The organism is Polaromonas sp. P1_F2 (assembly GCF_056405735.1).
This window is the reverse complement of sequence record NZ_JBFUBN010000012.1, coordinates 56,160-113,669: the sequence shown is the minus strand read 5'-3', so window position 1 is coordinate 113,669 and position 57,510 is coordinate 56,160. Positions and strand designations below refer to the sequence as shown.

The 57,510-nt window shown below is 58.6% G+C and carries 53 protein-coding genes and 1 pseudogene (1 of these 54 cut by a window edge); 25 read left to right on the top strand and 29 right to left on the bottom strand.

The annotated features are described in order from the left end of the window. The 4 genes from AC1D0O_RS20795 to AC1D0O_RS20780 form a co-directional block, all read left to right on the top strand. Nucleotides 1-143 carry the 3' portion of an FAD-binding oxidoreductase gene (locus AC1D0O_RS20795; protein WP_477655390.1) on the top strand. The gene continues 988 nt to the left of window position 1, outside the view, so the window shows 143 of its 1,131 coding nt (coding positions 989-1,131); its start codon lies beyond the left edge, outside the window; it ends in the stop codon at nt 141-143. 217 nt (nt 144-360) lie between these two features. Then, complete coding sequence (locus AC1D0O_RS20790; protein WP_477655389.1) at nt 361-1,398, top strand: quaternary amine ABC transporter ATP-binding protein; 1,038 nt, start codon at nt 361-363, stop codon at nt 1,396-1,398. Between the two features lie 34 nt (nt 1,399-1,432). Continuing rightward, the gene (locus AC1D0O_RS20785; RefSeq protein ID WP_477655465.1) at nt 1,433-2,263 is read left to right on the top strand and encodes an ABC transporter permease; all 831 of its coding nucleotides are present in this window, start codon (nt 1,433-1,435) and stop codon (nt 2,261-2,263) included. A gap of 15 nt (nt 2,264-2,278) precedes the next feature. After that, nucleotides 2,279-3,367, top strand: coding sequence for a GlxA family transcriptional regulator (locus AC1D0O_RS20780; protein WP_477655388.1), 1,089 nt, complete (start codon nt 2,279-2,281; stop codon nt 3,365-3,367). A 37-nt stretch (nt 3,368-3,404) separates the two neighbouring features. Here the strand turns inward: AC1D0O_RS20780 and AC1D0O_RS20775 are convergent, their stop codons facing one another. Then, nucleotides 3,405-4,454, bottom strand: coding sequence for a GlxA family transcriptional regulator (locus AC1D0O_RS20775; protein ID WP_477655387.1), 1,050 nt, complete (start codon nt 4,452-4,454; stop codon nt 3,405-3,407). 98 nt (nt 4,455-4,552) lie between these two features. Continuing rightward, on the bottom strand, nt 4,553-5,011 hold the full coding sequence (locus tag AC1D0O_RS20770) for an Lrp/AsnC family transcriptional regulator (protein WP_477655386.1): 459 nt from the start codon (nt 5,009-5,011) through the stop codon (nt 4,553-4,555). A gap of 127 nt (nt 5,012-5,138) precedes the next feature. Here AC1D0O_RS20770 and AC1D0O_RS20765 point away from each other — a divergent pair, with 127 nt between their 5' ends. Next, nucleotides 5,139-5,714 carry an RBBP9/YdeN family alpha/beta hydrolase gene (locus AC1D0O_RS20765; protein ID WP_477655385.1) on the top strand — a complete coding sequence of 192 codons (576 nt, stop codon included), beginning with the start codon at nt 5,139-5,141 and terminating at the stop codon, nt 5,712-5,714. Here AC1D0O_RS20765 and AC1D0O_RS20760 read toward each other — a convergent pair. The 3 genes from AC1D0O_RS20760 to AC1D0O_RS20750 all read right to left on the bottom strand — a co-directional run bounded on the left by AC1D0O_RS20760 (nt 5,671) and on the right by AC1D0O_RS20750 (nt 8,075). After that, nucleotides 5,671-6,138, bottom strand: a complete 468-nt coding sequence (locus AC1D0O_RS20760; RefSeq protein ID WP_477655384.1) for a nuclear transport factor 2 family protein — start codon at nt 6,136-6,138, stop codon at nt 5,671-5,673. The two genes, AC1D0O_RS20765 and AC1D0O_RS20760, sit on opposite strands and share 44 nt — an antisense overlap. Before the next feature lie 192 nt (nt 6,139-6,330). Beyond that, nucleotides 6,331-6,654 carry a hypothetical protein gene (locus AC1D0O_RS20755; RefSeq protein WP_477655383.1) on the bottom strand — a complete coding sequence of 108 codons (324 nt, stop codon included), beginning with the start codon at nt 6,652-6,654 and terminating at the stop codon, nt 6,331-6,333. Then, complete coding sequence (locus tag AC1D0O_RS20750; protein WP_477655382.1) at nt 6,651-8,075, bottom strand: MFS transporter; 1,425 nt, start codon at nt 8,073-8,075, stop codon at nt 6,651-6,653. Before AC1D0O_RS20750 ends, AC1D0O_RS20755 begins: the two co-directional genes overlap by 4 nt. A gap of 164 nt (nt 8,076-8,239) precedes the next feature. On the opposite strand from AC1D0O_RS20750, the gene AC1D0O_RS20745 reads away from it, so the two are divergent. The 7 genes from AC1D0O_RS20745 (at nt 8,240) to AC1D0O_RS20715 (ending at nt 15,619) form a co-directional block, all read left to right on the top strand. Next, entirely contained in the window at nt 8,240-9,133 is an 894-nt protein-coding gene (locus tag AC1D0O_RS20745; protein WP_477655381.1) for a sigma-70 family RNA polymerase sigma factor, read from the top strand. 793 nt (nt 9,134-9,926) lie between these two features. After that, nucleotides 9,927-10,622 carry a TetR/AcrR family transcriptional regulator gene (locus AC1D0O_RS20740; protein ID WP_477655380.1) on the top strand — a complete coding sequence of 232 codons (696 nt, stop codon included), beginning with the start codon at nt 9,927-9,929 and terminating at the stop codon, nt 10,620-10,622. A 186-nt stretch (nt 10,623-10,808) separates the two neighbouring features. Next, nucleotides 10,809-11,897 carry a porin gene (locus tag AC1D0O_RS20735; protein WP_477655379.1) on the top strand — a complete coding sequence of 363 codons (1,089 nt, stop codon included), beginning with the start codon at nt 10,809-10,811 and terminating at the stop codon, nt 11,895-11,897. 22 nt (nt 11,898-11,919) lie between these two features. Beyond that, nucleotides 11,920-12,903: a tripartite tricarboxylate transporter substrate-binding protein gene (locus tag AC1D0O_RS20730; protein ID WP_477655378.1), complete on the top strand. Its 984-nt coding sequence runs from the start codon at nt 11,920-11,922 to the stop codon at nt 12,901-12,903. Between the two features lie 47 nt (nt 12,904-12,950). After that, entirely contained in the window at nt 12,951-13,757 is an 807-nt protein-coding gene (locus tag AC1D0O_RS20725) for a cyclase family protein (RefSeq protein ID WP_477655377.1), read from the top strand. Nucleotides 13,758-13,766: 9 nt separating this feature from the next. Then, on the top strand, nt 13,767-15,089 hold the full coding sequence (gene fahA / locus AC1D0O_RS20720; RefSeq protein WP_477655376.1) for a fumarylacetoacetase: 1,323 nt from the start codon (nt 13,767-13,769) through the stop codon (nt 15,087-15,089). 110 nt (nt 15,090-15,199) lie between these two features. After that, nucleotides 15,200-15,619, top strand: a complete 420-nt coding sequence (locus AC1D0O_RS20715) for an ester cyclase (RefSeq protein WP_477655375.1) — start codon at nt 15,200-15,202, stop codon at nt 15,617-15,619. A 6-nt stretch (nt 15,620-15,625) separates the two neighbouring features. Here AC1D0O_RS20715 and AC1D0O_RS20710 read toward each other — a convergent pair. Both AC1D0O_RS20710 and AC1D0O_RS20705 read right to left on the bottom strand, forming a co-directional pair. After that, a pseudogene (locus AC1D0O_RS20710) lies at nt 15,626-15,736 on the bottom strand (XRE family transcriptional regulator); the annotation flags it as partial. Nucleotides 15,737-15,819: 83 nt separating this feature from the next. Next, complete coding sequence (locus AC1D0O_RS20705) at nt 15,820-16,485, bottom strand: TetR/AcrR family transcriptional regulator (protein WP_477655374.1); 666 nt, start codon at nt 16,483-16,485, stop codon at nt 15,820-15,822. 127 nt (nt 16,486-16,612) lie between these two features. Between AC1D0O_RS20705 and AC1D0O_RS20700 the strand changes: the two genes are divergently transcribed. Beyond that, the gene (locus AC1D0O_RS20700; RefSeq protein WP_477655373.1) at nt 16,613-17,272 is read left to right on the top strand and encodes an O-methyltransferase; all 660 of its coding nucleotides are present in this window, start codon (nt 16,613-16,615) and stop codon (nt 17,270-17,272) included. Between the two features lie 249 nt (nt 17,273-17,521). Here AC1D0O_RS20700 and AC1D0O_RS20695 read toward each other — a convergent pair whose 3' ends face one another. From AC1D0O_RS20695 to AC1D0O_RS20685, 3 genes are all read right to left on the bottom strand, one after another. Next, entirely contained in the window at nt 17,522-18,022 is a 501-nt protein-coding gene (locus tag AC1D0O_RS20695; protein ID WP_477655372.1) for a GFA family protein, read from the bottom strand. A gap of 83 nt (nt 18,023-18,105) precedes the next feature. Continuing rightward, nucleotides 18,106-18,378, bottom strand: a complete 273-nt coding sequence (locus AC1D0O_RS20690; RefSeq protein WP_477655371.1) for a TfoX/Sxy family protein — start codon at nt 18,376-18,378, stop codon at nt 18,106-18,108. Nucleotides 18,379-18,437: 59 nt separating this feature from the next. After that, the gene (locus AC1D0O_RS20685; protein WP_477655370.1) at nt 18,438-19,199 is read right to left on the bottom strand and encodes a helix-turn-helix transcriptional regulator; all 762 of its coding nucleotides are present in this window, start codon (nt 19,197-19,199) and stop codon (nt 18,438-18,440) included. Between the two features lie 53 nt (nt 19,200-19,252). Between AC1D0O_RS20685 and AC1D0O_RS20680 the strand changes: the two genes are divergently transcribed. From AC1D0O_RS20680 to AC1D0O_RS20630, 11 genes are all read left to right on the top strand, one after another. Continuing rightward, on the top strand, nt 19,253-19,837 hold the full coding sequence (locus AC1D0O_RS20680; protein WP_477655369.1) for a peroxiredoxin-like family protein: 585 nt from the start codon (nt 19,253-19,255) through the stop codon (nt 19,835-19,837). A 56-nt stretch (nt 19,838-19,893) separates the two neighbouring features. Beyond that, nucleotides 19,894-20,487, top strand: coding sequence for a TetR/AcrR family transcriptional regulator (locus tag AC1D0O_RS20675; RefSeq protein WP_477655368.1), 594 nt, complete (start codon nt 19,894-19,896; stop codon nt 20,485-20,487). A gap of 24 nt (nt 20,488-20,511) precedes the next feature. Continuing rightward, on the top strand, nt 20,512-20,805 hold the full coding sequence (locus AC1D0O_RS20670; protein ID WP_477655367.1) for a YciI family protein: 294 nt from the start codon (nt 20,512-20,514) through the stop codon (nt 20,803-20,805). Nucleotides 20,806-21,820: 1,015 nt separating this feature from the next. Next, nucleotides 21,821-22,780: an MBL fold metallo-hydrolase gene (locus AC1D0O_RS20665; protein ID WP_477655366.1), complete on the top strand. Its 960-nt coding sequence runs from the start codon at nt 21,821-21,823 to the stop codon at nt 22,778-22,780. Between the two features lie 31 nt (nt 22,781-22,811). Beyond that, the gene (locus tag AC1D0O_RS20660) at nt 22,812-24,518 is read left to right on the top strand and encodes an FAD-dependent oxidoreductase (RefSeq protein ID WP_477655365.1); all 1,707 of its coding nucleotides are present in this window, start codon (nt 22,812-22,814) and stop codon (nt 24,516-24,518) included. A gap of 9 nt (nt 24,519-24,527) precedes the next feature. Then, nucleotides 24,528-24,728, top strand: a complete 201-nt coding sequence (locus AC1D0O_RS20655; RefSeq protein ID WP_477655364.1) for a DUF2783 domain-containing protein — start codon at nt 24,528-24,530, stop codon at nt 24,726-24,728. 25 nt (nt 24,729-24,753) lie between these two features. Next, a complete protein-coding gene (locus AC1D0O_RS20650; RefSeq protein WP_477655363.1) occupies nt 24,754-25,734 on the top strand; it encodes a Bug family tripartite tricarboxylate transporter substrate binding protein in 981 nt (326 codons plus the stop codon). A gap of 4 nt (nt 25,735-25,738) precedes the next feature. After that, on the top strand, nt 25,739-27,043 hold the full coding sequence (gene hmgA / locus AC1D0O_RS20645; RefSeq protein WP_477655362.1) for a homogentisate 1,2-dioxygenase: 1,305 nt from the start codon (nt 25,739-25,741) through the stop codon (nt 27,041-27,043). After that, complete coding sequence (fahA, locus tag AC1D0O_RS20640) at nt 27,040-28,317, top strand: fumarylacetoacetase (protein ID WP_477655361.1); 1,278 nt, start codon at nt 27,040-27,042, stop codon at nt 28,315-28,317. The genes hmgA and fahA (AC1D0O_RS20640) overlap by 4 nt, the downstream gene beginning before the upstream one ends. 129 nt (nt 28,318-28,446) lie before the next feature. Continuing rightward, on the top strand, nt 28,447-29,286 hold the full coding sequence (locus tag AC1D0O_RS20635) for an IclR family transcriptional regulator (protein ID WP_477655360.1): 840 nt from the start codon (nt 28,447-28,449) through the stop codon (nt 29,284-29,286). Between the two features lie 67 nt (nt 29,287-29,353). Beyond that, nucleotides 29,354-29,584 carry a hypothetical protein gene (locus AC1D0O_RS20630; protein WP_477655359.1) on the top strand — a complete coding sequence of 77 codons (231 nt, stop codon included), beginning with the start codon at nt 29,354-29,356 and terminating at the stop codon, nt 29,582-29,584. A gap of 14 nt (nt 29,585-29,598) precedes the next feature. On the opposite strand, the gene AC1D0O_RS20625 is transcribed toward AC1D0O_RS20630, so the two are convergent. The 19 genes from AC1D0O_RS20625 to AC1D0O_RS20535 form a co-directional block, all read right to left on the bottom strand. Continuing rightward, nucleotides 29,599-30,726, bottom strand: coding sequence for an ABC transporter substrate-binding protein (locus tag AC1D0O_RS20625; protein ID WP_477655358.1), 1,128 nt, complete (start codon nt 30,724-30,726; stop codon nt 29,599-29,601). A gap of 423 nt (nt 30,727-31,149) precedes the next feature. Further along, a complete protein-coding gene (locus AC1D0O_RS20620; protein WP_477655357.1) occupies nt 31,150-32,442 on the bottom strand; it encodes a D-amino acid dehydrogenase in 1,293 nt (430 codons plus the stop codon). A gap of 64 nt (nt 32,443-32,506) precedes the next feature. Further along, a complete protein-coding gene (locus AC1D0O_RS20615) occupies nt 32,507-33,628 on the bottom strand; it encodes an aminomethyl transferase family protein (protein ID WP_477655356.1) in 1,122 nt (373 codons plus the stop codon). Continuing rightward, entirely contained in the window at nt 33,625-34,563 is a 939-nt protein-coding gene (locus AC1D0O_RS20610; RefSeq protein WP_477655355.1) for an electron transfer flavoprotein subunit alpha/FixB family protein, read from the bottom strand. The genes AC1D0O_RS20615 and AC1D0O_RS20610 overlap by 4 nt, the downstream gene beginning before the upstream one ends. Before the next feature lies 1 nt (nt 34,564). Then, nucleotides 34,565-35,314 carry an electron transfer flavoprotein subunit beta/FixA family protein gene (locus AC1D0O_RS20605; protein ID WP_477655354.1) on the bottom strand — a complete coding sequence of 250 codons (750 nt, stop codon included), beginning with the start codon at nt 35,312-35,314 and terminating at the stop codon, nt 34,565-34,567. Between the two features lie 15 nt (nt 35,315-35,329). Continuing rightward, a complete protein-coding gene (folD, locus tag AC1D0O_RS20600; protein ID WP_477655353.1) occupies nt 35,330-36,220 on the bottom strand; it encodes a bifunctional methylenetetrahydrofolate dehydrogenase/methenyltetrahydrofolate cyclohydrolase FolD in 891 nt (296 codons plus the stop codon). A gap of 7 nt (nt 36,221-36,227) precedes the next feature. Then, nucleotides 36,228-37,103 carry a formyltetrahydrofolate deformylase gene (gene purU / locus AC1D0O_RS20595; RefSeq protein WP_477655352.1) on the bottom strand — a complete coding sequence of 292 codons (876 nt, stop codon included), beginning with the start codon at nt 37,101-37,103 and terminating at the stop codon, nt 36,228-36,230. 51 nt (nt 37,104-37,154) lie between these two features. After that, complete coding sequence (locus AC1D0O_RS20590; protein ID WP_477655351.1) at nt 37,155-39,227, bottom strand: oxidoreductase; 2,073 nt, start codon at nt 39,225-39,227, stop codon at nt 37,155-37,157. Between the two features lie 7 nt (nt 39,228-39,234). After that, the gene (locus tag AC1D0O_RS20585; protein ID WP_477655350.1) at nt 39,235-41,703 is read right to left on the bottom strand and encodes an FAD-dependent oxidoreductase; all 2,469 of its coding nucleotides are present in this window, start codon (nt 41,701-41,703) and stop codon (nt 39,235-39,237) included. Nucleotides 41,704-41,730: 27 nt separating this feature from the next. Beyond that, the gene (locus AC1D0O_RS20580) at nt 41,731-43,776 is read right to left on the bottom strand and encodes an oxidoreductase (RefSeq protein WP_477655349.1); all 2,046 of its coding nucleotides are present in this window, start codon (nt 43,774-43,776) and stop codon (nt 41,731-41,733) included. A gap of 4 nt (nt 43,777-43,780) precedes the next feature. Then, complete coding sequence (locus AC1D0O_RS20575; protein ID WP_477655348.1) at nt 43,781-45,079, bottom strand: Tm-1-like ATP-binding domain-containing protein; 1,299 nt, start codon at nt 45,077-45,079, stop codon at nt 43,781-43,783. Then, nucleotides 45,066-46,442 carry an APC family permease gene (locus AC1D0O_RS20570; RefSeq protein ID WP_477655347.1) on the bottom strand — a complete coding sequence of 459 codons (1,377 nt, stop codon included), beginning with the start codon at nt 46,440-46,442 and terminating at the stop codon, nt 45,066-45,068. Before AC1D0O_RS20570 ends, AC1D0O_RS20575 begins: the two co-directional genes overlap by 14 nt. A 24-nt stretch (nt 46,443-46,466) precedes the next feature. Further along, nucleotides 46,467-47,822, bottom strand: a complete 1,356-nt coding sequence (locus tag AC1D0O_RS20565) for an aminotransferase class III-fold pyridoxal phosphate-dependent enzyme (RefSeq protein WP_477655346.1) — start codon at nt 47,820-47,822, stop codon at nt 46,467-46,469. Nucleotides 47,823-47,843: 21 nt separating this feature from the next. Continuing rightward, on the bottom strand, nt 47,844-48,575 hold the full coding sequence (locus AC1D0O_RS20560; protein WP_477655345.1) for an HAD-IA family hydrolase: 732 nt from the start codon (nt 48,573-48,575) through the stop codon (nt 47,844-47,846). After that, on the bottom strand, nt 48,572-50,008 hold the full coding sequence (locus tag AC1D0O_RS20555) for an NAD-dependent succinate-semialdehyde dehydrogenase (protein ID WP_477655344.1): 1,437 nt from the start codon (nt 50,006-50,008) through the stop codon (nt 48,572-48,574). Before AC1D0O_RS20555 ends, AC1D0O_RS20560 begins: the two co-directional genes overlap by 4 nt. A gap of 74 nt (nt 50,009-50,082) precedes the next feature. Beyond that, nucleotides 50,083-51,054: a WD40/YVTN/BNR-like repeat-containing protein gene (locus AC1D0O_RS20550; protein ID WP_477655343.1), complete on the bottom strand. Its 972-nt coding sequence runs from the start codon at nt 51,052-51,054 to the stop codon at nt 50,083-50,085. Between the two features lie 12 nt (nt 51,055-51,066). Then, complete coding sequence (locus AC1D0O_RS20545) at nt 51,067-53,451, bottom strand: efflux RND transporter permease subunit (RefSeq protein ID WP_477655342.1); 2,385 nt, start codon at nt 53,449-53,451, stop codon at nt 51,067-51,069. A 73-nt stretch (nt 53,452-53,524) separates the two neighbouring features. Then, nucleotides 53,525-55,174, bottom strand: coding sequence for a DUF1302 domain-containing protein (locus AC1D0O_RS20540; protein ID WP_477655341.1), 1,650 nt, complete (start codon nt 55,172-55,174; stop codon nt 53,525-53,527). 30 nt (nt 55,175-55,204) lie between these two features. Then, nucleotides 55,205-56,560, bottom strand: a complete 1,356-nt coding sequence (locus AC1D0O_RS20535) for a DUF1329 domain-containing protein (protein WP_477655340.1) — start codon at nt 56,558-56,560, stop codon at nt 55,205-55,207. 280 nt (nt 56,561-56,840) lie between these two features. On the opposite strand from AC1D0O_RS20535, the gene AC1D0O_RS20530 reads away from it, so the two are divergent. After that, nucleotides 56,841-57,404 carry a MarR family winged helix-turn-helix transcriptional regulator gene (locus tag AC1D0O_RS20530; RefSeq protein ID WP_477655339.1) on the top strand — a complete coding sequence of 188 codons (564 nt, stop codon included), beginning with the start codon at nt 56,841-56,843 and terminating at the stop codon, nt 57,402-57,404. Nucleotides 57,405-57,510 lie beyond the last annotated feature (106 nt).

Sequence of the window (57,510 nt, the reverse complement as noted above, 5' to 3'; positions counted from 1 at the left end):
CTTGCGGCACCTGCAAAACCCGGAAAATCTCCGGCCAGGTGGAAATGAAACATGCCGGCGGTATTCGCCAGCGTGAAATAGACCAGGGCTGGATTCTGCCCTGCTGCAGCAGGCCCTCCAGTGACATTGCACTTGAAAGGTAGGGTTGAAAATGTGCACGCAACCATTGCAATAAGGCGAGTGAAAAACCCGGCCGCAGTTCCTTCAACCATTTTGGTGCGGCATCCGCAAGGTGCGGCTGCCGCATGCGCCTCATGCGGTTCTTTTATGGATGCATTGGCCTTTAAAGTGGCGCGTCGTTTGCTTATAAAAAATACCGTTGCTTGTGGCTGCGGGTAGTCAATTCCAGGAGACCTCACGATGTCGAACCCAAAAATCAGCGTCAAAAATCTGTACAAGATATTTGGCAACAACATCTCGGAAGCGCAGAAGCTCTTGGACGCGGGGCATACCAAGGACGAGGTATTCGCCAAAACAGGCCATGTCGTCGGGGTCAACAAAGTCAGCTTCAACGTGATGCCCGGCGAGATCTACGTGTTGATGGGCCTGTCCGGCTCCGGCAAGTCCACCCTGATCCGGCTCATCAACCGCCTGGTCGAACCCTCTTCGGGATCGATCAACATCGACGGGATGGACATCGCGAAGCTGCCGCAGCCCGAACTGGTGAAATGGCGGCGCAAGCGGGTGGCCATGGTGTTCCAGTCTTTTGCCTTGATGCCGCACCGCAACGTGCTCGACAACGCCGCCTTCGGCCTCGAAATGGCGGGCACTTCGCGCAAAGTACGGGAAGAGCGCGCCATGCAGGTGCTCAGCCAGGTCGGCTTGCAGACCTATGCCGCAAAGTATCCGTCGCAGTTGTCCGGCGGCATGCAGCAGCGGGTCGGGCTGGCCCGCGCGCTGGCGGTCGATCCGGCCATCCTGCTGATGGATGAGGCTTTCTCCGCACTTGACCCGCTTAAACGGGTGGAGATGCAAAGCCTGATGCTGGACCTGCAGCGCGAGCAGCAGCGCACCGTGCTGTTTGTCTCGCACGACCTGGAGGAAGCCCTGCGCATCGGCACCCGCATTGCCATCATGGAAGGCGGCAACCTGGTGCAGGAAGGAACGGCTCACGAGATCATCACCAAGCCCGCCAACGACTATGTGCGCCAGTTCTTCAAGGGCGTGGACACTTCGCGCTACCTGACGGCGGCTGATCTGCTGGACCCCTGCCTCAACGGCCACTCTTATACCGGCGGCCCTCGCCTGCCCTCATCCACCACACTGTCCGAAGCGATGAAGATCGTGCTCGGCGGCGACCAGCCGGTAGGCGTGTTTGACGCGACCGATCAATTGCTGGGATGCATCTCCGCCCGAAGCCTGCTTGTGAAAATGTCCGAGGAAGCCCGCCATGTCTGATTTACTCACCCAAGTTACCGAAGCCTCGCGCAACATGCTGCCCCTGGGCAAGTGGGTCAATGCCGGCGTGCGGCATTTGCTGGACCACGGCGCCAAGGTGTTCGACTCCGTCGGCGTCGTGGTGGAGGGTTTTGCCCAATCCATCGAGCTCGGCCTGCTGGCCATTCCGTTCTGGCTGGTGATCCTGGTGGCCACCGTGGTCGGGATCCGGCGAGTCGGCTGGGGATTTGGCACATTTGTTGCGTTAGCGTTAATCCTGATAGTGGTGACCGGCTTCTGGCCGCAGACTATCGTGACCCTGGCGTTGACGCTGTCGGCCACCATCATCAGCCTGATCTTTGGAATCCCCCTGGGCATCTGGTGTGCCCGCAACAACCACATCAATGCCTGCGTGCGGCCCGTGCTCGACTTCATGCAAACCATGCCAGCCTTTGTGTACCTGATTCCCGCGGCGATGCTGTTCGGCCTGGGCCGCGTGCCGGGAACCATCGCGACCGTGATCTTCGCCATGCCGCCCGTGGTGCGCCTGACCAGCCTGGGCATTCGCCAGGTCAGCTCCGAACAGGTCGAGGCCGGCAACGCTTTCGGCTGCACCTCCACGCAGCTGCTCTTCAAGGTGCAACTGCCGATCGCCTTGCCGACCATCATGGCCGGCGTCAACCAGACCATCATGATGGCCCTGTCCATGGTCATCATCGCCTCCATGGTGGGGGCCGGCGGCCTGGGCAACGACGTACTGGCCAGCATCCAGCGCCTGGACGTTGGCCTGGGCTTCGAAAGCGGCCTGGCCGTCGTTCTGCTGGCCATCATCCTGGACCGGTTGACTGAAAGCTTTGGCGTGGCCCGCAAGGCGCGCGAAACCTAACCTTAGAACTTGTCCGTGCCACCCTCTACAGCCAAAGGCGCAGCAGCCGCCATCAGCCAGGAGTCGGTCCCCACGACGACGACCCATGTCGGCTTCATCCTGATGCCCGACTATTCGATGATCGCTTTTGCCAATGCCGTGGAAACCCTGCGCATGGCGAACTACATCAGCCGCCGCCCACTGTACCGGTGGACGGTGGTCGCAAGCTCCCCGTCCTCCATGTCGGCCAGCAACGGCCTGAGCCTGGCGCCGACCGGAGACATGCCCGCGCTCAGCGACTGCGACATGCTGTTCGTCTGCGGCGGCGTCAACGTCCGCGCCAACACCGACGACACCCTGCGCCACACCCTGCGCCAGCTGGCGGGGCGCGGCATGACCATAGGCGCCCTGTGCACGGGCTCCTTCGCATTGGCCAGCGCGGGCCTGCTGGACGGCTTCCGTTGCGCCATCCATTGGGAGAACCTGGCGGCGATCAGCGAGGAGTTCCCCAAGATCAAGTTCTGCACCGAAGTGTTCATCGTGGACGGCAAACGGATCACCTGCTCAGGCGGCACCGCGCCCCTGCACATGATGCTGCATCTCGTGCGCGGCCAGCATGGGACCCAGCTGGTGATGGACATCTCCGAGCAGTTCATCGTCGAGCGGATACGCGCCAGCAGCGACCGCCAGCGCATACCGCAGCCCGAATGCATAGGCCCGGGCTACCAGCACCTGACCGAAGTGGCGCAGATCATGGCGGCCAATATTGAAGAGCCGTTGTCGCTGCTGGAGCTGGCGGACGCCACCGCGCTGTCGCTGCGCCAGCTCGAGCGCCTGTTTCACCGCTACTTCAGCATCACCCCCGCGCAGTACTACCTGAACCTGCGTTTGCGCCGCGCGCAGGAACTGCTGACGCACACCACCATGCCCGTCATGGAAGTGACCGTGGCCTGCGGCTTTCAGTCCTCTTCACATTTCAGCAAAGCCTACCGGGGCCTGTTTGGCTATGCGCCAAGCCAGGAGAGGCTGGTCCATGCCGGCCAGGCCGCGCGGCGCGGCCAGCGCCTGGCACCCAAGCGCCTCTCGCCTCTCGCCGCGGCAAGGAAAGCCGCAAGCGTGGCCTGACTTCGCCTTGGCGCAGCGCCGGACGATAGCGGCGGGATCAGCCTTCCTGGTTCCGGGCCGGGACATCCTTGACGGCCGCGCGTATCTGGCGCGGGCTGGCGCCGAGCAATTGCCGGATCACGCGCGAAAAGTGCGTGCTGTCCTGGAACCCGCACTCAAAACCCACCTCGGTGACCTCAAGGTCGGTGTTCTGCAAAAGCCAGCGCGCGCGTTCCACGCGAAGGCGTTGGCGATACTCCGCCGGGCTCAAGCCGATGTCGCGCTGGAAGCGCCGCTCAAGCTGCCGCCGGCCTATGCCCAGGGGCTCGCACAGCTGCTCGATGGGCTGGGAGGTTTGCAGTTGCTGCTCCAGCAGCAGCATGACCTTGCGAACCACCGTGTCGGTGGAGCGCTCGGACACCACCGCCTCCGGCTGCAAGGTCCTCGAAGGCAATGGCTGCTCCTCGAGCATGATGCGCAGCGCCTTCACGGCACTGGCGCGCCCGATCTTCTTCTCGATGATGTAGGCCGCCAGATGAACCACGCTGGTGCCGCCGGCGCAGGTGAGCCGGTCGCGATCCACGACAAACATCTGGTCGGATGCGATGCGCAGCTTAGTGAACTCGGCCGCGAAGGCTTCGCGATGAAACCAGCTGACGCAGGTGAGATGCCCGTCCAGCAGGCCGGCACGCGCCAAAACGAAGGAGCCGGTGCACAAGCCGACCAGCTTCACCTGTTTCGCGGCGGCCTCCCGCAGAAAAGCATAGGCGGCCTCCGGCACTTGTTGCCCGCCGTGCAGCAAACCGCCCACGACGACCAGGTAGTCATAGGATTCAGGCGACGCCATCTTCGCGGTGGCGAGGATGCTCGCCCCGCAACTGGACACACAGGCATCGCCGGAGGCGCTGAGGATGTCCCAGCGGCACAGCCTGGGGCGGCTGCGGTCCCCTTCATCCGCCGCCAGGCGCAAGGCATCCACAAAGCCCGCGAAGGCGGTCAGCGTGAAACGGGGGGTCAGCATCAGGCCGACACGCACCAGGGGCGCGTCCTGTTTCGCCGAAGGCGCAACCGCGCCCTGCGCCTGCAATTTTCCCCGCTGCTTTGCCATGGATGCTCCCATCAGCGCCAACACTAACACCAATCCTCATAGCCCAACGTTCGGATCGAGGGGTATCACGCGCTTTTCGCCCCCTACTTTTATCAGAATCAAACCTTGGGAGCCCGCACTATCTTCATTGGATAGCTCGCAAGCACGACGGCCGTGGATACGGCGCCAAGCGCCGCGAGTGCGTCAATCGTTTGTTCCAGTTCCTGCATTTCCGAGGCCACCACGCGCACGACGAAACAGTCTTCCCCCGTAATGCGGTGCGCATCAATCACCTCCGGCATGGCTGCAAAAGCCTTCAAGCAGACCGGTATTTGAGCGTGCGTGGTACGTATGCGGATGACGGCGGAGGTCGGGTATCCCGACAGGCGCAGATTGATCCTCGCGGAATATCCTTCAATCACCCCAGCCTCCTCGAGACGCCGAATGCGTGCGGTGACGGCCGGCTGCGACAGCCCGACCTGCATGCCGAGTTCGGTGTTCGTGATGCGCGCATTGAGCTGCAGCGCCTCCAGAATCTTCCAGTCCAGCTTGTCGAGATCTGCCTGCTTTGGTTTCATTTGCATGAGGGTAAAAATTCAAATGATTTAGAAAATTGAAGTACTCATTTCCTTGGACTGTCTATGGTGACATATCTCATTCATTTCTAAACTGAGTGTTTTTTACATAGACATAGGTGCTTGAAAAATGACGTCTCCTGTTCTGATCGTTCCCGGGATTGGGAATTCCGGCCCCTCACACTGGCAAAGTCTCTGGCAGGAAAAGGGACCTGAGTGGCATCGACTACAAGTCAAAGACTGGGATCACGTTGTTTGCGCTGACTGGGTTGCGGCCATCAGCCGGCAAGTCGCGTCCCTGGGGCCTGACACCCTCATCGTGGCTCACAGTCTGGGCTGCCTGGCAGTCATTCACTGGGCTGCACGAGAGGGAAAAAATATCAGGGGCGCGCTACTGGTAGCCGTGCCCGATCCAACCTCGCAAGTTTTCCCGGCATCAGCGCTCGGCTTCTCACCCGTGCCATTGAAAGAGTTGCCTTTCCCCAGTACGGTTGTTGCAAGCACGAATGATCCGTATGGAAGCGCGTCGTACGCAAGCGCCTGTTCGAAAGCCTGGGGAAGCGACTATGTCGAAGTTGAATCGCGCGGACACTTGAATTCCGAAAGCGGTCTTGGTGACTGGCCTGCCGGAAGCAAGTTGCTTGAGCGATTCGCTGTCGTTGTCACTGCGGCGCCGACTTCTCAAGTTCCAGGTTTCCCTCGATGAACTTGAGCTTGAAGACAAGCCGGGAGATGCGCCATCTGTCCGGGAACGCCTGCAACTGCAGTTCGTAGGTTCCCACGAAGATGCGGCTCTTCAGGCCGATGGCTTTGCTCCGGTGGTGGAAGGCCACGCCGTGGCATCTGACAAGCGCCTGATTACCACTGACCTCGGTTCGAAGGTTGCCAATCTGATGGTGAACGTGGTCGAGCGGCTTGAATCCGGCAGCCCAAGCCTGAGCCACCTGGCTTGGCGTCATTTCGGCCGGCGCACCACCGACCATGGAGGTCATGTCGAGCGTAAAAGGGCTGGTAAAGCAATTCTCCAGCGCCGGCCAGTCCCGTTCGTCGGTGGCAACGAACATCTGGACGACGACATCCTCGACTGCCAGGCGCGTGGCCAAGTCGGATGCAGACAGAGTGAGAGACATATGGAACCTCCGGGTGAATGCGCTGCATCTTGCGGCGCTTAGCGACCTTCCGCAGTCATTTGAACATTGTTGTACTTCAGATAAGTTGTGATTCCGATTGGCGTAATTTATCTCGCTTGACTGGTTTTAGAACGCGATCTACAAAAAAAGTGTGGGTGAAACGCCATATCCCACGCAGGAATCGATGACCGTTCAGGAAGGGGCTGCAACGTCCTCGAGTCCGTCGTACCGTCCGACCGGCTTCACCTCCATCTGTACCGGGGGTTCCAAACACCTGTCTTGGATCCCCGCCAGGAAAGTTTTGAACGCTTCCAGCTTCATCAGGGGACTGTCGTCCGGCCCGCCTTCGCGCGTGGCGACGTGCATGAAGCTCAACCCGTCGCCCATACGGAACGATTGGTATTGCAGGCCACTGGGCTTCTCGCGCGCCAGTTGAGCGAATACCTGCTCGATGAGCCGCTGATTTTCGTCGGCGAACTCCGGCATCACCTTGTAGCGCACCACCACTGTCTTCATGATTTCACTCCTTGTATCGCCGTATCAACATGGGTTGCGCGCGGCTTCAGCCGCAAACCCACCACCGCGCCGGCCAGCGAAAGCGCCGCGGTAACCCACAGCGCCACGGCAAAGCCGGCGCCGAACTCCTGCGGGCTGGCGTAGCCGCCCGCGCGTGTAAACACCGCCACGACCAACGCGACGCCGAACACGCCGCCCAGTTGCCGCAGGGTGTTGAACAAACCCGCCGCCTTGCCTATGTCGGGCGGCTCGACCGCGCCCAGCACCGCGCTTTGAACTGCGGGCATGGCCATCGAGATGCCGCCGCCGGCAAGCGCAAGCGGCAGCATCCACATCCAGTAGCCGGCGTCGGCGCGCACCAGCGCCGCCAGCCACACCATACCGACTGCCTGCAGGCCCAGTCCGACGACGACCAATGCCTTTTCGCCGACGCGCTTGACCATAGCACCCGCCACCGGCGCCACCAGGAACAAAGTCGCCGTCCAGGGCAGCATGCTCGCGCCGGCGGCCAGCGGCGAGCGGTGCCACACGACCTGGAAGAACTGCGCCATGAAGAACAGCGTGCCCATCAGCGAGGCCGTCAACAAGAAAGCGATCGTGAGCCCCGCCGCCAACACCGGCGAGCGGAACAGGCGCGGCGGCACCATCGCATCCCATGCGCGCAGTCGTTGCGACGCCACGAACAATGCACCCAGCACCACCCCAGCCCCCACGGACAGCAGCACCTGCGTGCTGCCCCAGCCATCGCGATTGCCGCGCACCCCGCCCCACACCAGGCCGAGCAATGACGCCGTCATCAGCGCGGCGCCCAGGGTGTCCAGCTGCGACGCCGCGGCCCTGCCCTCGGGTACCTTTGCCAGCATCAGCCAGGCCACCACCAGCGCCACCGGCAGGTTGATCCAGAAGATCCACTGCCACGCGAGCCCGTGCACGATGGCGCCACCGATGAGCGGCCCTGACAGCACCGCCAGCCCGGTGATGCCGCTGAACAGGCCCAGCGCCTTGGCCCGCTGAGCCGGCGGGAACGTCGCGCCCAGCAGCGCCATGCCAATCGGCATCAGTAGCGCCGCGCCAAGGCCCTGCACCGCCCGCGCGGCGATCAACCAGCCGGTGCTGGGCGCCAGCGCGCAGGCGGCCGACGCCAGCGCGAACAGCGCCAGCCCCGCCACGTACATGCGGCGCCGCCCGAACCGGTCGCCCAGCGCCGCGCCTGTCATCAGCAGCGCGGCAAAGCTGAAGGTGTAGGCGTTGACCGTCCACTCCAGCGCCTCCACCGACGCCGACAAGTCGTGCCGCAGCGTGTCCAGCGCCGTGGTCACCACCATGGCGTCCAGCGCCGCCATGAAGGAGCCGGCCGCGGCCAGCGCCAGCACCCAGCGCTGGGTGCCCGTGAATCCCTTAGATTGATGGGTATCTTGCATCTGCTTGTATCCTTTCGTGCTGCATGGCTGTAAAGACGAAGGGCGGGGCCGCAACGATCCGGAAATATTTTTCCGTCCGCACCGCATCCATTCACCTTTGCCAAACGTCTTCCTTGATCGCCATTGCGGGCTTGGCCCGCCACGTCCCCTCACCAAAGGCTCCTATGCTCCCCACCAAGCTTCCCGACCCGCCTATACCCGACCCCGACTTCCCCCAGCTGATGGCCCAGCTGCGCGCTCGCCTGCACCGCTACTGCGCACGAATGACGGGTTCGGTGCTGGACGGCGAAGACGTGGTGCAGGAAACGCTGATCAAGGCCAACGGGAGCTACGACGCGCGGGCCGTGCAGAACGTGGAAGCGTGGCTGTTTCGCATCGCGCACAACGCGGCCATGGATTTCCTCCGGCGCAAATCGCGCGAGCAGGCGATGTTTGCCGACGAAGACGTGGACGCAATCGCCGACCAGCAGGCCGAGTCCGCCGACCGCCGCCATGTGGCCACCGCAGCCTTGCGCACCTTCATGCGCCTTGCGCCCGCGCAACGCAGCACCGTCATACTGGCCGACGTGCTGGGTTACGCCCTCGAAGAAGCGGCCGGCGTGATGGGCACTACCGTTCCGGCCGTCAAGGCGGCTCTGCACCGCGGCCGCGCGCGCTTGCGCGAGCTGGCCGGGCAGCCCGACGGCGCGGCTTCACCGCCCAGCCTGTCAGCGCAAGACCAGGCCCTGCTGGCCGCCTATGCCGAGCGCTTCAACGCCAGGGACTTCGACGGCCTGCGCGAGATGCTGGGCCAGGACGTGAAGCTGGACCTGGTGGCACGCCGCAAGCCGATGCAGGCGCGCGGCGGGGAGTACTTCACGAATTACGCAGCCAAGACCTACGGGCTGCGCATAACGCCCATCAACGTGGAGGGCCGGCCGGGACTGTGGGTGGATACCGAAGCGGACGAAGGTGCAGGGGCGCCGGGGTATCTGGTGGTGCTGGAATTTAAGGAGGGGAAAGTGATGGGGATCCGGGATTTTCGATATGCGCGATGGGTGGGAGAAACGCTGCACTGATATTCTGCGGTGCCGCGACATGCGCTCCCCGCCTGCAGGGGACGGGTTCCAAGGATTGCCAGCATCAAGACCGCTCCTTTGACCGGCGCCGGCCGCTTCGAATTGGCATCCCGACGGAGTTATCAGGTGCGATACCATGCCCCAAGTGAAGGGGACGAGTGTTATGCGAATTGTCGGAATCGTGTTGGCGATGGGTATTGGACTCGTGAGTTGGCCGGCAGCATTAGCACTGGGTGGATGGGGGTCTCCCCTGCGCGCTGTGGATTCACTTTTACTCTGGGCCCCCATTGTTGGCGCGGCAGCACCCATCGCTTTGCTCTTATTTGTGAAAGGGGCAAAGGTGTCCGGGGCGTGGGTGGTTGCGTTGGCTCCGCTCCTCGGTGTGCTGAACGCACTTTGGAGTGTCGATCTCTATACGTCTTACCTTGGACCCAGTCTTGCATCGTCTGACCCAATCCCGTGGGCATTCATGGTTTTTTCTGCCATGTGGCTGCTGCCCTGGTTGTATGTCATCAATGCATTAAGGAAAAAAAGACAGCCTCGCCGCATGTGTTGCGACCCGGTCTCTAAATAAAGGCAACGTTATTGGGTCTGTCTGTTGAATTCCGCCGAAATCTGACCCAGTGGGTCGGATTCGACGGAATTCAACAACACGGCGACATTGAATGTCATCGGGCGCTGGGGCACCACGAGATCTGATGCCCGTCCGCGAGATTGCTAGGGTTTATACGAGTGTATAAGTAATTTATACAACTGTATATTTCATCCTACCAAATCTCTGGATCGAGCAAACATGACCAAGCCCCGCGCAAGCAATCGCCCCGCCCGCAGTCCCAGCGAAGACTCAGCCGACGCCGCCCTCCTGGCGCCAGATCGCAAACGCAACATCTTGCTGGCCGCTGAACGCCTGTTCGCAGAGCGTGGTTTTCATGGCGTGTCGATTCGCGAGATTGCCGATGAAGCCGGCGTGCAGTTCGCGCTGGTGGGCTACTACTACGGTCCAAAGATGGACCTCTATCACGAGATTTTTCGCCAGCGAGCGGGGTATATCCAGCAGCGGCTCGACTCACTTGCCCAGGCGCAGAAAGCCACGCCGAGCGAGCAATTGCTGGAAGAAGTCGTCAAGGCATTCGTGCTGCCTGTGCTGCAGGTGGCCCGGCAACCCGAGGGGCGGAATTTCATGCGCCTCATCCAGCGCGGCATGAACGAGCAGCTCAAGGAGGATGAGGCCCTGATCCGGGACATGTTTGATCCGCTGGCTCACGCCTTCATTGACGCGTTTACCGCCGCCATGCCAGGTGCCACGCGGGGCGCAGCGGCCTGCTGCTACCAGTTTGCGCTGGGCTCTTTGCTGCATCACGTCAACGACAGGCGTATCGAGGGCCTGTCCCGCGGCGAGTTCGCGGCCTGCGCACCTGAAGCGGAGCCTTTGATCGTGCGCTTCATCAGCAGCGGTATACGCGGCGTGCTTGCGACCCCGATTCATTAAATCCTGGCCTTCACCTTCACGAATCTCCGGCCATGTTTCGCCTTGATTTGAAGCGTCCCCCCTGAGTTTCCGGCCTGCGCCGCGCAGCGCAGCGTCCTTCCCTTTCCCGCACATTCCTACGGACGGCCAAAGCTGGCTTTGACGACCGGTGGATCAACTTACCCAAAAAAAATGGAGCGAGACAACATGAAAACAATTTTTCTTTGCGCAGCCACGGCGACCATGCTGCTGGGAACGCAGATTGCCCAGGCACAAAGCAACGTCACGGTGACAGGGGCGCTGGACGCTTACGCGGGCAGCCGCCAACTCAGCGGAAGTCCGCGATCGACGCGGATCGACAGCGGCGGCTTGACGACATCACAACTTGTGCTTCAGGGCGTTGAGGACCTGGGCGGAGGCCTGAAGGCCGAGTTCGTCCTGGGTATGTTCCTGCGGGTGGATACCGGGGAATCCGGCCGCTTCACAGGTGATCCGCTATTTGCGCGAAACAGCTACATCGGCCTGAGCGGCGGCTTTGGCACTTTTCGCCTGGGGCGGCAAACCACGGGCAACTTCCTCAACTTCATACGGACCAACTCTTTCGGCGACTCCCCCACGTTTGGCCCGACTTTTGTTCAGACATGGGTTGCGGCCGTCGCGCAAGGAAGCCAGTTCATGACGCCAGGCGCGCCGCCGACAAGCCGGTCCTTGACCGGCGCCCTGGGCACCACCGACAGCACCTGGAACAACGCCGTCAGCTACATCAGTCCCAATCTCGGAGGCGTCACTGTGACGGCGCAATGGGCTCCCAGTGAAGCCGCAGGCGTCGGCAACCGCGCGGGCCTCAGTGCGTTTTATGCCAACGGCCCCTTGACTCTTGCCCTGGCCACGGAACAGATAGGCAATGCCTCCGTTCCGGCGTCGGGCCCTGCCGCCGCTGTCCTGGCCAAGCAGCGCACCTGGCATGCATCGGGCGCCTACGCGTTCCCCTTCGGACGCATCAGTGCCGGCTATCTCGACACCAAACGGGACTATGCTGCCATCGTGGACGACAGCATCCGAACCTGGCATCTTGGCGCAAACATTCCCGTTGGTGCAGGCAGCGTGCTGTTCCAGACGGCCCACAGCAGGCAAACCCCTGACACCGGAGCGGCCATGACGCGCACCACCACCAGCGTGGGTTACGACTACAACCTCTCCAAGCGCACCGACCTTTACGCCATTGTGATGAACGACAGGTTCACCGGAAATGCTTCAGGCAACTCGTACGGCGTCGGCATTCGCCACCGTTTCTAGGCATCGACACAGGAGCCACATCATGTTCACCCGACGCGACTTCACCCAACTCGCCGCAGGCGCCATAAGCGCCGCCGCCTTTCCACAAATAGCCCGCGCCCAGGCCTCCCCACTGAGCCTGGCCAAAATCATTACCGGCTTCCCTCCCGGCGGCACGCTGGACGTGCTGGCCCGGCGAGTGGCCGACAAGCTGAGAGGCAACTACGCTGCCACCGTGTTGGTGGAAAACAAGCCCGGCGCCGCCGGACAGATCGGCGTTCTCACACTCAAGGAAGCCACCCCCGATGGCAGCGCGCTGCTGTTGACGCCTTCGTCCATGCTGTCGATCTACCCATTCACCTATCCCAAGCTGCAATACACAGTTGAGGATGTGTCCCCCGTCTCGGTAGGCGCCTATATCAACCATGGGCTTGCGGTGGGGCCGGCCGTGCCCGACAGCGTCAAGACACTCAAGGATTTCATCGCCTGGGCGAAAGCCAACGATATCAAGGCGAATTTCGGAAGTCCCGGTGCCGGCTCGATGCCGCACTTGATCGGCATCCTGCTGGGAAAAGTCGCTGGCGTGGACCTCCGGCACATTCCCTACCGCGGCTCGGTACCGGGCGTACAGGATTTGCTGGGTGGACAAATTTCGTCATTCGTTGGCCCCATCGGCGACTACCTCCCCTACATCAAAACCGGCAAGCTGCGTGTCCTGGCCATCTCCGGAAAAGCGCGCTCACCCTTCCTGCCCGAGACACCTTCGCTGCGTGAACTCGGCCATCCTCTGACGGTGCGCGAATGGTATGGCTTCTTCCTTCCCGGCAAGGCCAGTCCTGATGTCGCGCGCCGTGCCGCTGCTTACCTGCAGCCTGCATTGGCACAAGCCGACCTGGTGGCTTACGGCAGGCAATTCGGGCTGGAAGTTGAATCCTCCACCGCACCTGCATTGGCTGAACTACTCCAGGCGGACACCCAGGAATGGCGGCGGCTGATCAAGCAGACCGGCTTCACCGCCGAGTCCTGACCCTCGCAGCGCCGCAAGGCGCGCCCCTGATACCCACGGAGCATCCCATGCCAAGAAAGTTTGTTGACCTGTCCATTTACCTCGAGAACGACGTCGCCTCTGATCCGCCCGGCCTGGAGCCGCGGATCACGTATTTCACGCACGACAACACCTACGAGCAGATCGCGCCTTTCTTCCCGGGCCTGAAAAAAGAGGACTTGCCCGAAGGGGAAGGCTGGGCCGTTGAACTGGTTCAGCTTTCCACGCACAACGGGACTCACCTGGATGCGCCCTACCACTTTCACTCCACCATGGACCAGGCGCTGGATGGGAAAAAGCCCGCGATTGCCATTCACGACGTGCCTTTGGAGTGGTGCTTTCAACCCGGCGTGAAACTCGACTTTCGCGACAGGCCCGATGGCTATGTGGTGACGGCAAACGATGTTGAATCCGAGCTCGAGCGGATTCGGCACACCCTCAAGCCGCTGGAGATTGTCGTGGTGAACACCCGGGCCGGGTCACGTTACGGCCACAAGGACTACGTCGCCGCAGGTGTTGGAATGGGTTATGAGGCCACCATGTATCTGCTCGAGCGCGGCATCCGCCTGACCGGCACCGACGCCTGGAGCTGGGACGCGCCCTTTGTGCACACGGCAAAGAAGTACGGCGAAACGAAAGACGCTTCGCTGATCTGGGAGGGCCACAAGGCGGGCCGGGATATCGGTTATTGCCACTTGGAGAAGCTGCACAACCTGGAGGTTTTGCCTTCAGATGGATTTTTTATCAGCTGCTTTCCACACAAAATTCGTGGCGCCTCGGCAGGCTGGACGCGCGCGGTGGCGATTTTTGACGATGCCTTGATGGCGACCGTCTGAGGCATTTCCATGGACCTGAACCACACCCACGCTCCAAGGACCCAAAGCTGGCTTGAAGAGGCCAACGGCCACACGGATTTCCCTATCCAAAACCTGCCCTATGCGGTTTTTCGCCGAAAGGGCAGCGCAGAAGCCTATCGCGGCGGAGTGGCCATCGGCGGGCAAGTCATCGACCTCGCGGCACTGAGCCGCAGTGGTGTGCTGCACGGCCAGGCCCTGCAGGCATGCCAGGCTTGTACCTTGTCCGTACTCAACGATTTCATGGCGCTCGGCCCAAACGCATGGAGCAGTTTGCGCCACGCGCTATTTGCCTTGCTGCGCGAAGATGCGAGCTCCCCGCAGCAGGAGGCCATACGCGCCTGCCTGGTGTCCCAGGATAGCGTGGAGTACCGGGTGCCATCGCGTATTGCAGACTACACGGACTTCTACACGTCCATTCACCATGCGCGCAATGTGGGTCGCATTGCCCGGCCGGACAGTGATCCGCTCACGCCCAACTTCCAATGGCTGCCCATCGCGTATCACGGGCGCGCCTCAAGCGTGGTCATCAGTGGTACACCGTTTCGCCGCCCCATGGGGCAGATGATGCCACCGGGTACAACCGAACCGGTATACGCCCCTTGCGGCAGGCTCGATTACGAACTGGAACTTGGAATCTTTATCGGCCCGGGCAACGCCATGGGCGAGCCCATCCCGATCGCGCAGGCCGAAGAGCACATCTTCGGTGTCTGCCTGCTCAACGACTGGTCGGCGCGTGACATCCAGTTCTGGGAAATGGCGCCGCTCGGCCCGTTTCTGGGAAAGAATTTTTGCACCAGCATCTCACCATGGATTGTGAGCATGGAGGCACTGGCGCCTTTCAGGCTGCCGTTTTCCCGTCCTGCGGGTGACCCTCAGCCCCTGGCTTATCTGAACAGTGCGGCCAATCTCGCGGGCGGCATGCTCGACATTCAACTTGATGTGCTCATCGAGAGCGGCCTGCAACGCGCCGCGGCCCACGCACCCACCCGTGTGGCTCGCACCAGTTTCAAGCACCAGTACTGGACTTTCGCCCAGATGGTTGCGCAGCACAGCATGGGCGGCTGCAACCTCCAAAGCGGTGACCTGCTGGGCAGCGGCACCATCTCGGGCCCGGCACCTGGTGAGGAAGGAGCCATCATCGAGATGACCAAGGGCGGACGGGACCCCCTGAACCTCGGCAACGGAGAGCAACGTGCCTTCCTGCACGATGGCGATGTCGTCACCCTGCGCGGTTGGTGCGAGAAACCTGGCACTGCAAGCATTGGCTTTGGTGAGTGCCGCGGTGAGGTGCTTCCCGCGTTGCTCAATTAGGTCATAGATCAAAGTGCGACGGAATTCAACCTTGCGATATACAGTACGTTGTTCGGCACAAGCGCTTAGGACGTCGAACCGCCAGTAGCGTCGATAAAAGGAGCATTACCGTGACATCAGAAGCAAACAAACTCACCATGCAGCGGTTTGTTGAGTTCATCAACACCGCCAGCGAAACATTGGCGGAAGAACTCATCTCGCCGAACGCGATCTTTCATGTGCCGGGAAGTCCGGAGCCAATGCGAGGCCCGGCCGGTTATCTCGCAATCATTGGGATGATGCGTGGGGGCTTCCCCGACATCCAGTGGACCCTGGAAGAAATGGTGGCCGAGGGTGACAAAGTGGCCGCCCGGTTCATGATGCGCGGCACACATCAAGGAACGTTCTTCGGTGTTCCGCCTACAGGGAAGAAAATCGCGGTGCAGGCCATGAATATCTACCGTCTCTCCAACGGTAAGTTCGTCGAAGAACGCGGCCAGCCCGATATGCTTGGCTTGTTACAGCAAATCGGTGCGGTGCCGTCGCCTTGAGCGCCCCAAGTGCTGCCGGAGCGAGTTTCGGCCTGTACGCCTTGAGATCTCGCGGATAGACATCTGATCCCGCAATGCCCAACGCCTGATGACATTCAATGTCGCCACGTCAATCACTCCTAAATTTCCCCTGCTTTTAAAACAAGCAGGGTAGTGCCAACGTGGGTCAGTTTTGGATGGAAATTACTCCACTAAGTGGATCAGATTTCGACGGAATTCAACAGGCGTTTCGACTCAGCGGCACGCAAATGCTTGAGGTAGGCGCAGAACATATCGGCCATTGCGTCCGCGTAGACTTTGATCTCTGCGTTTGTGCGGTTGCTTTCCGAAAAGTCCTTTCCGGCAGCGCTGAGAGTGGCGGTAATCAGGTCGCCGGCCAGTACACGAGTTACCTGCGGCGCCTTGGGCAACGCCTCCCGCATGAAGGCTTGAATAATTCGGTCTCCCGACGCCTTCGCCGCGTGTGCTTCAGGTGCCTCGCGGTAGAGTGGTGCAGCGTCATTGAGCGCCACCCGCATTCCAGCCTCGTCGCACTCCGATCGAATGAAGGCGTGAACCAGTGCCCGCAGCCTTTCAAGCGGCGCCTTCTGAAAATCCTTCAGGATGCTGCGCAGCATGTCTGTCGTCTGCTGCCACTCGTCGCTTTGCAGCCGGAATAGGATCGCCGCCTTATTTGGGAAGTACTGGTACACCGAGCCGACACTAACTCCGGCCTTTTCCGCGACGCGCGCTGTCGTGAATCGATGTGCTCCTTCCTTGGCCAGAACCTGAGTGGCCGCCTCCAGAATTGCAGCGACGAGTTCAGTCGAGCGGGCCTGCTTGGGCTGTTTTCTCGAGGAAATCTGAGGGATCTGGCGGTCAGTCATGGCGGCATGGCGTGTCCAAAAATAATGCGAATAGCAAATGCGAGGAATTCATCGTATTCTATGAATGCGATGAATTGATCGCATTTTATCGCGCGTTACGTAACGCCCACCCCAGATTGGACATTTAATGATTGCAACACTTACCTCTCCCCCGCTCGCCCCGTTGTTGGACAGACTATTCGCGCAGGCCGATGCCGCCACCAGCCCGGCAATGGCAGGCGTTTCGCGCGAAGAGCGGGAACGCCTGATGCAAAGCAAGACGGAATATTTGAGTTTGTATGGGCTTCTGAAAGATTTATGGCTTCCGGTCTCGCGCGAAACCGGCGCACTGCTTTATATGCTGGCGCGCAATGCCAATGCTGCAAACATCGTCGAGTTTGGCACCTCGTTTGGTATTTCAACTCTGCACCTGGCTGCGGCACTTCGTGACAACGGCGGCGGCAACCTGATCAGCACCGAATTCGAACCCTCTAAAGTGGCGCGGGCGCGGGAACATCTCGCCGAGGGTGGCCTGGCCGACTTGGTGGAAATCCGCGAGGGCGATGCACTGAATACCCTCGCGACCGATCTGCCCGAAAACATCGACCTGCTGCTGCTCGACGGAGCCAAGGCGCTTTACAGCGACATCCTGGACCTGGTGGAGAGCCGCCTTTTGCCGGGTGCGCTGATCGTGGCCGACAACGCCGACCAGAGCCCGGACTACCTAACCCGGATGCGTTCGCCCGGCAGTGGCTACCTGTCCGTGCCGTTCGGCGAGGACGTGGAATTGTCGATGCGGCTTGGCTAAGTCAACAATGCGTAGTGGGAATCCTCGCGATGGCACCATCGAGCTGCCGAATCTCCGACAGACTTTTCGGCGGTCAGCCGAGAGAACCTTGGACTTACGGCACATACCAGTCCAAGTTATTGTCCGCATCCCCAGTGGGTCAGATTTCGACGGAATTCAACAAAGACTGAAGTCGTAAACACTTGAGTGACCCCTCGAATACCAGCAAAGCCTGGACGACTTCTCACGTCGACGGTGATCTCAAGAGACTCAACGCCGTGCAGCTTGATATGCCTCGATTTGCGGTAGAAGGTCTCTCCGACGTGCAAGGGCTTCGGCAGACCAGACCACTTCGCGGTCATAGTACTCAGCGAAGGCGGGCGTCTCTGAAGGAATGGTCACCCAGGGCTGCTTCGAGCCGGTGAAAATGTGGACATCCGGAGGCATCATGTCTGGGTCGTCGAGTGTCCCGACTCGAACGAACCTGGTCACCGGACCGGAGCCGGCATAGTGACTCCAGACCGCGACACGGCACTTTGGGCATCTGGCGATCTTCTGGCCTGCGCCGCTCGCGGACGGAGTGTCAACCAACTCAGGCTCACCACCAAGATGCGCAACGCGATCGGCCTCGTACATCGCGTTAAGCGCGAACGCAGCGCCGGATTCGCGCTGGCACCAGCGGCAATGGCAGCAGTGGACGATCATCGGCGCAGTGGCCAGACGATACCGGATGTAGCGGCAATCGCATCCGCCTTCGACAGGGTAGTTCATGCTGAATAATATGCGCAGTGCCTGAACCACTGCAACCCCGACTCAGTTGCGAATGCCCGACCGTCTGGCGGCCCCCACCCTATCTATTCCCTGCGCTCGTATTCATCCAGGGCGAACAGCAAGCTTGTCCTGTGGTTGCGGGCGACATCCTGCCAACGCTCGCCCGTGAGAGCCCCTTCCAGCGCCCAAAGAAGATTCAAAGAGACACGCTGGCCAGCACCCTTGGCCCTCGCGTAGGCAGCCACAGATCCGAGTGTTCGCAGATCACCAAGCGTTTGTATGCCCGAAGCTTGCAGCATCTGAGCAGACTTTGCTCCGAGATTCGGCAGCAGGGAGAGCGATGTCACGTCAGTCATAAAAAGACATTACCGAGTTGGAATGTTTCCCCGAGTCTTGCTGCATTTCTCTTGCATCCTTATTTGTCGAAAACCGCTCCTCCAGGCGCGTGGCCAAAGGCCCGGCTGTAAGCACGGCTGAATGCCGCCGCACTGGCATAGCCGCTCCATGCGGCAACCACTTTCACGCGCGCGCCTTGCTGCAGCCGGCGGCGGGCAAGCGTGAGGCGCCAGGCGGTGAGAAAAGTGCCCGGCGTCATGCCCAGCGTGCGACGGAATGAAAGCATAAACTGGCTCCGTGATAGCGCGCTGATTTCCGCCAGGTCCTCCATCCGCCAGGCATGCGCAGGTTGTTCCAGCAACGCGCCCAGCGCATGCCTTAGCCGCGGATCGGCCAGCCCTGCCAGCAAACCCGGCTGGGTTGCTCCCTGATCGATAGCATGGCGCAACACCATCAGCACCAGCAACTCGCCCAGCCGCGCGAGCGCCGCGGGCCCCCCGCAACGCGGCACTTGCGCCTCAGAGAGCAGTTGCCGCGCCAACGCCCAGATGGGCTCATTTTCCTGCGTGCCAAGCGCCACTTCCGACGGCAAAGATCGGAGAAGTGGATTGGAGTCACCTCCAAATCTCACCACCGCCGCCATCAGGACCGTTCCCAGAGAGCGTGGACGCAACGCGCCTGCGCTGCAAAAGACGATCTGGCGCGCTCCCTCAATATCGCCTTCAAGCAGGAACAGGTGAGCCGTCTCACGTGTATCGCCATCGTCGGCAACCGGTTGTACCTGAAGAGGGAAGGCGGCAAGAAATGCGCTGAGGCGGTCGGTGCGGGTGGATGAAGTCATAAAGCCGGACTTTGAATCATGCATTTCGGAATTTTAGTTGCATGAGGTCTGCCATGCTTGAAACCTCTACCAACTACGAAAGGAAAGACATGCTCACACCTCGACAACCCGTCCCCTCGCTGGTCGTCCCAACTCTCTCCGGGGAGTCCTTTGATCTGGCGAAGGAAGCCTCGGCCCGGTTCACCCTGCTTTGCTTTTACCGCGGCCTGCACTGTCCGGTCTGTGCGATCTACCTGCGCGAGCTGGAAAGCAAGGTCGAGGCCTTCTCCGAGCGTGGCGTGGGCGTGCTGGCCCTGAGCGGCGACAGCGAGGATCGTGCACGCCAGATGGCGGAAAAGATCGGGGCCAGCAAGCTGCGCATAGGCTACGGTTTATCGCTGGCCAAGGCTCGCGCCTGGGGGCTGTATCTGTCCACTTCGCGAGGAAAGACATCGATCGGCATTGACGAGCCCGCGCTGTTTTCCGAACCTGGCGTATTCCTGGTGCGCCCCGACCGAACGCTCTACTGGCTGTCCGTGCAGTCGATGCCGTTCGCACGGCCGAACTTCGGGGAACTGGTTCAAGCGCTGGATTTCGTTATCAAGAACGATTACCCGGCCCGCGGTGAATACCTTGGGGATCCGGTTGACGGCGCTTGACAATCTAGGACGACGATCCTAATATCGCTCGAACTACTAGGTCAACCATCCTAATCATGGCCACGCCAACCCGCGACAGCATCATCCAGGCTGCAGACACCTTGTTCTATGAACAGGGGTTCGAGCACACCTCTTTCTCGAATATCGCGGATGCCGTGAATATCTCGCGAGGCAATTTCTACCATCACTTCAAGACCAAGGACGAAATCCTGACGGCGGTTGTTGCTGAGCGGCTCGAACGCGCGCGGGCGATGCTGGCGCAGTGGGAGGCTGAGGGGAAAAGCGCCCAGGACCGCGTCGAGCTGTTCGTCGCCCTCCTGATACGAAATCAGTCCAAGATCATGCGCTACGGGTGTCCGGTTGGCACCCTGTGCATGGAACTGGCAAAACTCAAGCATCCGGGGCAGGACGAAGCCAATGCCGTCATGGATATCTTTCGCGTGTGGCTGCGAAGGCAGTTCGAGGAAATGGGCCGCGGCAAAGACGCGGATGCCCTTGCGTTGCATCTCCTGGCGCGAAGCCAGGGCGTTGCCGTATTGGCACAGTCCGTGCGCGACAAGGACTTCGTGCGGCAGGAGGTGAATCTCATGACTGCCTGGGTCCAGTCCTGCGCGAAACCAAAGAAGGCCGTCTCAGGTCGCTCGCGCTAGCCACTTCTTCAAACAGGAGCGTTCATGTTCTGTATTTTTCTCAAGTTCTCAAGCAATAAGAGCCAAGCCGCGCACCACATGGCCGGGCACAAGCGATGGATCGATCAAGGCTTCGAAGACGGCGTCTTTCTCGTGACGGGCAGCCTTGCAGGCAACCAGGGCGGCATGGTCCTGGCACACAAGACCACGCGTGAGGCGCTGGAAACCCGCGTGGCGCTCGATCCCTTTGTTGCGGAAGAGGTGGTCGAGGCGGAGATCGCTGAGATGGCTCCTAACAGGGCCGAACAACGCCTGCAATTCCTGCTGGAACATGCCTGAGAAGCCACTTTCATACCTGGAAGAGCTCTAAATCTGCGAAGCAGATTCGAGCATCGACAGCGCCGTCGCATAGTCGAAATCGCCGATTGCCTTACCAATCTGCGCGTGTTGATCGCCGAGCAGGTGCAGTACGCTGGCGCGCACCTGTGACTGTCATTCGACAGTCACGCTCTTTGCAAGATTGCGAGGCTTGTGTGGCCGCGTAACTTCGCTACGCGAAGTAAGCGTCCACCAAACCCCGCAGTGCGCTGCCGCGCACCTGTGACCGTCATTCGACGGTCACAGACTTTGCCAAGTTGCGGGGGGGTGGGGAGGTTTGTGTGGCCACGTAACTTCGCTGCGCGAAGTGAGTGTCCCCCAAACCAAGAAACCTGGTGGCTTCGCCGACGGCACTTCGTGCCGTCCCAAATCCGTCACTCTACGGTGACGGACTTGGCCAGGTTGCGGGGGAGAAGTTTGTGTGGCCGCATAACTTCGCTTCGCGAAGTGAGCGTCCACCAAGCCTCGCAGTGCGCTGTTCCGTGGGAATAACGTCTGTCGGGCTTTCACCCAGGAGAGCATGAGTGGTGGAAAGTTTTAAAAGGCTGTCGGAAGCTCGGCGAAGTGGCGCAAATATTACCGCGCAGGAATAAGGTCTGTCGGGAGTTGTAACAGGCAGCGCACCTCAGATCACCCCCGGCCGCTCAGGTCCGCTTTCCGCCGTGCTAAGCGGTTAACTCTGCCTCGAAACGCTGCAACTCTTCATCCAACTACCGCGGCTACGGAAGTTCCGGTTGGCCTTGCCGTACCAATACTCGGCATCTTCCAGGTCGCCATCCTGAATATGAAGGATGCCGTGCAGCCATGCAGCCTTCTGAGAATCGGAACTGTCTGTTGAATTGCACTGAAGTCTGATCCGAGTTTTCCATCGAATCCCATTTACGCCGATTTCTGCAAATTAGTTTGACATAGACAAATTTTAGTCTAATAATTTCGAACTCATTTGGTTTAGACAAATTTAAAAACAGGAGTCCCCGTGACAACGCCCAAGAAATTCGCTTCCCAGGCTGACCTTGAAGAAAAAAAGGTCACCTTCACCAAGCTTTCGGATCACGCCTATGCGTACACCGCGGAGGGCGACCCGAACACCGGCATCATCATTGGTGACGACGCCGTGTTGGTAGCCGACACGCAGGCCACGCCCTCGATGGCTCAGGACGTGATCAGGCGTATCCGCGAGGTCACCGACAAGCCGATCAAGTACGTCGTACTGACCCACTATCACGCGGTTCGCGTCCTGGGGGCCTCGGCCTATCAGCCGGACCAGATACTGGCCAGCCAGGACACCTATGACTTGATCGTTGAACGCGGCGAGCAGGACAAAGCCAGCGAGATTGGCCGTTTCCCGCGCCTGTTCAGTAACGTCGAATCGGTGCCGCCGGGAATGACTTGGCCGACCATGACGTTTACTGGCAAGATGACCCTGTGGCTGGGCAAACTCGAAGTGCAACTGCTTCAGCTCGGTCGCGGCCACACCAAGGGCGACACGGTCGTCTGGCTTCCAAAGGACCGTGTGCTGCTAAGCGGCGACCTGGTCGAGTTCGACGCCACGCCGTACGCAGGCGACGCCTACTTCAAGGATTGGCCAAAAACCCTTGAAAACGTCGCCGCCTTGAAGCCGGCCGCGCTGGTTCCTGGTCGCGGCCCCGCATTGGTCGGCCAAGAGCAGGTTTCAGCAGGTCTCAAAGCCACCGGCGATTTCATCGCTGACGTGCGCTCCAGTGTTGAAGCCGGCGTGGTTGAGGGCAAGGACCTGAACGCGGTCTACAAGGAAACATTCGCCAAGCTCAAGCCGAAATACGGTCACTGGGTCATCTTTGACCACTGCATGCCGTTCGACGTGACACGCTGCTACGACGAAGCCACGCAGTACCCTGATCCCCGCATCTGGACTGCCGATCGTGATCGCCAGATGTGGGAAACGCTCGAAGGCTAAGCGGCACGACTAGGAGACAGGAGACAACGTTATGCAGCAATTCAATGAGCTCGCCGCACCCAGGAAGAACGACATCGACTACCAGAAACTGGTCTTTGACTACATCCGCCACCCGGATCAGGATGCCTCCCAGCCAGTGCGACGTCCGGTCGTCGTGGTCGGTGCGGGGCCCGTCGGCCTGGCGCTGGCCATCGATCTCGCTCAGCGCCAGATCCCGGTGGTTCTGCTGGACAACGACAACACGCTGTCCACCGGTTCGCGTGCCATTTGCTTTGCCAAGCGCACGCTGGAGATATTCGACCGTCTTGGCTGCGGCGGCCGCATGGTCGACAAGGGCGTCTCGTGGAGCGTCGGCAAGGTGTTCTTCAAAGACGAGCAGGTTTATAGCTTCGACTTGCTACCAGAGACTGGACACGCGCACCCGGCCTTCATCAACCTTCAGCAGTATTACATCGAGGGCTATTTGGCCGAACGCGCCGCCCAGTTGCCGCTGATTGATCTTCGCTGGCAAAACAAGGTCGCAGGCGTCGAGCAACACGACGATTATGTGAGCCTGACAGTGGAGACCCCGGATGGTCCCTACCAGCTTGAAGCCGATTATGTGGCCGCTTGCGATGGCGGCCGCTCGACGGTGCGGCAGCTGATCGGCCAGGAAAGCAAAGGTCGGATTTTTCGCGACCGCTTCCTGATTGCCGACGTCAAGATGAACATCGAAGCGCCGGCCGAGCGCTGGTTCTGGTTCGACCCAGCTTTTCATCCAAATCAGAGCGTTCTGCTGCACCGCCAGCCCGACGGCGTCTGGCGCATTGATTTTCAGCTCGGCTGGGATGCAAATCCTGATGAAGAGAAGAAGCCCGAAAACATCATCCCACGCGTGAAGGCACTGCTGGCGCACTCACCAATGATGAAGGACGCGGAGTTCGAGCTCGAATGGGCCAGCGTCTACACGTTCGCCTGCCTGCGAATGGACCGTTTCCGCCATGGACGCGTGATCTTTGCGGGCGATTCGGCGCATGGAGTTTCACCGTTCGGCGCCCGCGGCGCGAATTCCGGCGTGCAGGATGCGGAGAATCTGGCATGGAAACTCGCCGTGATAGTCAAAGGCCAGGCACCCGACGCATTGCTGAATACTTACGCCGACGAGCGGGAGTATGCGGCCGACGAGAACATCCGCAATTCGACGCGCGCTACCGACTTCATCACGCCCAAGAGCGAGATCAGCCGCCTGTTTCGCGACGCGGTGCTGGCGTTGTCGAAGACGCAGCCATTTGCGCGCACGCTGGTCAACAGCGGCCGACTGTCCGTTCCGGCTACCTTGCATGGCTCGGCCTTGAACACGCCCGACGTCGAAGCTTTCGCTGGTCGCATGGTGCCGGGAGCCGCAGCTGCAGACGCCCCTGTCAAGCGCCCAGACGGCAGCAACGGCTGGTTGCTGCGTGAGCTAGGCCCCGACTTCACGGCGCTGGTCGCTGCGGGCGAGGAAGGCGACGCACTGGTTCGTTCGATCGAGGATCTGAACGCAGGCGGCACCACATTGAAGGTGCTACGCGTGGCAATGGCGGCGAATCCGCTCGGCCAATCTCTGATCGACGCGGAAGGCACGCTCACGCAGCGGTACGACCTGCAGCCGGGCACTGCCTACCTGTTCCGCCCAGATCAACACGTCTGCGCTCGCTGGCGCAAGCCGACAGCTGCGCAGATCAAAGATGCAATCAACCGCGCCCTGGCCATCACCTGAGGAATCCCTATGGAATTGATAACTACACCTCATCTCGACGCGCCGGACGACTTCTATGAAGCGCTCATCGAAGCGCACCGCGACCTCGACAGTGCAGCCAGTCACGCACTGAACGCACGCCTTGTGCTGCTGCTTGCCAACCACATCGGCTCGCTGGACGTGTTGCAGAGAGCCCTTGTCGTCGCCCGAACGGGCGCCGAGCAAGCCTGAACCCACTCATTTACCGGAGACCATTATGTTCACATCCAAATTCATGCGGCGGGCCGCCATCGGCATCGTTTCATTTCTATCTTTCACGGCGTCCTTCGCCGTCTCGGCTCAGGACGGAAGGCCTATCGAATGGGTAGTGGGTTACGCCGCGGGCGGTGGCTCCGACGCGGTTGCGCGCTCTGTCGCCGAGGCCATGAGCAAAACCCTTGGTCAACCCATCTTGATCAGCAACAAGCCGGGTGCGGCGACCAATATCGCTGCGGACTACGTCGCCAGGTCGAAGGATCCCAGCCACGTGATGTTCACCGCCGACTTCGCGACACTGGCCGCGAACCCGTGGTTGTTCTCCAAGCTGCCATACAACTCAGAGAGGGATTTCGCGCCCGTTGGTATGTTGGCTCGTTTTCCGATGATTCTCGTCGTTGCCCCCAACGTGCCTGTCAAGAACTTCAAAGAGTTCGTCGAATGGGTCAAGGCAGCCCCGGACGGCGTCACCTATGCCTCCGCAGGCGCGGGCAGTCCCCACCACCTCGCCACCGAGCTGCTGCGCGAACGCTCGGGTCTGAAACTGACACACGTGCCGTATCGCGGAGCGGCACCTGCCGTCCTGGGCCTCATGGGCGGGCAGGTGCCCTTCGGCTTCATGGACAGCGCCAGTGTTCAGCAGTACATCTTAGGGGGAAAGCTGCGCGCGATAGGTGTAGCGAGCCCCAAGCGCCTCGCAACGCTCGGCGACATACCGACGCTGGCCGAGCAAGGGCTGACGGGATTCGAAGCCTACGCCTGGCAGGGCCTTGTTGTGCCTGCCGGCGCATCGAAGGAAACCGTGGGCCGGCTGAACAAAGCACTGGTCGATGCGCTGAACTCGACGGCAGTCAAGGCTAATTTCCAGGCCTTGGCGTTAGAGGCACTCCCCGGTTCGCCGGCACAGATGACCGCGTACACCCGAGCTGAACGCGAACGCTGGGGTAAGTTGATCCAGGCCAATAACATCACTCTGGACTGAGCACGTGGCTATCGAACGACTGAGGTACCAGAGCGGCTTCGGCAACTCCTTTGAGACTGAGGCCCTGCCGGGCGCGCTGCCGCTCGGCCGCAACTCGCCGCAATGCGCTCCTTACGGCCTCTACGCCGAGCAGTTCAGCGGCACCGCATTTACCGCTCCTCGCGCCGACAACCGCCGATCCTGGCTGTATCGCATCCGACCGTCGGCGATGCACGCGCCGTTCGAGCCCATGCTTGCAGGACGCATCGTCAGCGACTTCTCGCAACTAGCTTCGACGCCGAACCAGATGCGCTGGAACCCACTGCCGATGCCGCAAGCGCCAACCGACCTGGTAGAAGGCATCGTGACGATGGCAGGCAATGGCGACCCGAGTGCTCAGACCGGTGGCGCGGCGCATCTGTACGCTGCGAACCGATCGATGAAGGACCGCAGTTTCTACAACGCCGATGGCGAAATGCTCTTCGTTCCGCAGGCCGGTCGCCATCGGTTTGTCACGGAGCTTGGGACCCTGGAGGCTGAGCCGCAGGAGATCGTTGTGATCCCGCGCGGCGTGCGCTTCAGGCTTGAACTGCCAGACGGGGCCGCGCGCGGATACATCTGCGAGAACTACGGTGCCAGCTTCAGGCTTCCCGATCTCGGACCGATCGGCTCCAATGGATTGGCCAATCCGCGCGATTTTCTCACGCCGGTCGCCGCCTACGAAGACATCGACGGCCCGCACGAACTGGTCGGAAAGTTCATGGGCGAGTTGTGGTCGGCGCAGATGGACCATTCACCGCTCGACGTGGTCGCTTGGCATGGCAATTGCGCGCCGTACAAGTATGACCTGCGCCGCTTCAACGCGGTCGGCTCGATCTCCTATGACCACCCCGATCCGTCTATCTTCCTGGTGCTGCACAGTGCATCCGACACTCCCGGTGTGAGCAACATCGATTTCGTGATCTTTCCACCGCGCACGCTGGCCATGCAGGACACCTTTCGCCCGCCCTGGTTTCACCGCAATGTCGCCAGCGAATTCATGGGCTTGGTGCATGGCGCCTATGATGCGAAGGCCGAGGGTTTCCTACCAGGCGGGGCGAGCCTGCATAACAGCATGAGTGGTCATGGACCGGACGCTGAAACCTTCGAAAAGGCGAGCCGCGCCGATCTCTCCAAGCCCGACGTCATCAAGAACACGATGGCCTTCATGTTCGAAACTCGCTTGGTGTGGCGCCCGACCGCGCACGCCGTCGAATCAGCGGATCTGCAGCACGAGTACTACCGGTGCTGGCAGGGTCTGGTCAAGCACTTCAATCCAAATCAACCATGAACAAACTCGACGACACGAACGACCCGGCATTGAAGACCTGGGTCGAGTCCGGCAACGACCCTGCCACGGAATTCCCTATCCAGAACCTTCCTTTTGGTCGGTTTCGCACGAAAGACGCGCCCGGATCGGTTCGTATTGGGGTGGCCATCGGCAATCAGATTCTCGATCTTGCCGCCGCGGGGCTGATAGATACCGATGACATGAATACGCTGATGGCAGCGAGTCCAGACGAGCGCCGAAGGCTGCGGCACTCTATCTCAACCTTCCTGCGCGGCAACGACGCGGACGCGAAAGCGCGTGCCTGCCTCGTTGCCCAGTCGGACGTCGAGATGGCACTGCCCTGCCGAATCGGTGACTACACCGACTTCTACACGAGCATCCATCATGCGACCACCGTGGGCAAACAGTTCCGCCCCGAAAATCCATTGCTGCCAAATTACAAGTGGGTGCCGATCGGCTACCACGGTCGTGTCTCATCGATCGGTGTAAGCGGCGAATCGTTCCCGCGCCCTACCGGACAGATCAAGTCGGCGGACACTGACACGCCCCAGGTGGGGCCAACCCGCCGACTCGACTACGAACTCGAACTCGGCGTGTTCATCGGCACGCCGAACGCGCGGGGTGAGGCGGTGTCGATGCAGGACGCCCAGGCGCACATTTTCGGCATAGCCCTGTTCAACGACTGGACCGCGCGTGATATCCAACCTTGGGAGTACCAGCCACTCGGGCCTTTTCTTTCGAAGAACTTCGCCAGCACCTTGTCGCCCTGGATAGTTACCACCGAAGCGCTCGCGCCGTTCCGCACCGCCTTCGTTCGTTCGGTGGGCGATCCGTCGCCTCTGCCGTACCTTGATTCGGCCGCGAACCGAGAGGCTGGCGCATTCGACATCCAGCTTGAAGTGTGGCTGCAGACACCGAAGATGCGCGAAACCGGCCATTCCGGCGAACGTCTTGTCAGTTCCAACTTCAACGGCGCGTACTGGACCGCCGCGCAGATGGTTGCGCACCACACCGTCAATGGTTGCAACCTACAGTCAGGCGACCTGCTCGGTACCGGCACCCTGTCGGGACCCGAAGCCCATCAGGCTGGATCACTGCTCGAACTTTCCGAGGGCGGGAGAAAACCGATCCGTCTGGCTAACGGCGAGACACGCACATTTCTGGAGGACGGCGACTGCATCATCTTGCGCGGCTACTGCGAGCGCGAAGGTGCACGCCGCATCGGCTTTGGCGAATGCCGCGGAACCGTCCTGCCGGCGCGCACGCATTGCTGACTGGATGCTATTCAACACCGCCGTGTACGACTTCACCTGCGTAGCAGATGTAACCGGCAAGGGTTTACGTGTGCATGACCAAGGCTTAATAATTCGCCATTGTCGAATCGATTTGTTAAAATTTTAGGGATGGATACACAAGAAGATGGCGGAGACAAGGCCCAACGGGCAGTTCAGTCGGTGGAAGTGGGCGGACGTCTGCTGCTGGCGCTGGCCCACCGGTTGGAGCCGATGTCCCTGAAGGACTTGGCTGCAAGCGCGGCCTTACCCCCTTCCCGCGCGCACCCCTATCTCGTGAGCTATGGCCGCCTGGGCCTGGTGAGCCAAAACAATGCCACCGGCCGGTATGCGCTTGGACCGGCGGCCTTACAGCTAGGGCTCACCGCCCTTTACCAATACGACCCCGTGAAGGCAGCCGGGCCGGTGGCCGAGGCCCTCGCTGCCGACACAGGGCAAGCCGTCGCGCTGGCGGTCTGGGGCAACTTCGGACCCACGGTGATACGGATGATTGACGCGCGACAGCCGCTGCACGTGACAATGCGCGCCGGAACCGTGATGTCACTCTTCGACACGGCTACCGGCCGCGCGTTCGCGGGCGTTTTGCGCACAGAACGTATCGCCGATGCCTTGGCCGGTGATACGCTAGGCGGGAACGGCTCCGCTGCCCGTTTGACCGCAGCCAGTCTCCGGACGAAATTACAACCAGCACGCGACGAATTAGCCAGCCATGGTTGTGCGCGTGCCGTGGGTCGCCCGATTCCCGGTGTCAACGCATTCAGCGCGCCGACTTTCGGCCACGACGGTGAACCCGTACTGGTTATCACCCTGCTCGGTCATCAGGACCATGTGCCTTCCGCGTGGTCGTCGCCGATGGCAGCCGCCGTCAGGCGTGCTGCAGCGGAGATTTCCGCGCAATTAGGTCATCGCCCCTTGATGGACATCACCATAAATACAGACATTGCGGGTTGAACAAAATCAACCACTTACGCGCACTGCCTCCGAAGTTGCGCCCTCTAAATTTTCATAGTTAAACACATTGCTGCACACCCAGACCTATGGGCGCGAGATAGCCATCATCTTGCGCGGTTACTTTGAGCGCGAAGGAACAGGCCGCATCGGCTTCGACGAATGCCGCGGCACCGTTTGTCGGCGCACGACCAAAATTCTCTTCCCGCGTTTGGCTACAGAAAGCTGGACGAGCCAAAGAAACCTTCCTGACGCAGTGAGGCCGAGTTTTCGACGTCAAGCGTTGGTTGAAGAAGTTTGAAAATAAGCTCTTCTCTATCGAGCGGCTTTTCCACCTGCGCCAATGTGAACAATGTCGGTGAAAGCGGATCCGCGAGTGCGGTTTGCGAAGTCGACCTCAAAGCCACCGACGCTGACCAGACCGGCAGTCTTGAATGCGCGCGACACCCCTGCGCGGGAAATTTCAGTCGAACGGCGTTTGAGCACTTCCGCGGAAATTAGGACTGATACGCACCCCTCCAACTCGACGTACGACTCGGCGTTCGCCGCATCAGGCAGAGCCTCTCGAAACTGCGCTGCTAGTGCCGATCGCGGATCGCGGGGTGAAGGCAAAACCTGTGTCATCGAAAAGCCTCGCGCAGCCTGTCCAAGAGTCGCAAGGTCCGCCATACTCGCGGACGACGACATTCCGTAGATTTGCAGTACGCCACCCGTTCCTTTGCTCGATAGTGCCTGGAGCATTGCAGTCGTAGATGTGCCGTGCGTTGCCAGTAAGACCGCGTGCGCATTTGCGGAGCCGAGTGCCTTCATCGTGGAAGCTACGTCGCTGCCATCTGGTTTTACAGCCAACACTGCTACTGGAGAAATGTTGACGACTGCCAAAGCCTCTTCGAGGGCCACTAACGCGGCTCGTCCATTGGCATCAAGCGAGTGGACAATGGCTAACCGAGTCAATGCCAAAACTGAAACATGCGATGCTAGGCGTTCTGCTTCAACACTTTGATTAGCTGTAACGAAGTACACACTGTCCCACTCTTTGGCGCGACTTCCAATCTCACCACCGAAAGGCGCAATCACTGCGACACCATTCGCGGTTGCCCAGGGAAGAACAGCTTCGTTAGTCGCGGAGCCCATTGGTCCCAGAAACGCTACGACGCGCTCTCGCTCGAGCAGATCGCGAAGATTACCCTCAGCACGGCGAGGGTCTCCTCCATCGTCGCGCGTGGCTAGCTTGAGTGGCCGCTTGCCTACGCCGCCGCGACGGTTGACCCACGCAACACAGGCTTCTCTGCCGCGCAACAATGCATTTCCAGTTTTAGCAGCCTCGCCAGTGAGCGATAGCGTCTGGCCTAGCACGATGGGATCATCAGCAGAATGGGCAGCCTCAACGAATCCAATGATTGCTAGCCCTGCAAGGAGTAGCGAAAGCGATCTCGACATCATGTTCTCTCTTACGGTGAGTCGTAGTACCAAAGTGTCATCCACTGTTGTTTCGTTGTCAACAAGTTTTCTTCACAAAAGTAACACGCTGCCAAAGTTCAAATCAGTCCCTCGATGAGAATCGAGGTTGCATGACGCGAGCGTGAACTGCAGGTGCAGCGCCGGGTTTCGACGCCCATTAACACCTCGCTGTGCCTGGAACAGTCACTCCGCACGTACCCAAGGATAGCCCGCGAGCTTCCGCACAATTAACGTTTCCGCAAGATTAACTTTACGCGTCCAAGCGTACAGTGGCTCAGCGTTCACACCGTCAGTGAATGCGACCCCATCAATAGCGCAATGGAGCAACAAGATATGCTCAAGATCGAAGCCTAATGACGCAACGCGTCCAAATGGTCCGAGGAGCAGGCTTTGATTTGAACGCCCTTACAAACTCGTAGCTCGCGTGCGAATGGGCGTATTGGATTCGTCATAGCGGGCAATCGAAAGGCCCTTCATGTCAATCTCGGGCGCACGCCCTGACAAGATGTCCGCCAGCACACGCCCCGTACCGGCAGCCATGGTCCACCCCAACGTGCCGTGGCCAAGACTCAACTGTAGATTGCTATAGCGTGTCGACCCAATGATCGGGGTCCCGTCCGGCGTCATTGGCCTTAGACCGCACCAGAATGTCGCCGCGGAAAGATCGCCGGCGCCTGGGAACAAGTCGTTTACAACATGCGCCAGCGTGGCTCGCCTCTTTCCATGCAAGCTCAAATCGTAGCCAGCGAGTTCGGCCGTGCCGCCCACTCGTATCCGGTCCCCCAGGCGGGTCACCGCGACCTTGAACGTTTCGTCCATAACTGTGGATTGCGGAGCGCGGTTCTCATCCGTGATGCCGACGGTAATGGAATAGCCCTTAACCGGGTAAACTGGAACGCTGACGCCGATGGGTCGAAGTATGTTCGTGGCATAGCTGCCAAGTGCCAGAACATAGGCGTCCGCGCTAAACGTACCCGCGTCTGTACTAACCCCGACTACACGACGGTCGTCAACGTCAATCGCGCTTACGCGGACGCCATAATGGAATTTCACGCCTAACTCGGCAGCGCGAGCCGCCAGCGACCGAGTGAATTTCAAGCAGTCGCCCGTCTCATCCCCAGGCAACCGCAATGCCCCCACGAATTTTTCACGCGCGCTACTCAGGCCAGGCTCATGTTTTAACACGCCATCGCGATCTAACAATTCATGAATCACGCCTTGCTCACGCAAGATTGCAACATCTAATGCAGCGCCGTCTAATTGCTTCTGAGTCCTAAATAGTTGCACGGTTCCCTGCATGCGCTCGTCGTAGGAAACACCGATGTCTGATCGCAGTTCCTTGAGGCAGTCGCGGCTATATTCTGCAAGCCGAACCATACGACTTTTGTTAACCTCATATCGCTCTTGCGTGCAATTACGCAGCATTGCAAACATCCAACGCCACATCGCGGGATCAAGCGTCGGCTGTACGACCAATGGGCTGTGCTTCATCAGCATCCACTTGAGGGCTTTAAGTGGCACACCGGGACCTGCCCACGGTGCGGAATACCCCGGCGATACCTCACCAGCATTCGCAAAACTTGTCTCTAAGCCAGGTCCATCCTGGCGATCAATGACAGCTACGTCATGACCTTGCTTCGCGGCATAGTACGCCACGGACGTGCCAATCACTCCACTACCCAAGATCAAAATTCTCATGATGCTGAGGCGGAGGTAGAACAACCGTCATTCGTGGAGCGAAACTTGGTCATTATTTCGTCTCTTATACTGATGCACGAAGTCGATCTGGGTCGTAAGGTGCCTTACGAACAACGGTTGCATTCACTGGTTCAACGCGATCTTTCACGACGATCTGCACCTTTGTGCCTTCAGCGGCAAGGGCTACCGGCAGATGCGCGAAAGCGAAGGTCTTCTTAAGAAAGAAGCCTGGGTCGCCGGACGTAACCGTCGACACGCGCTCCCCTGCTGACAGAACCACTTCACCATGGACGATGGGATACATGCCGCCCGCATCGAGCAGACACAATCGGGTGGTGGGGCCTTTCTCTTTGATAGCCTCCAATGCCTGCCGACCAACGAAATCACGATCGTCGAATCTTATGGTCCAACCCAAATCTGCCGAGATTGGATCGGTCTCTGTAGTGATATCGAGCCCATAAAGAACATACTTTTTTTCGATGCGAAGCGACCTCATGGTTTTCATCCCACACACGCGGATTCCCCACTCCTCGCCCGCGGCCAAAACAGCGTCCCAGACGTGCTCGGCGTACTCGACCGGATAGAAGAGTTCGTACCCGAGTTCGCCTGAATATCCTGTCCGGGAGATAACCGTTCCAGGGACTTTCGCAACAGTGCCCCGCGTAAAACTGAAGTAGGGAAGATTGGCAGTCGACAGGTCAGCTTCGGTGAGTTTCGCCAACAAGTCGCGGGAACGGGGCCCTTGAATAGAGAGGTAGGCATTGGAATAACCAAGATTTGTGACCGTTGCATTCAAGGTTCCGATATGGCGTTCCAAGAACTCGACCACTGCTTGGACGCGTGATGGCGTGGGAGATAGCCAGAAGCGGTCCCTATTAAACCGAAAACATGTGAGGTCATCAACAATGCCTCCGTCCTCATTACACACAGAGCTGTATAGCACGCCGCCATCAAACATTCTCCGGACATCGTTGACCAGCGCGCGTTGCAGCAACCTTTCTGCATCCCGCCCTTTGATCTCCACGCCAACCTGGTAGTAGACGTCGAACATGCCAACACGCTGGCGCACCGCGTTGTGTTCGTCCTCGATAGAGGTAAGAAAATTAATTGTCGCGAAGCCACCGCGGTCTTGAAATTTGGCGCCCGCCGCAGTTAACTTGTGAAAGTAGGGAGTGTGTTTGTTCATTGCAGTGCCTTTATGAAATCAGGAACGGCCTCAAAAAGATCGGCTTGCAGTCCGTAGTCGGCCACGCCAAAAATAGGCGCTTCCGGATCTCGATTAATTGCCACAATCACCTTTGAATCCTTCATGCCGGCCAAATGTTGAATCGCGCCGCTAATGCCACAGGCAATGTACAAATCCGGTGCGACGATCTTGCCGGTTTGCCCTACTTGCCAGTCATTTGGAGCGTAGCCCGCGTCAACCGCCGCGCGACTTGCGCCTAGCGCGGCACCGAGGCTATCGGCCAGCGGAGTGAGCACTTCGCGAAATTTCTCGACGCTACCCAGGCCACGCCCACCTGCCACAACAATCCTTGCCGATGTGAGGTCCGGTCGATCGCTCTTTTCGATTTCATTGCCTATAAAACGCGAGCCACCACTATCGGCCACAGCCTTGAGGAGCTCAACTACAGCTGGTACACCTCCGCCCGATGCCTCCCCAAATGCGGTAGTCCGCACGGTAACTACTTTGGTGGCGTCGATACTCTTCACGGTGGCGACAGCATTGCCAGCGTAGATAGGACGCTCGAACGTATCAGAACTGACGACTTTTGTGACGTCACTAATCTGCGCCACATCTAGCAGCGCTGCCACCCGCGGCGCAATGTTCTTTCCCGCAGGCGTTGCGGGAAACAGCAGATGTGTATAGCTACTAGCGATCCCAACGACCTGCAATGCAACGTTTTCCGCGAGCCCATGGGCCAGGCTCTCGCCCTCAGCGAGCACTACTTTGGCGACCCCAACGATTTGCGCGGCGGCGGTCGCGGCGGCAGCCGCGCCCGTTCCGCCGGCTATTAGCACATGGACTATGGGGTCGCATGCCAGCGCAGCAGTTACGGTATTGAGGGTGGAGGCCTTGATGGACATATCGTCGTGTTCCGCAAGAACGAGTACTGCCATATCAGATCACCTTCGCTTCGTTTTTGAGCTTCTCGATCAGAGAGACGATATTGCCCACTCGAACCCCTGGGTTCCGCTTCGGCGGTTCCGAAATCATCAACGTCTTAAGCCGTGGCGTCATGTCGACCCCCAAGTCGGCCGCTTTAAGAATTTCTAGCGGTTTCTTCTTGGCTTTCATGATGTTCGGCAAGGTTACGTACCGTGGTTCATTCAAGCGCAAGTCGGTGGTTATCACCCCAGGGAGCGCGATACTCAGCGTTTCAACGCCGCCGTCGACTTCGCGTGAAACCTTCGCCCTTCCGTCTACGACCTCAATTCTTGAAGCGAATGTCGCCTGGGGCAAGCCGGCCAACGCAGCAAGCATCTGACCTGTTTGGTTGCAGTCGTCATCAATAGCTTGTTTGCCAAGGATTGCGAGACCCGGCTGCTCTTTATCGAAGACGACTTTGAGCAACTTGGCGACAGCCAAAGGCTGCAACTCCATGTCCGTCTCAATAAGAATGGCACGATCCGCGCCAATCGCCATAGCGGTTCGCAAGACCTCCTGGCACTGCGCTACTCCGCAAGAGACCGCGATGACTTCGGCGGCAACGCCGCTTTCCCTGAGTCTTACCGCTTCCTCAACGGCGATTTCGTCAAAGGGGTTCATACTCATTTTGAGGGCGGCGAGATCTATACCGGTGCCGTCTCCCTTTACGCGCACCTTCACATTGGAATCGACTACCCGCTTAACGGGCACAAGAATTTTCACAGGTACTTCTCCAGGTTATCTAAATTCGTCGGGCAATGGCACCCCGTGTTGGCGACAAGCGCCAAGTACTGTATTGCGTAATAAACAAGCAATCGTCATGGGACCAACACCGCCAGGCACTGGAGTGATCGCCTGCGCCACCTCGCATGCTTCCGCGAAAGCGACGTCACCAACCAAGCGGTGGCCGCCATCAGGATTGAGGACCCGGTTTATACCGACATCAATCACGCAGCAACCTGGCTTCAGCCATGCGCCCCGTACCATTTCCGGCCTTCCAACTGCGGCAATAACAATGTCGGCACGCCGCACGATCGCGGGTAAATCATGCGTTCTGGAATGGGCGACCGTAACGGTACAGTTCTCAGCCAGCAGAAGTTGCGCCATCGGCTTGCCTACGATGTTTGAGCGACCGATGACGACCGCTTCAAGGCCAGTCAACGACGGTAGTACGTGCCGAATCAGCAGTAGGGAACCGTAGGGCGTGCAAGGAACGAAACCATCGTCCCCATTAGCCACTCTGCCTACGTTTACGGGATGAAACCCGTCGACGTCCTTGGCTGGTGTGATCGCCTCTATGACGGCAGATGCACGAATCTGTTCCGGAAGCGGCAATTGCACGAGGATGCCATGCACTGCCTGATCCGCATTCAAACGTCCGATTAGTGCCAGCAGTTCGTCTTCGGAGGTTGAAGCGTCCAGCCGGTGTTCTACCGACGACATTCCAACCTCAACGGTTTGCTTGGCCTTGTTCCTTACATAGATCTGGCTAGCGGGATCATCGCCAACAAGCACGACAGCCAGTCCAGGAATAATCCCATGCTCATATTTCAGCCGCGCAACGGCATCGGCCACAGTCACGCGTAACTTCGCTGCGGCCGCTTTCCCATCGATAGTTTTCGCTTTCAAACGAGCCTCACGCGAAGACGACGGTCTTGTTCCCGTCGATAAAAACACGATCCTCTAGGTGCAAGCGGACCGCCCGGGCCAGCACCACTGCCTCTATATCGCGCCCTAGCGCTTGAATTTCGGAAGGGGAAAACCTGTGGTCGATGCGTCGCACGTCTTGCTCGATAATCGGCCCCTCGTCTAGATCACCTGTCACGTAGTGTGCTGTGGCCCCGACCAATTTGACCCCGCGCTGATGCGCCTGCGTATACGGTGAGCCGCCTTTAAAACTAGGGAGAAATGAGTGATGGATATTGATGCAACGGCTTGCAAACTCGCGGGAGAGTTCGTCACTCAGGATCTGCATGTATCGAGCAAGCACTACCAAATCCACGCGAAGATCAAAAACCAGGCGCCGGAGCTCGGCCTCAGCGGCAGGCTTGGTCTGCGGCGTCACGGGTACATGGTAGTAGGGTAAGTTATACCGGGCCGCCACCGAAGCCATAGCATCGTGGTTAGAAACGATGCCGACCACTTCCATCGCAAGTTCTTTGCTTTCCCATCGATACAATAGATCGCGCAGGCAATGGTCAAACTTGGAAACCATTAGGAGCACACGTTGCGGCTTAGTTCCGCTGCGCACCTTCCAATCCATCGAATGGGATTTAGCCTTTGTACTGAATTCAGTATCAAGCACTTTATCAATCGGTGCAGCCCCTTCAGGCGTTGAAAATACGCATCGCATGAAGAAACGTCGAGCCTCCTCGTCGTCATACTGTGCAAGCTCGTTGATATAGCAGCCTTTTTCGGCCAGGTGGCTGGTTATCATGGCCACGAGACCTTTGTCCGCAGGGCAAATAACTCGCAGCGTGTATGTGTTTGCGTTTCTGGTTGAGTAGGTCATGTCGATCTGCCTAGAGCAAGGTTGGTAAGTACGCGCGTATACAAGTGATTGCTAGAGGACGATGCGTTCGCGCAGAAAGTGGCCAGGACGTGAAACACCTAGATCGCGCGCCGCCTGGGCGCCCGCATACACAGCGGCTGCCACGGTGCCGGGTGCAAGCGCATCACCGAGGAGTTCGACCGACAAGATACCTGCGCCGCGCCACTCAGACTCCCTCAGCGAAAGTTCAGTCATCAGGCCGTCGGTTGGTTGACGGAGCGTCACCGGAATGAACGTCCCTGAATCAACGCAGCGCTCGACGCCATCAACGGCAAGCACTACCCTGCCCGGCTCTACGCTCAATATCTTTGTCTTGGTCAAGCAACATATGCCGGCCTCTCTCAGGCGTTGTTCCAGACGCCGCAGCTCAAGCGTGTAGTAAGACCACTGCGACACATCTGCGAGCGGGGTTACAAGCGTCACCTCAAGACCTTGAGCACGCAGCATCTCAGCGATCGCATGACCAACATAGTGGTGGTCATCATCGTAGACAACGACAGGACCGGCGATCGGGTTGCCTGCAAGCACGCGCTCGACAACCTGTTCGGGAGTCAAGGTCCATCCGGCGGGCTGTTTATCCAACCCGACGATCCCATAAGGCGTTCCAGGCCCGACGCCGTCGTTTCTCCAGCGCGATCCGGTAGCCAGGAACACATGTTCTGCGCCGAACTCTATGATCGCGTTGACGTCTAATGGTGACTGTCGGAACATTCGGACGTTAGCCATACGGTCTATGTGGTGCATGCGATAGCCGCGTACGCGATCAAGGCTTCCCGCTCCGGGAAGGCAACTCTCCCAAATCAACCGTCCACCCGGTTTTGCACTTGCCTCTACGAGAGACACTTCAAGTCCACGACGAGCTAGAGTGAGCGCGGCTTCCAACCCCGCGGGGCCAGCACCAACTACCAATGCGGATGCTCTGGTGTTAAATAGCGGTATATTTTCGGGGTGCCAGGATTTTCGCCACTCTTCGCCGATCGTCGCATTCTGTGTGCAGCGAATTGGAACACCGTACATTTCAGTCGACACGCAGACGTTGCATCCGATGCATTCCCGAATTTCGTCAACGCGTCCTGAAGCAATCTTTTCCGGCAGGAAGGGATCTGCGATCGAGGGCCTCGCACAACCAATAAAGTCAAGTACCCCTCGGCGCAGCTGCGAAACCATGGCGTCAGCCGAAGTGAAACGGCCGACACCGACTACTGGCTTAGTCGTCAACTTCTTGACAAAGTCAACATAAGGCTCCTGCCAGCCTTCGTCATCGAATCGGGCTGTTGACGAGTCAAAAGGCCATGGGCTGACATTGACGTCCCACAGATCAGGTAGCTCGCCAAGGGCTTCAATTACGGAACGTCCTTCTTCCTGCATGCTGATGCCGCCGGAGAAGTCGTGCACCGCAAAACGTACCGCGACAGCGGCGCGACCGCTGACTTCCTCTTTCGTGTCTTCGATCAACTCGCGCAAAAGCCGCATCCGATTTTCAACTGAACCGCCGTATTCGTCGGTGCGCGTATTGTGCTTTCGGGAAAGAAAATGCAGCGGCAGTGCGCGATCGTGCGCGGCATAGATGTACACGATGTCGTACCCGGCGGTCAGGGCTCTTGCAACGGCCGCTCGATGGGAAGCCCTAAAGGCCACGATGTCCTGAATAGTCATCGCGCGAGACTGCACCGGCACATAGGCCGACGTGCATTTGGCACTCGTCGGCCCCAGAGGGGGTACTCGGCTGTACAGATTGCGGGCTCCGAGACCTAAGTGCGCGAGTTCAATGGCCGCAAGCGCACCATGGGCGTGGATGGCATCAATAGCGAGCTTATGGCAGGCGATATCGTCCGCATCCCAAAGTCTGTCGTTCTGGTGCCCCATCATGTCGGACGTGGCATCAATTTCACATACGCCCGTACAGATTACTGCCCAACCTCCTTCAGCCTTCATGGCGCGCAGCGATGCCGTTGCGTGAGGCTGCGCGAACCCCATTCCAGCGCTGTGCGCCGCCGCGAAGAAACGATTTTTCGCTGTTACGGGTCCGATCTTCATCGGCTCGAAGAGCAGTCGATAACGATCGTCGATCTTGTATTTCATCATGTTGGCTTCAGCCTCGCATCCGCTCGCCCTTGGGGTCATAGAATCCGGAGAACTGGATATCGATCGAGTGCCTCGCGCCAGCCACCTCCACCTCGAACCCTCCGGCCTTGAGCCAATCTGCGGTCACACCCTCGGCTCGCTTTATCGAACCCATGCCGTATGACCCGCCTAGACGAAAGCCCCAGGCGCCTGACGTGATATAGCCAACAAGCTCCTGCCCCCGCCAAATAGGCTCGTTGCGGTAAAGGTAGGGCCCATCATCCAGGGAGGCGCTCTTGACGCGAACATTCACCAATCGGGTGGGTAATGGACCGGCGTCGCGCTGCTTTTCCAGCGCTTGTCGTCCTATAAATTCGCCAGGCTTGTCGAATGCGACGGCAAACCGCAGACCCGCCTCCAGTGGTGTGTCGTCTTCGCCGATGTCATGACTGAAATGCACAAAGCCCTTCTCCAGGCGACAATGGCCCATCGCCAGGAATCCACCCAGGCGCATGCCTCGGGCCGTTCCCTCCCGAACCAGTTCCTCGAAGACATGCCGCGCCAAGTCGGTCGTTGGATAGAACTCATAACCGAGTTCACCGACGAAGCTGCGGCGGAGCACCCAGCAACGACCGAGGCCCACATCAAGAAATCTGGCATGTCCGAATGGCAGCGCCGCGTCACTAACATCCTCGTCGGTCAACGCCTGCAGAATGGCTCTGGACTGCGGGCCGCTGAGGGAGAACATTGCATACCCAGCCGTCACGTCATTCACCTGAACACGCCAAGAAGGATCGAAATGCGACTCAAGCCAAGCCCGGTCACGGACCTGACTGGGATGCCCGGTCACAATCAGGAACTCGCTCTCTCCAGTTCGCGTGATCGTGAGATCGGCCTCGATACCAGCGCGCGCGTTGAGCCAATGCGTGTAGACCGACTGACCGATCGGCACTTCGACACGGTTAGCTGACACATACTCCAGTGACTTCAGCGAATCCGGCCCTTTGACAATCAGTTTTCCGTAGCAACTCTGATCGATCAGCAGCGCCGCATCTCGCGCTGCGAGGCATTCACGTTCCACGTTCGGAAACCAGGCCTGACGTTTCAGGCTGGGATCCGCAGGCAAGGTTGCGCCAGGGGTATCAAAATAGAGCGGAAACTCCCAGCCGATGCGCTCTCCCATCACCGCGCCCTCGGCCAGCAACCGGTCATGAAGCGGAAAGTGCCGCACGCCGCGCGCCGTATGAACATGGTGCCCCGGCCAGTGCAGCGTCATATGCATGCCAATCGACTCGACCACTCGCTCGCGGACATAGCGGGTGTTGGCCTGGAACGGCAGTGCGCGCTGCGCATGAAGAGCGCCCATGCTGACAGACGGCAAACCGTCCACCAGCCAGTCGGCCATGACCTTTCCGGCACCTCCCGATGAGAGAATACCGTTGGAGTTAAAGCCGGCCGCTACATACAAGCCGCTCACATCGGCGGCTGGACCCATGTATGCGCGACCGTCCGGAGTGAAGCTCTCCGGCCCACAGAAGAACAACTGAATTCCCGTATTTTGCAGAACAGGCACGCGGTCAAATGCCAACGACAGTTGGGACTCCATGTGCTCCATGTTCGGAGGCAAGTCCTCGAATGAGAAATTTGGAGGTATATGCGCGCCCGCCGGCGGCCAAGCATTGCCTTGTGCCTCAAAGAATCCAACCAGAAGTTTTCCAGCGTCCTCCTTGTAGTAAGCTCGCTCGTCCGCGACCGTAAGCACCGGAGTGGTGCGAGCCAGCCCAGGTAGACTTTCCGTGACAATGTAGTAGTGCTCAGCCGCGTGCAACGGTACCGGCACCCCCATTTTTTTCGCAAATCCATGAGCCCACATGCCTCCGGCAAGTAGCACGCGTTCGCACGCGATATCACCATGCGCAGTGCGTACCCCAATAACCTTGCCGTGCTTCACCAGGACATCTAATACCGGCGTGTTCTCAAAAGCTTGCGCTCCGCCTTGCTTAGCGCCCTTGATGAGCGCCGTGGTCACGTCCAAAGGGTTAACCTGTCCATTAGAGGGAACAAACTGCCCCCCAAGGACATCGTCGACGCGCAGGAGAGGCCACCGCTCGTGGATTTGCTCTGGCGTCAAATACTGGCACGGTACTCCCATTCGCTGTGCTGAGGACACGTTGCGCTTAATCAGTTCAAGCCGTGCCTGCGTCAACGCCACAGTCATGGAACCGTTTTCTTTGTAGCCAGTGGCTTGCCCGGTTTCCGCTTCGAGGGACTGGAACAGACGCGTGGTGTACTGCGCCAATTCTGTTTGCGCTTTAGAGTCGCGCAACTGCCCAACGATGCCCGCAGCGTGCCAAGTCGTCCCACTGGCAAATTGATCGCGCTCGAGCAGGACGGCGTCAGTACACCCCGCTTTTGTGAGGTGATACAGCGCCGATGCGCCAATGATGCCGCCGCCGATGACGACGACCCGTGCTTGGGCGGGTAAGTTATGGTTCATAGGTGTCTATCGAAGCGGCTGCACGCCTCATGCCTCCAAAGTAGCGCGGTCGCGTCGAAAATAGGTATGCGCCCGGCCGGTGATCAGGGCCATCGCCGCAGCGTGCCCCGAATACACGGCCGACTGCAAGGTCCCGGGGGCCAAGCCGTCACCGATGACATGAACACGTGATGCGTCTAGGCCCTGCTTGATCAATTCACTTTGCAGGTCAGCTCCCGGCTGGCGCGAGCAAACTAGCATCAATGCGTCACACGGTATCGGGATCGCACTGCGGCCAGGCCCAACAAGGGTATGCACAACACCGGCTTCGACACGAGCAATTTTTGCCTGCGTGTGAAACTCGACACCTAGCTCATGCAGTCGAACGACGATTCGATCGCGTTCTAGCTTCTGGTCGGTCCATGCGGACAACTCGGCGAGTGGCGTCGCGAAAATAACCTGATGGCCGAGGCGGACAAAATGTTCTGCGACGACGCTGCCCATGTAGTCGTGATCGTCGTCATACACCAGCACGCGCAAGGGCACATTTACTTTGCTTCTGAGGTCATCCGGTGTAAGTAGGACGATGCTGTCCAACCCCTCGATTGGGGTTAAATGTGTGGATCCAACGCCATCCCGTCGCCACACGGCTCCCGTCGCAAGTATGACTCTCTGCGCTCCAAACTCGACAATTTCCGATGCACTGAGGTGGTTTCCGGGATAGAGGTCAACGTTGGGCATCTGTTTGAGCAGATGTGTTCGATAGTCGATGAGACGGCGCCATGTGGCCAAGCCGGGCAGCTTGCTTTCTGTCAATACTCTTCCACCAAATTCCTCCCGTGCGTCACACAGACTTACGTGATGCCCGGCTCGCGCAGCGGTTAGCGCATACTCGAGGCCAGCGGGACCACCGCCGACGACAAGGATTGATTCCGACTTCACGGCAGCGGGCACGTTTTCTGGGTGCCAATCACGCCGCCACTCCTCATTGATGGTCGGATTTTGGGTGCATCGGATCGCTACTCCGTAAGATTCAGTCGCCACACATTGATTGCAGCCAATGCACTCACGAATCTCGTCCAATTGCCCCGTTTCAATCTTGCGCGGCAAGTATGGATCTGCAATTGACGGTCGTGCCGCCCCGATTAGATCGAAGACTCCTTTTCGAATCAACGAAACCATTCGATCCGGTGTGGTGTAGCGACCGACGCCGACCACAGGTTTGCTGGTCATCGACTTGACAAAACCGGTGTATTGCTCCTGAAAACCCTCCTCGCTGAGCCGTGCTGAGGAAGAGTCATAGGTCCAGCCAGATACATTCACGTCCCACAAGTCCGGGATCTCGGCCAGCATGCCGACCACGTCGCGCCCTTCGCCGTCGCTTGTAATGGCGTACTGAGAAACGAACTCGTGAACGCCAAACCGGAATGCGACAGCGCAGCGATCACCTACAGCATCCTTCGTGTCATCGAGTACTTCGCGAATGAGACGGACGCGGTTTTCAAGTGAGCCACCGTATTCGTCAGATCGCTGATTGGTTCTCCGTGACAAAAAGTTGGTCAATAAGGATATGTCATGCGCGGCGTATACATAAACGATGTCGTAGCCGGCCTTTCTCGCCCGGAGAGCGGCATCCCGGTGCGCCAGGCGGAACTTGCGAATGTCATCACGTGTCATTGCCTGCGCATAGAACGGCAACTCCCTCCGAAGGCTCGGCTGCACACTCGGGCCAATGATGGGTAACCCTGTCTGCAGGTTGCGCGCTCGAATACCGGCATGGCCTAGTTCGATCGCGGCTAGCGCCCCATGGGCATGAACGCGTTCCGTCAATTTGTGATGATACGGAAGATCCTGCTCGTCCCAGATCCGCTCGGTCGGATGACTTCCGAGGTCCGTGTCAGGACCAATTTCAGTAATCTGGGTCGACACAACACCCCAACCACCTGCAGCTTTTGTCTCGCGAAAAGCGATGGCCCCATTCGGTGCCAGATGACTCAAGCCACAGGCATGCGGTACCACATAGAACCGGTTCTTTGTGCGTACTGGGCCGATTTGCAAAGGCTCAAACAGCAGGTCGTAACGAGGATCTCTCACGTGCTCACCTAACTGCGGTCAATGACGATGCCGCACCGTCCGATACGAGGCCTTCGGCGATCCACCTATCGAAGACCCGAAGCGCCTCGTCAACGAAGGCGTCGTCGTTGATATGCAAATCGAGGTCATACAACTCCACGGGAGGCCTGATATGGCGCCGAAACTCCTCAACATAAGAGGCATGTCCTTCAGGATCATGAAAAGGTTGCCCGGGTCGATCCCACGCATGAATCCCTCTCTGCGGCAAAAGAAAGGCAGTGGGCCCGGTTGCACGTGATAGCTTGCTCGCGATTTCTCGCGCGATTGCTCGTCGTTCGTCCAACGTTGTATTGATCGATCCGATGAGGCGGTTGTGGGCATGGTAGGGCCGGTCGGCATACTTCTCTGGCAGCGGGCACCAGCTCTGAACATCTATCATGTCGCTGGCACCTGGCGCCACGAGCTGAGGGATACCGAGCCGGCCAGCGGTCTCGAGCCTCGATGGACCGGCACTTACGACTGAACCATGCAATTGGTTGCCCACCTCGTCGAGTGCAAAGTCGAACACGGCGACGAACTCACCCTGCTCAATCAGCGCTTCCATCGCACGTCCGCCCATACCCGTGCAATGGAAGACGACAGCCTCGTAGCCGCGCCGTTGTAGCTCCGGCGTTAACCGCACCATATAACTCAAGCACGACTTGCCGAGTGAGCCAATTGCCACGCGCGGCCGACGTGTTTGCATTCGAACAACAGTACTGCAAGCTCCCAAGACGGCGCCCGCCGCCTGGCTAAGTATGGAGCGACAGATTGAGTTCAACCCGTACAGCCCACCCGCCCAAAGGATCATCATCAAATCAGGCGCGAGCCGATCCGGGGGAATCAGGTGGGAATATGCAACCGTGGTTACGATGAACTTTGGCATCCCCACCGGAAGGGCGGCGGTAACGTCGAGCGCAAGGTCGGTGCCCATCGTGCCGCCTAGCGCCAGGACACCATGCAGTTCGCCGTTTCGGTAACGCTGAAGAGCGAGTTTCACCGCGCCTTCAGCCATCTTCGTCATGGCTAAATTCTCATTTCCAAGTGCTGCTACGGCTTCAAGCGTCAAGCCCGCAGCTTCGGCCACTTGGCGATTGCTGATCTCTGGGGTAAAAGTCGGGGCGCCCAGAACTCCTACATCCATGATTGACGCTCGGGCGCCCTCGGCTTCGATACACTGCTTCATGAATAGCAGCTCATCCGCCTTCGTGTCAGCAGTGCCAACGATCAAAATCTGTAATCCGGTCTTCATACCAGCCTCCACGGCGTTATCAACTGCGATCATTCAGCGGTCCAACCCATACAGGCTCGAAAAGGCCGCGTTTCATGACGAGCTTGACCCACAGCGCGCCAACTAGCGAAAATATCCCCAACACTATGACCGTGTAGCGCACGATACTCATGGTGAGCTCCGGTGCAGGTGAACTCTCGCTTACGACAAACAGCATGCCTGCAATTGCTACCAAAGGCAGGACTGGAAAGAGCGGCGCACGAAACGGCCTAGGCGCTGATGGATGACGTATACGTAAGACCATCACGGAAATTTGCGCGACTACATATGCCAGAATCCATGCCACTGAAGCCGCGATTGTTAGAGGCAATATTGCGCTTGGATCTCCTCGGGACCATGCCAACCCGAGTAGGGGCAAGCATGCGACAAAAATAATCGCAGCCACAGGCGTCCCAAAACGCGAATGCAACGGCTTAAAGATCGGGAAAACCTGCCCATTTTCCGCCATACCTTGCAGCATGCGCGGAACTGCAGCCAGCACCGAGTTGAGAAGGCTTGCGGATGCGAGCAGAGCAAGGATGGCGACGCCTACTTTCGCTGACGGTCCGAAGACGACAAGTGCATAGTCGAGATGCGGTGTCGGAGAGGACGACAATGTCTCTCGGGGAACTACTGCACCGGCACCAATTGCGAAAAGCAGCTGGACGACGAAGATAACAATTAGCGATCCAATCATCGCGCGCGGCAGGTCCCGTGTCGCATCCTTCGCATCCGCGACGAGCGGAGTGACGAACTCAGATCCGACGAACACCCAAAATGCCAACGCGACGACCCCCAGAACCATGGTGTTCTGCCCCAGTTGCGGCCAGCCAGTACTAGGGACCGGCGCAGCGGCGTGCCCTGTCACCGCTATCAGGCCGGTGACAAGCAGGAATGCGCACACCGCAAAGCTCAGCGTAGTTTGGACCTTAGCAAACACGTCGGCGCCCAAGATACTCAGTACTGCAAAAAACGCCACTAGCATGACAGGCCAGAAGAGAGTTGGGACTTGCAACGGAATTGCTTGGCGCAAAATTTCATTCAGAAGTATCAACTCGACCGGTAGACCGAAGATGGCGGGCGCAACATAACCAGCGAATACAAGCAAAATTGCCGGGAAGTTGCCCAAAGCCGCTTCGGTATAGCTCGACAGACTGCGGGCGGTTGGCATCATCAGAGCCATCTCCGCGTACGCCATTGCGTTAGTCAACGCAATAACAAACGCAATGACGAGGGCTATAACAAAGCCCCAACCGGCGATACCAATTCCCTGCATCAGAGTGACCATTCCCACTTGAGCGACGATAACGCCGATGGAAGCTGCGAACAGGGCGCTGACGCCGAGTCGGCCTCGGCGAGTTGAAATTTGTGAAGACATATTGGTGGTATTTTTAGAAGGCGATCAGCCCTCGACGGCAGCAAATGCGCCTTCGAGCGCATCGCAAAGCAGATCGACCTGATGACGTTCGATCGTCAGCGCTGGCGACAAAATGATGTTTGCACCTGAGGTCCGCACCATGGCGCCGCGCCGGTAAGCTTCCTTTGCCACGGCCGCCACTTCTTTAGAACCGCGGCCAAATGGCGCTTTCGACGCTTTGTTCTCCACCATTTCTAGGCACGCCATCAACCCAATTCCACGGACGTCCCCGATCAAACGCGAGCGCTTCCCAAGGGCCTGCAAGCGCGTCATCAGATAGTCCCCTTGACTCTTGACATTTGCGAGCACGTCTTCGCGCGCGAGGATGTCCAGAGTCGCCAAGGCAGCCGCGGCAGCGACAGGATGCGCACTGTAGGTGTAGCCATGAGATACGGAAGCAAGTGCCGAATCACTGTTGGCAAAGGTGTCGACCACCTTTCCGGAGAGGGCCGTCGCGCCAAGGGGGACATAGCCCGAGGAGATGCCTTTGGCCAGGCACCACATGTCAGCTTGTACGCCCCACAACCGCGTGCCGAACATTTGGCCAGTTCGACCGAAGCCCGTCACCACCTCGTCAGCAATCAGAAGCACGCCGTACTTGTCGCAGATCTTACGAATCATCGGCCAGTAATTTGCAGGCGGGACGATTACACCTCCGGCCCCCTGCACCGGTTCGGCGATAAAAGCAGCCACCGTGTCGGGACCTTGGAAGATCAATTCGCGTTCAAGTTGGTCGGCGCAAATCTCGGCCAAGCGCACCGGATCTTCCGTAAAAGGGTTGCGGTAGATCCAAGGAGTATCGATGTGGAAACAGCCAGGAAGCAGCGGCTCATAAGCGCGACGGAAGTTGGTGTTGCCATTGACACTCATGCCACCAAAATGCACTCCATGGTAGCCCTGCTTCAGGGATATGAACTTGACGCGATCCGCCTGTCCCCGGATCTTCCAGTATTGGCGCGCCAGCTTAAGCGCACCCTCCACGGCATCGGAGCCTCCATTGCTGAAGAACACGGCCGATACACCGTCCGGTCGCATCAAGTCCACCAAACGCTCTGACAGCTCAATAGCCCTGGGATGCGTGGTACCACGGAAGATGTTGTAAAACGGCAGCTCGTCTAGTTGTTGGACGATGGCATCGCGAATTTCAGTCCGACCGAAACCCAGATTAGCGCTCCAAAGCCCACCCACACCGTCAACAAGCTTGTGGCCGTCTACGTCCCATATCCAGCTACCATCGCCGCGCTGGATGATATCGGGAGGCGATTCCAGCATTGCCTTCGGGTGTGCCATAGGGTGCCAGAGACTACGGGCATTGGCTTGTTTCAGTTGGTCGTTAGTCATGCGAGTCATAGCGCAAAGTTCCTAGTACGGTAGTTGCATGCGGGCGGAAATCGCCGCGAGGTTTCCGGGAATGTCGCGCAGGTCAAAATACTGGGTTTGCAACCCACCCCTCACCGCACCGGCAATATTGCGAAACTGGTCGTCAACGAAAAGCACATCCCTCGGCTGGAGCCCCATCCCCTCAACCGCTTGCGCGTAGGCCCGCGGGTCAGGCTTCAAGATCCCGGTGTGAGAAGCATCCACGATGACGGACATGTCCTGGAGCAAATCCATTCCAGACAAAAAATCCTTCCCATAAAAGAGTTCCAATTCGTTCGACAGTATCCCAATCCGTATGCCGCCCGCCTTCGCGGCGTGAACCATGCGGCGCACCTCCGGCCGGACTACATCGTTAGGGTCAATCTGCCGGATGCGGTTCAACATCGTGAGAACTTCCCACCCGGGTTCACCGACTAATTGGCCCAACTCCTCAGCACGACGTGCCCAGTAGTCTCGCTCGCTAATCTCGTCGCGCTGCATCGATTCCCAAAGTGGGTCGGTCGACGGGTCAATTGGACCTAGCCAGGAGAGGCTGTTGGGCGGCAAACCGAGGATCTGCTCTGTTTCTCGATGCCGCTCGAACACCGATACGCTGATAACGGCACCAAAGTCCAAAAGCAGACCGCGTGGCCGGCTGTTGGACGCAAGCCGCGGCGCGCTGGTCGTCTCGGTCAATGACGCGCCGCCTTCATAGAGAACAGTGGTGGCGCTCATGCTGCAACGCTCACGAACTTGACTTCCGTATAGCTCAGAAGGCCTTCGAGCCCGCTCTCGGAGCCCATACCGCTGTCTTTGATACCACCGAATGGGGTCTCGGGCTGGGAGACGCCAAAATGATTGATGCCGATCATCCCAGCCTGCAAATTGGCGCTCAATTTATGAGCTATGGCCAGATTCTTCGTGAATCCGTAGGCGGCCAATCCAAACGGCAATGAATTGGCACGTGCAATGGCTTCGTCGAGTTCGTCAAATGAATCTAGAAGTGCGATTGGACCAAATGGTTCCTGCTGCTGGACACGGCAGTGAGCTGGAGCGTCTTCAAACACCGTCGCCTCAAAAAAGAACCCGCTTCGGTCAACCCGATTGCCGCCTAGCAACAAATTTGCGCCGTTTGCCAAGGCATCGGCGACCAGCGCAGACATCTCGTCAACACGGCGCTCTGCGATCAATGGCCCGAGTTGCACCCCTTCCTCAAGTCCATTACCCACTTTAAGAGCTCGCGCACCTTCGATGAAGGCCTCCCGGAAGGCGGGGTAGATTGACCTATGGACAAGGAAGCGAATGGGTGAAGCACAGACTTGGCCAGCACCACGGAACTTGGCCGCCACCGCCAATCGCGCCGTGGCGACGGGGTCGGCATCGGCACAAACAATGACCGGGGCGTGACCGCCCAATTCCGCAGTGTAGCGTTTGAGATGACGGGCAGCTTTCTCACCCAACATGCGCCCAACCGCCGTGGACCCGGTGAACGAAACCTTGGCGATTTCCGGGCTTGAAATGAGAAAATCTGAAATCTCTGCCGGGCGTCCGAGGACCATGTTAAGGACGCCGGGCGGAAGTCCCGCATCGACAAATGCGCGGACCAGCTCCATGCACGAGGCCGGCGTCTCCTCGTCGGGTTTGATAACCACGCTGCAACCTGCAGCTAACGCGCCACCCAACTTCCTAGACGGCAGGTTGATCGGAAAATTCCATGGCGTGAATGCAGCAACCGGCCCGACGGGCACGCGCGTTACCGTCTGACTAATCACATTTGAGAGTCGCGGCGGCACACCCCGACTCGCAAGACGCCGAGCCTCTTCCGCTAGGAAGTCGATGATGTCCGCGGAAAGCATGATCTCACGCAGCGACTCGGCAACAGGTTTTCCCTGCTCTTGAGTCAAGATACGGGCTATCTGCGGCGCGCGATCTCGCAACAGAACCGTTGCTTTACCGATAATCCTGTGTCGATCCAGTGGAGTGGTGGCCGACCAGATAGCAAAGCCCCGCTTCGCGGCACTGACAGCTTCACGCAGTTCATTTTCCCCCGCCACCGGGAAATGGCCGAGAATGTTCCCGTCCACTGGGTTGACAATTGGTAACGCGCCGGATGACGTTTTGTCGATCCATCGCCCGTCAATGAAAAGGTGCACTTCCGGATAGCTCATATTGCAATGATCGTCTTAATTTGTTTCGTTGTCAACGTTTTATATATTTGCCGATCGTGACAACCTATTGAAGGTCAAGGTTGGATGACACCCCGTTTCGAGAAGAGCTGCCACGCACCGCTCTCGGTGAGAATTAACGAGGTCAGCGCCACACGGTCTTCGCGCTGAGTTGCCTTGAAGGTGGCCCCCCGATCCGTACTATGGATGACCGCCCCATCCAACCCAACGGCAGTTATGCTGTCACCCTTTACGGCGATATCCGTCAATGAACTCTTTGCGCCACTAGACACCGACTGCCAAGTACTGCCGTAGTCGGTGCTGCGATAGAGGCTGCCTCGCAATCCAGCTACATATACTTCACCTGTAGTAGCCACCGCTCCAGTCCAAAACGAACCTTTGTAGCCTGTTTCGTGATATGTCCAGGAGATGCCGCCGTCCTTTGATCTCAGTACGGTTCCGCGTTCTGCAGCCACATACAAAGTTCCTTGTCGATCGCCGAACACACGAAATAGATTGCGGTCAGTTCTGCCGCCGCCCGGAGGTGCTGGCAACTGAACGGATTTCCATGTCGAGCCGCCATCGGACGTAACCAACACAAGCGACCATAGCCCAACTGCTATTCCGCGTTTGTCGTCTGTGAAATTTACAGAGAACAGCGGTTGATCCCTTACGCCGTCAAAGCGTTGCAAGCTCCAATGCTCTCCGCCGTCATTCGTCGTCAGAATGACTCCGTTATGCCCGACGGCCCATCCCGACTTGGCATTAGCAAAGACAACGGCATTAAGTGCAGAGCGAACAGGCACCTGCTGCGCTTGACGCCAGGATCGCCCATCGTCATCGGACAGCAACACCATTCCCCGAGCTCCGACCGCCACAAGCCTGTCGCCGGCTCTTGCTGAACCCATGATGGGCGTCGACCCGGGGGCCACACTCTTCGGTGCGGGCATCTTTCGCAGCGCTGCAGCATTTGGCACGGACTCCTGCGCTATGGTCGCGGTTGTTGTCGCCGCCATCGATAGCGCAATTGCAATGTATAGGAGTTTCATCACATGTTCCTATTAATGGCCGAGCATTCCAGGCGCTCGCACTGCAGCACGGCGCGGAAACAACCGCTCGAGCCACACCGCCAATGCCGGTAGTGTCGTCATCGCCATGACCAGATTTACGATGAACATGAATGCCAGTAGCTTTCCCATGTCGGCCTGGAACTTGAGCTCAGAGAAAGACCAGGTGGCGACGCCCACAGCGAGCGTGATTGCGGTGAAGATAGTTGCCATACCGACTTCGAGAATGGAGTTCTCCAGCGCCTTGATGATGTCTTCGCCCGCTGCTAGATGCAATTGCAGTCGGTTGTAGATGTAGAACGCATAGTCCACCCCAATTCCGACTGCTAGGACCATGACGGGTAGCGTGGCGACAGTCAAACCGATCTGCAACTCCTTCATGAACCAGTAGCCGATGAAGGTACCGACAGTCAACGGCAGGCAGCACGCTATCACGGCGCGCAGATCTCGATATACCAACAGCACCAGGATGACAATCGCGGCGTAGACATAGCCCATCATTGGCAATTCACTGTGCTCCACCGCCTCGTTTGTAGCTGCGAGAACTCCCGCGTTACCTGACGCAAGCCGGATCGTTACGCCCTCAAGTTTTTCACTTTCGCGAAATCGCTTGACTGCATCGATTACGCCGTTGATCGTTCCCGCCCTATGGTCGGTAAGGAACATGTGAACGGCTGTCATGCTGCAGTCCTTCCGCATGTAACCCCGAATGCGACTGATCTCTACCGCGAGCCCAGCGTAGTTGGCGGGGTCCGCCGGCACGACCGCCATCTTTGGGTTGCCTTCGTTGTACCCTTCGTTATAGACGCGGATGAGGTCGGCGAACGAGGCGACCGACAGTACTCCGGGTACGTGAGTCATCGTTTCGCTGAAGCGGTCCTGATAATCGGCAATTCCGATGTTTTCGCATGACTGCGCGGGGGCCTCGAACATGACGGTAATCCAGTCCAGCCCCGTGTCGTAATTGTTCGCTATCGAGACCGCATCCCGATTGAACCGAGACTCGGAACGCAACTCCGGAGCGCCTGGCAGTAAGGAACCTACAACGCGATCACGACTTTGCCATACTGCCGCGCCGAACAAAAGTGCGGTAAGACCGAGTACCACCAGCGCGTTGCGAGGCGCCGCTACTCGGGCCAGCAACTTCAGCGCGCGTGAGCGCCCCTCGCGTCGTACGGTCGCGCGGCGGGCATACTCTGGACTGAAATTGAACAGCGACGCTGCCAGTGGCAGCATGACCAGATTCGTCACGATTTTGAACGCAATGCCAATCGAGGCCGTAATCGCCAATTCGCGCACCATGGGGATTGGCACAAGGAGCAGCGTAATAAACGAGACGAATGCAGTGACTAGGGCCAGCGTGCCCGGAATAAGCAGACCGCTGAAGCTGGCCCGCGAAGCTTCTTCAGTGTTCTTGCCATGAGATATCTCACGAACAATGTAATTTATCTGTTGCACCCCGTGAGACACACCGATCGCGAATACCAAGAACGGGACAAGCACGGCCAGTGGGTCTAGCCCGAAGCCCAGTAAGTGGAGCGTGCCAAATTGCCAAACCAGCGAGGCGAGCGAACAGACCACGGGCAGGAGGGTCAGAGTAACCGAGTGGCAGTACCAGTAGACCGCCAAGGCCGTCAGAATGAGTGCGATGAGGCAGTACAGAAGCACTCCACGCGCTCCATCGGCAATATCACCTATCTGCTTGGCGAAGCCAATGATTTGGATTTCGAATTGGTCGTCTTCAAACTTGGCGCGCAACTCCTCCAAAACTTTGTTGTAGGCAACATAGTCCAGCGGCTTGCCATCAGTACCCACCTCGTTCAATTCAGCGATCACCATTGCACTGGTCTGATCGCGAGCGACTAAGGTACCGACATACCCCCCTTGACTTGTTGCCCTTGCAATTTTCTCGATCACGTCAGCATCGAGCGATACAGGAACGATGCTGCCGTCGATGATTGGGTCGGCACGGAAGCCTTCCTCGGTGATTTCATTGACAAAGGAGTTGGGCGTCCAAAGCGACTGCACTCCAAGTCGCTCGACGTTAGGAAGAAAGGTGACAGCTTGGGTAACCTCGTAAAGCCTTGTCAGTCCTTCGGGTGTCCAGATCGTGCCTTTCTTTGACTTCACGACGAAATTCAGGCGGTTGGCGCCGAGAACGTCATTCCGGTATTCCGTAAATGCCTTGACATACTCGTGCCCAGTAGGCATTTGCTTCTCGAAGCCCGCCTCCATACGAAGCTTCAATGCGGACCACCCCAAAGCAAGTGTGATTAGTATCAATATAACTAGGATCGGCTTGCGCGCCTGAAAGAGAAATTTCTCAGTATGGTGAATGGCGCGCATCAATATGTCGGCCTTACTCGCGGAGTCGGTCATATGTTTCCAGTCTCAAGCCACAATCGAGTGCGGTAACCCCGTGTGCGCCGTAACGGCGCACACAGCTGTAGCGTCAGAAGTTGCGGGATAGCGCCACGCCGACGAAGTCACGGTCACGGTACGGCTGGTCGAAGACCGACGAGCCGCCGCTGAACCTGGCGTAGTTGACGGTGACTTGCCACTTGGCTGGGTTTTGAATGAAAGTCACGTAAAGGTTCGTCGACTTTGCCCCCTTCATGAACAGAGCCGAGGCATTAGGGGTTCTTCCCGACAGCGCCCGGAAATGATAAATGCCGGGTATCACCTGCCAACCTGGAATTACCGAGCCGTCATAGACCACACTGAAATCGAAGTTAATGCCTGCAGAGGTCTTGGTGCCCATAGGTACTGGCGTTCCGGTAGGATCGGTTTCCTGACCCCAGCCCCAACCTCCAGCAGATATCGGGTCGCCACCATACGTGGGTTTCAGGCCTGGATATCGAATCACGACACCTTCGGCCAATAACGTCGCAGTATCCGCGCCGATCGCCTTAAGGAACCCGCCGCCGGTGCCACCAGGCGTCATGCTGAGGAGGCCCGTCACATGCAATTGAAAGCGCTTTTCATCCACCCAGCAGTTTCCATTTTGCGAAGTACATCCGCTGTTGACGTTCAGAGCAACCGCATCCTTCGGTCTATATGACAATTCCGTGCCAATGGCCCAGTCACCCAATGGAAAATTCGCGCTGACGCCGAACAATTTACGATCCTCTGGATAATCCCAGCCGATTGCACCGCTATTTTTAACATTCAAACTGAACTGCGGCGCCTTGTCGTGATAATTCATCGCATACACGCCGAGGTTAAGTTGTGTACCTGGAGGCTGGTAGCGAAGTGATGCCCCCCACTGCCCGCCATTTCGAGCTTTTGCTTCGGTCAGTCCGTAGGCCGCGTGCCCCTTGCCAAGTCCGTTTACCACGGACCAGTAACTTCCCGTCGGCGGAAAGTAGCTGGCGTTCCAGTTCGTTTGCACATATGCCTCGACGTTGAACCCCTCCCCCAAGCCTGACGCCACGCTAATCATTGGCGCCGGCAGGGCTACCTCCTTTAACTGAGTGCCTGGTTGGGAGAGGCGCATGATATCGAGTGCATTGGTGCTGTTGATGCCGCCCGGCAAAAACAGACTCTCACCCCAGTTAATAACCTGATTTCCCACTCGAACCCGGCCTTGCTGCTCACCCGCCCGAAAACCCTTGCTGATCCAAAAATCCAGTATGCGGGCTTTAAATCTGAGATCGCTACGAGCGTCATCCGCCAGATTTCCATTCAGACCGGGGGGGGTTGCTGCGCTAGTGATGCCGGTAGTCCGAGTGGCTGCAAAGTCGCGTACCCAATTCGCCCGACCGAAGAACGTAACGTCTGAAGGCATCTTCAGCAGAAGCTCGTGACTGCCTTTTAACTGCGATGTAAACGGATCCCCTTTCCCGTAGTTCAGATTGCCTTGATCACCCAGGCCCGACGTAGGTGCAAGGCATCCGGCGGGCGCGCCAGAACCGGTTGCACCTTGCAGAACCAGCCCGCAGGTCGGAGATCCCGTCCGCACGCCGACGCCTAGCGTGATGGTGGAGTCAAAGTTTCCTGAGACATCCTCAGTCTCAAAGGTGAAGGCGTGAGCTGCGGAGGTGACAGTTATTCCCGCAGCAATGGCTACGAGACGCAACGACATGTCGATTGGTTTTTTCATGATCGTAGTTTTCTTTCGAATTCGAGCCGCTCAGCGATCGCTGATAGATCGCAGGTTGTCTGACGTATAGAAGCTGGACTTGTAGCGTGGACCATTGGCAGCGTCCACGACCCACTTCATATCCTTACCTGCGCCGAGCGGCGAAAGATCGAACACCAATCGACCTTCGGTAACGTTGTACTGAGCGAAGGCCGACACATCACACGTTCCGGTTTCGTATACCGGAATCGAATAGCCTTCGCGCACCTTAAACACTTTGCCTTGACTGTCGTAGTCATCGGCGAGGACTGCATTCCAACTGTCCTCGTCGAGGAAGAAAGTCCTTTTCGAAGCAATGTGGCGGGTGCCCGGCTTGACCGTTGCTTCGACAACCCACACGCGATGCAGCTCGTATCGCCTGCTTGACACGATAAGCGCGTCAGGCTTGAGGACATCGTCTAATTTGGCGCCAAAGTCGTAGGCTCCGAACGAGTTATAAGGCACGTATATCTCCTTCTTGCCGACCAGCTTCCAGTCAAAGCGGTCGAGTGTTCCCTGGAATACATACGGCTCGTCTAGCGTGTACTGATTCTCGAACCCCACTTGCGGCGAGTCATAGGAGTAGCTAGGCATCCGACGCACTCGCCGTTGTCCTGGAAAGTAGTAGAAGGTCTCGGAGCTTGGCTGATCCATAAAAATCGTGATGGCTAGCGCGCCACCAGCCAAGGCGGTGGGTGCGCGATAGGCAAAGTACACGTTCTGCTCAACTGGAGGCAATGAGGACAGTTGACGGGATCCCTTGCCCCCCCATGGAAAGAACACGGTCTGTTCGGACTCGGCCTTGATCCACTCTGTGCTGCCCTTCCGCGGCGATACAGCCGTCGTGAGTTGCGGATAGTCAATGGCTACGCCGCGGTATCGCATTTTCATGTTCCACATGGCCTCCGTTCCTGATTTCGGCTGCGCAAACGGAAACCCCGGGACGACTGCCTCCTTCAGGCTCCAACCGTCAGAACCGAGCTTTGCAACCCCGGCGTTCTTTTTGGTGTTGTCCGCTACGAAGTCCGGAATGCCGCAAGTGCGGCGCGACGGATATACATTCATTTTGAAGCCAGGAACCTGCTTGATGGTCGCCACCTGACCGGGAGAGAGCTTATCGGCGTACTTGTCGACGTTGCTCGCATCAATGGTAAAGAGGGGCTTGTCATCCTTGTACTTAAAGGCCTCCTGCCGACTCTTGCCATAAGCCCATCCGCTCGCTGGTGGCGCCGCCTCCCAGGCCGGGATCGTGGCATCTTTGTTGCCACCACGCTCCGCGCCGGATGGAGTAAGGGAAGCGTCTTGGGAAAATGTGGTAGCCGAGAGGCTGGCAAGCGCCACCATCAATACTGCTCGGGTCTTTTTCATCTATGGTCACTCCTATGAGCTGGTTGTTTTGCACCGACCGGTTGTCAGCGGCCCTTTAAGTACGCTCCGGGCTTACTGCGCCGTCTTCACTCGTGAGTCGATAGACCCTGAGCTGGCGCAAGTGTTGGCCAATGTCGTTTCGTTGTCAACAAGTTTAAACCCTATTAGGGTTGTTGACGACAAAACGGATGGCACAATGGACCCTTATCGATTGCGTCACTTGTAGCCCCCCATCCGACAACCGCCTGGCGCCGGCGCGCTGGAGCTAAAAGGAAACTGAATGACACCAAACAAAATGGCGGCCAATGCCCCAAAGGCCAAAAAACGTACGACTGAACCGCCACTTGGCAAGAAGGCGGACGAAATCAAATCGCGGAGATTCACCGTTAAGCGACGCACCTTGGGCCCGATCGGTTCACTCGAGGACTTCATTCCATATAAGCTGGCGGTCGTCGCCAACAGGGTGTCTCAGTCAGTCGGCCATCTGTTCGAGTCAAAATACAATCTGCAGATTCCTGAGTGGCGCATTCTGATGGCGCTATATGCCTACGGGGAACTGGTATTCAATGAGGTAGTAGATCGCACGAGCATGGACAAGGCGCGCGTTTCACGGGCTCAGCGGCGCTTGGTCGACCTGGAAATGATCAAAACGTCAAGCGATCCAACTGATGGGAGGCGCCTTTTCCTCGCATTAACCCCTACCGGAGTCAAGCGTTGCGCAGAAATCCTTCCTGAAGCAGCAGAGCGCGAGGCATGGTTCCTGTCGGCGCTCAATGACGAAGAGCATCAACAACTCGATGTCATTCTTGATAAGCTGATGGCACGCAGTCTTGAACTGAAATGATGCAGTCGGCCAGCGCAGTGATCTAGCGAATGCTCTGATTTACAGGCATAAACCAGTCCAAGTTTTTGTCCGCACCCCCGAAAATATAAATGTATGCGAGAGCATA

Bases quoted from the DNA above. Each gene is read 5' to 3' on its own strand.
- AC1D0O_RS20545 (WP_477655342.1), bottom strand. From the start codon at position 53,451: ATGACCGACTCCGCGAGTAAGGCCGACATATTGATGCGCGCCATTCAC.
- AC1D0O_RS20585 (WP_477655350.1), bottom strand. From the start codon at position 41,703: ATGAACCATAACTTACCCGCCCAAGCACGGGTCGTCGTCATCGGCGGC.
- AC1D0O_RS20635 (WP_477655360.1), top strand. From the start codon at position 28,447: ATGGATACACAAGAAGATGGCGGAGACAAGGCCCAACGGGCAGTTCAG.
- fahA (WP_477655376.1), top strand. From the start codon at position 13,767: ATGGACCTGAACCACACCCACGCTCCAAGGACCCAAAGCTGGCTTGAA.
- AC1D0O_RS20555 (WP_477655344.1), bottom strand. From the start codon at position 50,008: ATGAGCTATCCGGAAGTGCACCTTTTCATTGACGGGCGATGGATCGAC.
- AC1D0O_RS20575 (WP_477655348.1), bottom strand. From the start codon at position 45,079: ATGATCGCAGTTGATAACGCCGTGGAGGCTGGTATGAAGACCGGATTA.
- AC1D0O_RS20655 (WP_477655364.1), top strand. From the start codon at position 24,528: ATGGAATTGATAACTACACCTCATCTCGACGCGCCGGACGACTTCTAT.
- AC1D0O_RS20695 (WP_477655372.1), bottom strand. From the start codon at position 18,022: ATGAACTACCCTGTCGAAGGCGGATGCGATTGCCGCTACATCCGGTAT.
- AC1D0O_RS20650 (WP_477655363.1), top strand. From the start codon at position 24,754: ATGTTCACATCCAAATTCATGCGGCGGGCCGCCATCGGCATCGTTTCA.
- AC1D0O_RS20570 (WP_477655347.1), bottom strand. From the start codon at position 46,442: ATGTCTTCACAAATTTCAACTCGCCGAGGCCGACTCGGCGTCAGCGCC.
- AC1D0O_RS20540 (WP_477655341.1), bottom strand. From the start codon at position 55,174: ATGAAAAAACCAATCGACATGTCGTTGCGTCTCGTAGCCATTGCTGCG.
- AC1D0O_RS20785 (WP_477655465.1), top strand. From the start codon at position 1,433: ATGCTGCCCCTGGGCAAGTGGGTCAATGCCGGCGTGCGGCATTTGCTG.
- AC1D0O_RS20590 (WP_477655351.1), bottom strand. From the start codon at position 39,227: ATGATGAAATACAAGATCGACGATCGTTATCGACTGCTCTTCGAGCCG.
- AC1D0O_RS20620 (WP_477655357.1), bottom strand. From the start codon at position 32,442: ATGAGAATTTTGATCTTGGGTAGTGGAGTGATTGGCACGTCCGTGGCG.
- AC1D0O_RS20660 (WP_477655365.1), top strand. From the start codon at position 22,812: ATGCAGCAATTCAATGAGCTCGCCGCACCCAGGAAGAACGACATCGAC.
- AC1D0O_RS20610 (WP_477655355.1), bottom strand. From the start codon at position 34,563: ATGGCAGTACTCGTTCTTGCGGAACACGACGATATGTCCATCAAGGCC.
- AC1D0O_RS20530 (WP_477655339.1), top strand. From the start codon at position 56,841: ATGACACCAAACAAAATGGCGGCCAATGCCCCAAAGGCCAAAAAACGT.
- AC1D0O_RS20775 (WP_477655387.1), bottom strand. From the start codon at position 4,454: ATGGCAAAGCAGCGGGGAAAATTGCAGGCGCAGGGCGCGGTTGCGCCT.
- AC1D0O_RS20740 (WP_477655380.1), top strand. From the start codon at position 9,927: ATGACCAAGCCCCGCGCAAGCAATCGCCCCGCCCGCAGTCCCAGCGAA.
- AC1D0O_RS20565 (WP_477655346.1), bottom strand. From the start codon at position 47,822: ATGACTAACGACCAACTGAAACAAGCCAATGCCCGTAGTCTCTGGCAC.
- AC1D0O_RS20770 (WP_477655386.1), bottom strand. From the start codon at position 5,011: ATGAAACCAAAGCAGGCAGATCTCGACAAGCTGGACTGGAAGATTCTG.
- AC1D0O_RS20615 (WP_477655356.1), bottom strand. From the start codon at position 33,628: ATGAACAAACACACTCCCTACTTTCACAAGTTAACTGCGGCGGGCGCC.
- fahA (WP_477655361.1), top strand. From the start codon at position 27,040: ATGAACAAACTCGACGACACGAACGACCCGGCATTGAAGACCTGGGTC.
- AC1D0O_RS20755 (WP_477655383.1), bottom strand. From the start codon at position 6,654: ATGAAGACAGTGGTGGTGCGCTACAAGGTGATGCCGGAGTTCGCCGAC.
- AC1D0O_RS20550 (WP_477655343.1), bottom strand. From the start codon at position 51,054: ATGAAACTCCTATACATTGCAATTGCGCTATCGATGGCGGCGACAACA.
- AC1D0O_RS20750 (WP_477655382.1), bottom strand. From the start codon at position 8,075: ATGCAAGATACCCATCAATCTAAGGGATTCACGGGCACCCAGCGCTGG.
- AC1D0O_RS20535 (WP_477655340.1), bottom strand. From the start codon at position 56,560: ATGAAAAAGACCCGAGCAGTATTGATGGTGGCGCTTGCCAGCCTCTCG.
- purU (WP_477655352.1), bottom strand. From the start codon at position 37,103: ATGACCTACTCAACCAGAAACGCAAACACATACACGCTGCGAGTTATT.
- AC1D0O_RS20765 (WP_477655385.1), top strand. From the start codon at position 5,139: ATGACGTCTCCTGTTCTGATCGTTCCCGGGATTGGGAATTCCGGCCCC.
- AC1D0O_RS20675 (WP_477655368.1), top strand. From the start codon at position 19,894: ATGGCCACGCCAACCCGCGACAGCATCATCCAGGCTGCAGACACCTTG.
- AC1D0O_RS20760 (WP_477655384.1), bottom strand. From the start codon at position 6,138: ATGTCTCTCACTCTGTCTGCATCCGACTTGGCCACGCGCCTGGCAGTC.
- AC1D0O_RS20690 (WP_477655371.1), bottom strand. From the start codon at position 18,378: ATGACTGACGTGACATCGCTCTCCCTGCTGCCGAATCTCGGAGCAAAG.
- AC1D0O_RS20700 (WP_477655373.1), top strand. From the start codon at position 16,613: ATGATTGCAACACTTACCTCTCCCCCGCTCGCCCCGTTGTTGGACAGA.
- AC1D0O_RS20745 (WP_477655381.1), top strand. From the start codon at position 8,240: ATGCTCCCCACCAAGCTTCCCGACCCGCCTATACCCGACCCCGACTTC.
- AC1D0O_RS20790 (WP_477655389.1), top strand. From the start codon at position 361: ATGTCGAACCCAAAAATCAGCGTCAAAAATCTGTACAAGATATTTGGC.
- AC1D0O_RS20560 (WP_477655345.1), bottom strand. From the start codon at position 48,575: ATGAGCGCCACCACTGTTCTCTATGAAGGCGGCGCGTCATTGACCGAG.
- AC1D0O_RS20625 (WP_477655358.1), bottom strand. From the start codon at position 30,726: ATGATGTCGAGATCGCTTTCGCTACTCCTTGCAGGGCTAGCAATCATT.
- AC1D0O_RS20680 (WP_477655369.1), top strand. From the start codon at position 19,253: ATGCTTGAAACCTCTACCAACTACGAAAGGAAAGACATGCTCACACCT.
- AC1D0O_RS20735 (WP_477655379.1), top strand. From the start codon at position 10,809: ATGAAAACAATTTTTCTTTGCGCAGCCACGGCGACCATGCTGCTGGGA.
- AC1D0O_RS20705 (WP_477655374.1), bottom strand. From the start codon at position 16,485: ATGACTGACCGCCAGATCCCTCAGATTTCCTCGAGAAAACAGCCCAAG.
- AC1D0O_RS20685 (WP_477655370.1), bottom strand. From the start codon at position 19,199: ATGACTTCATCCACCCGCACCGACCGCCTCAGCGCATTTCTTGCCGCC.
- AC1D0O_RS20725 (WP_477655377.1), top strand. From the start codon at position 12,951: ATGCCAAGAAAGTTTGTTGACCTGTCCATTTACCTCGAGAACGACGTC.
- AC1D0O_RS20670 (WP_477655367.1), top strand. From the start codon at position 20,512: ATGTTCTGTATTTTTCTCAAGTTCTCAAGCAATAAGAGCCAAGCCGCG.
- AC1D0O_RS20730 (WP_477655378.1), top strand. From the start codon at position 11,920: ATGTTCACCCGACGCGACTTCACCCAACTCGCCGCAGGCGCCATAAGC.